The sequence below is a fragment of the Stenotrophomonas sp. CFBP 13724 genome, from assembly GCF_014841975.1.
GTDB classification, from domain to species: domain Bacteria; phylum Pseudomonadota; class Gammaproteobacteria; order Xanthomonadales; family Xanthomonadaceae; genus Stenotrophomonas; species Stenotrophomonas lacuserhaii.
The window spans coordinates 1432656-1488388 of the sequence record NZ_JACYUW010000001.1; the positions used below are offsets into that span (position 1 = coordinate 1432656).

56 protein-coding genes (2 of these 56 cut by a window edge) are annotated in these 55733 nt (G+C 66.8%); 29 read left to right on the forward strand and 27 right to left on the reverse strand.

Annotation, left to right across the window (positions count from 1 at the left end):
• Positions 1-603, forward strand: partial view of a cysteine desulfurase family protein gene (locus IFT63_RS06180; RefSeq protein WP_192083553.1) — the 3' portion only. 588 nt of this gene lie to the left of the window's left edge; 603 of the gene's 1191 nt are visible here — the last part of the coding sequence; its start codon lies off the left edge, out of view; it ends in the stop codon at positions 601-603.
• A 3-nt stretch (positions 604-606) separates the two neighbouring features.
• The gene (locus IFT63_RS06185) at positions 607-1767 is read left to right on the forward strand and encodes an MFS transporter (RefSeq protein ID WP_192083554.1); all 1161 of its coding nucleotides are present in this window, start codon (positions 607-609) and stop codon (positions 1765-1767) included.
• A 130-nt stretch (positions 1768-1897) separates the two neighbouring features.
• Here IFT63_RS06185 and IFT63_RS06190 read toward each other — a convergent pair whose 3' ends face one another.
• From IFT63_RS06190 to IFT63_RS06215, 6 genes are all read right to left on the reverse strand, one after another.
• Positions 1898-2179 carry a DUF3247 family protein gene (locus IFT63_RS06190; RefSeq protein WP_192083555.1) on the reverse strand — a complete coding sequence of 94 codons (282 nt, stop codon included), beginning with the start codon at positions 2177-2179 and terminating at the stop codon, positions 1898-1900.
• Positions 2180-2271: 92 nt separating this feature from the next.
• On the reverse strand, positions 2272-2553 hold the full coding sequence (locus tag IFT63_RS06195; RefSeq protein WP_192083556.1) for a PQ-loop domain-containing transporter: 282 nt from the start codon (positions 2551-2553) through the stop codon (positions 2272-2274).
• Positions 2550-3248 (reverse strand): glycosyltransferase, encoded by a 699-nt coding sequence (locus tag IFT63_RS06200; RefSeq protein WP_192083557.1) that lies wholly within the window; start codon positions 3246-3248, stop codon positions 2550-2552. Before IFT63_RS06200 ends, IFT63_RS06195 begins: the two co-directional genes overlap by 4 nt.
• Positions 3245-3832, reverse strand: a complete 588-nt coding sequence (locus IFT63_RS06205; RefSeq protein ID WP_192083558.1) for a class I SAM-dependent methyltransferase — start codon at positions 3830-3832, stop codon at positions 3245-3247. The genes IFT63_RS06200 and IFT63_RS06205 overlap by 4 nt, the downstream gene beginning before the upstream one ends.
• Entirely contained in the window at positions 3829-4590 is a 762-nt protein-coding gene (locus IFT63_RS06210) for a PIG-L family deacetylase (protein WP_342450468.1), read from the reverse strand. Before IFT63_RS06210 ends, IFT63_RS06205 begins: the two co-directional genes overlap by 4 nt.
• On the reverse strand, positions 4578-5540 hold the full coding sequence (locus IFT63_RS06215) for an acyl-CoA dehydrogenase family protein (protein ID WP_192083559.1): 963 nt from the start codon (positions 5538-5540) through the stop codon (positions 4578-4580). The genes IFT63_RS06210 and IFT63_RS06215 overlap by 13 nt, the downstream gene beginning before the upstream one ends.
• A 234-nt stretch (positions 5541-5774) precedes the next feature.
• Here IFT63_RS06215 and IFT63_RS06220 point away from each other — a divergent pair, with 234 nt between their 5' ends.
• From IFT63_RS06220 to IFT63_RS06235, 4 genes are all read left to right on the forward strand, one after another.
• On the forward strand, positions 5775-5939 hold the full coding sequence (locus tag IFT63_RS06220; protein WP_192083560.1) for a hypothetical protein: 165 nt from the start codon (positions 5775-5777) through the stop codon (positions 5937-5939).
• A gap of 9 nt (positions 5940-5948) precedes the next feature.
• A complete protein-coding gene (locus IFT63_RS06225) occupies positions 5949-6416 on the forward strand; it encodes a DUF4126 family protein (protein ID WP_042612915.1) in 468 nt (155 codons plus the stop codon).
• 90 nt (positions 6417-6506) lie between these two features.
• Entirely contained in the window at positions 6507-7373 is an 867-nt protein-coding gene (locus IFT63_RS06230; protein WP_192083561.1) for an SDR family oxidoreductase, read from the forward strand.
• 28 nt (positions 7374-7401) lie between these two features.
• Entirely contained in the window at positions 7402-9237 is a 1836-nt protein-coding gene (locus tag IFT63_RS06235; protein ID WP_249404346.1) for a glycoside hydrolase family 15 protein, read from the forward strand.
• Between the two features lie 115 nt (positions 9238-9352).
• Here IFT63_RS06235 and IFT63_RS06240 read toward each other — a convergent pair whose 3' ends face one another.
• Positions 9353-11875 (reverse strand): glycoside hydrolase family 3 protein, encoded by a 2523-nt coding sequence (locus IFT63_RS06240; protein ID WP_192083562.1) that lies wholly within the window; start codon positions 11873-11875, stop codon positions 9353-9355.
• Positions 11876-12165: 290 nt separating this feature from the next.
• Here IFT63_RS06240 and IFT63_RS17525 point away from each other — a divergent pair, with 290 nt between their 5' ends.
• Positions 12166-12729, forward strand: coding sequence for a fasciclin domain-containing protein (locus tag IFT63_RS17525; RefSeq protein WP_080335069.1), 564 nt, complete (start codon positions 12166-12168; stop codon positions 12727-12729).
• A gap of 113 nt (positions 12730-12842) precedes the next feature.
• Positions 12843-13004, forward strand: coding sequence for a hypothetical protein (locus tag IFT63_RS06250; RefSeq protein ID WP_157825123.1), 162 nt, complete (start codon positions 12843-12845; stop codon positions 13002-13004).
• Positions 13005-13014: 10 nt separating this feature from the next.
• Here IFT63_RS06250 and IFT63_RS06255 read toward each other — a convergent pair whose 3' ends face one another.
• Complete coding sequence (locus IFT63_RS06255) at positions 13015-13638, reverse strand: DUF2585 family protein (protein ID WP_192083563.1); 624 nt, start codon at positions 13636-13638, stop codon at positions 13015-13017.
• Positions 13639-13766: 128 nt separating this feature from the next.
• On the opposite strand from IFT63_RS06255, the gene IFT63_RS06260 reads away from it, so the two are divergent.
• Positions 13767-14219 carry a sterol desaturase family protein gene (locus IFT63_RS06260; RefSeq protein ID WP_342450487.1) on the forward strand — a complete coding sequence of 151 codons (453 nt, stop codon included), beginning with the start codon at positions 13767-13769 and terminating at the stop codon, positions 14217-14219.
• Between the two features lie 35 nt (positions 14220-14254).
• Here IFT63_RS06260 and IFT63_RS06265 read toward each other — a convergent pair whose 3' ends face one another.
• The 6 genes from IFT63_RS06265 to IFT63_RS06290 are packed head-to-tail and all read right to left on the reverse strand — an operon-like array spanning position 14255 to position 21138.
• Positions 14255-15196 carry a phytoene/squalene synthase family protein gene (locus tag IFT63_RS06265; protein WP_192083565.1) on the reverse strand — a complete coding sequence of 314 codons (942 nt, stop codon included), beginning with the start codon at positions 15194-15196 and terminating at the stop codon, positions 14255-14257.
• Complete coding sequence (locus IFT63_RS06270; RefSeq protein WP_192083566.1) at positions 15193-16683, reverse strand: phytoene desaturase; 1491 nt, start codon at positions 16681-16683, stop codon at positions 15193-15195. Before IFT63_RS06270 ends, IFT63_RS06265 begins: the two co-directional genes overlap by 4 nt.
• Positions 16684-17853 (reverse strand): lycopene beta-cyclase CrtY, encoded by a 1170-nt coding sequence (gene crtY / locus IFT63_RS06275; protein ID WP_192083567.1) that lies wholly within the window; start codon positions 17851-17853, stop codon positions 16684-16686.
• Complete coding sequence (locus IFT63_RS06280) at positions 17853-19133, reverse strand: glycosyltransferase (protein ID WP_192083568.1); 1281 nt, start codon at positions 19131-19133, stop codon at positions 17853-17855. Before IFT63_RS06280 ends, crtY begins: the two co-directional genes overlap by 1 nt.
• Positions 19130-20206, reverse strand: a complete 1077-nt coding sequence (gene fni / locus IFT63_RS06285) for a type 2 isopentenyl-diphosphate Delta-isomerase (protein WP_197974222.1) — start codon at positions 20204-20206, stop codon at positions 19130-19132. The genes IFT63_RS06280 and fni overlap by 4 nt, the downstream gene beginning before the upstream one ends.
• Positions 20203-21138: a polyprenyl synthetase family protein gene (locus IFT63_RS06290; RefSeq protein ID WP_192083569.1), complete on the reverse strand. Its 936-nt coding sequence runs from the start codon at positions 21136-21138 to the stop codon at positions 20203-20205. The genes fni and IFT63_RS06290 overlap by 4 nt, the downstream gene beginning before the upstream one ends.
• A gap of 218 nt (positions 21139-21356) precedes the next feature.
• Here IFT63_RS06290 and IFT63_RS06295 point away from each other — a divergent pair, with 218 nt between their 5' ends.
• Positions 21357-22949 carry an SDR family NAD(P)-dependent oxidoreductase gene (locus IFT63_RS06295; RefSeq protein ID WP_192083570.1) on the forward strand — a complete coding sequence of 531 codons (1593 nt, stop codon included), beginning with the start codon at positions 21357-21359 and terminating at the stop codon, positions 22947-22949.
• Positions 22950-23075: 126 nt separating this feature from the next.
• On the opposite strand, the gene IFT63_RS06300 is transcribed toward IFT63_RS06295, so the two are convergent.
• On the reverse strand, positions 23076-23840 hold the full coding sequence (locus tag IFT63_RS06300; protein WP_192083571.1) for a CHAD domain-containing protein: 765 nt from the start codon (positions 23838-23840) through the stop codon (positions 23076-23078).
• A 135-nt stretch (positions 23841-23975) separates the two neighbouring features.
• Here IFT63_RS06300 and IFT63_RS06305 point away from each other — a divergent pair, with 135 nt between their 5' ends.
• From IFT63_RS06305 to IFT63_RS06320, 4 genes are all read left to right on the forward strand, one after another.
• Positions 23976-24251, forward strand: coding sequence for a hypothetical protein (locus tag IFT63_RS06305; protein WP_042612926.1), 276 nt, complete (start codon positions 23976-23978; stop codon positions 24249-24251).
• Positions 24252-24341: 90 nt separating this feature from the next.
• Entirely contained in the window at positions 24342-25490 is a 1149-nt protein-coding gene (locus IFT63_RS06310) for an SPFH domain-containing protein (RefSeq protein ID WP_192083572.1), read from the forward strand.
• 19 nt (positions 25491-25509) lie between these two features.
• Positions 25510-26823: a TFIIB-type zinc ribbon-containing protein gene (locus IFT63_RS06315; RefSeq protein WP_192083573.1), complete on the forward strand. Its 1314-nt coding sequence runs from the start codon at positions 25510-25512 to the stop codon at positions 26821-26823.
• Complete coding sequence (locus IFT63_RS06320) at positions 26820-27092, forward strand: hypothetical protein (protein ID WP_192083574.1); 273 nt, start codon at positions 26820-26822, stop codon at positions 27090-27092. The genes IFT63_RS06315 and IFT63_RS06320 overlap by 4 nt, the downstream gene beginning before the upstream one ends.
• A gap of 4 nt (positions 27093-27096) precedes the next feature.
• On the opposite strand, the gene IFT63_RS06325 is transcribed toward IFT63_RS06320, so the two are convergent.
• Positions 27097-27675, reverse strand: a complete 579-nt coding sequence (locus tag IFT63_RS06325) for a hypothetical protein (RefSeq protein ID WP_042612930.1) — start codon at positions 27673-27675, stop codon at positions 27097-27099.
• Between the two features lie 120 nt (positions 27676-27795).
• On the opposite strand from IFT63_RS06325, the gene IFT63_RS06330 reads away from it, so the two are divergent.
• Positions 27796-29094, forward strand: coding sequence for a VCBS repeat-containing protein (locus IFT63_RS06330; RefSeq protein WP_192083575.1), 1299 nt, complete (start codon positions 27796-27798; stop codon positions 29092-29094).
• Here the strand turns inward: IFT63_RS06330 and IFT63_RS06335 are convergent.
• The 4 genes from IFT63_RS06335 to IFT63_RS06350 form a co-directional block, all read right to left on the reverse strand.
• Complete coding sequence (locus IFT63_RS06335) at positions 29091-29591, reverse strand: hypothetical protein (RefSeq protein WP_192083576.1); 501 nt, start codon at positions 29589-29591, stop codon at positions 29091-29093. The genes IFT63_RS06330 and IFT63_RS06335 overlap by 4 nt on opposite strands.
• Positions 29592-29640: 49 nt before the next feature.
• Positions 29641-30537, reverse strand: a complete 897-nt coding sequence (locus IFT63_RS06340) for an aspartyl protease family protein (RefSeq protein ID WP_197974223.1) — start codon at positions 30535-30537, stop codon at positions 29641-29643.
• Between the two features lie 162 nt (positions 30538-30699).
• Entirely contained in the window at positions 30700-31722 is a 1023-nt protein-coding gene (locus IFT63_RS06345; protein WP_249404347.1) for a glycoside hydrolase family 43 protein, read from the reverse strand.
• Between the two features lie 60 nt (positions 31723-31782).
• The gene (locus IFT63_RS06350; protein WP_152620577.1) at positions 31783-32058 is read right to left on the reverse strand and encodes a DUF2845 domain-containing protein; all 276 of its coding nucleotides are present in this window, start codon (positions 32056-32058) and stop codon (positions 31783-31785) included.
• 207 nt (positions 32059-32265) lie between these two features.
• Between IFT63_RS06350 and IFT63_RS06355 the strand changes: the two genes are divergently transcribed.
• Positions 32266-35043 (forward strand): PAS domain-containing protein, encoded by a 2778-nt coding sequence (locus IFT63_RS06355; protein ID WP_249404348.1) that lies wholly within the window; start codon positions 32266-32268, stop codon positions 35041-35043.
• Between the two features lie 43 nt (positions 35044-35086).
• Here IFT63_RS06355 and IFT63_RS06360 read toward each other — a convergent pair whose 3' ends face one another.
• From IFT63_RS06360 to IFT63_RS06375, 4 genes are all read right to left on the reverse strand, one after another.
• On the reverse strand, positions 35087-36436 hold the full coding sequence (locus IFT63_RS06360) for a sorbosone dehydrogenase family protein (protein ID WP_192083577.1): 1350 nt from the start codon (positions 36434-36436) through the stop codon (positions 35087-35089).
• Positions 36433-36849 carry a DUF2231 domain-containing protein gene (locus IFT63_RS06365; RefSeq protein WP_192083578.1) on the reverse strand — a complete coding sequence of 139 codons (417 nt, stop codon included), beginning with the start codon at positions 36847-36849 and terminating at the stop codon, positions 36433-36435. Before IFT63_RS06365 ends, IFT63_RS06360 begins: the two co-directional genes overlap by 4 nt.
• A gap of 110 nt (positions 36850-36959) precedes the next feature.
• On the reverse strand, positions 36960-37400 hold the full coding sequence (locus IFT63_RS06370; RefSeq protein ID WP_249404349.1) for a response regulator: 441 nt from the start codon (positions 37398-37400) through the stop codon (positions 36960-36962).
• Positions 37401-37458: 58 nt separating this feature from the next.
• Entirely contained in the window at positions 37459-37791 is a 333-nt protein-coding gene (locus tag IFT63_RS06375) for a hypothetical protein (protein WP_042612936.1), read from the reverse strand.
• Positions 37792-37953: 162 nt separating this feature from the next.
• Between IFT63_RS06375 and IFT63_RS06380 the strand changes: the two genes are divergently transcribed.
• Positions 37954-38163, forward strand: a complete 210-nt coding sequence (locus IFT63_RS06380) for a DUF378 domain-containing protein (protein WP_197974224.1) — start codon at positions 37954-37956, stop codon at positions 38161-38163.
• A 50-nt stretch (positions 38164-38213) separates the two neighbouring features.
• Here the strand turns inward: IFT63_RS06380 and glgX are convergent, their stop codons facing one another.
• Positions 38214-40343 carry a glycogen debranching protein GlgX gene (gene glgX / locus IFT63_RS06385; protein ID WP_192083579.1) on the reverse strand — a complete coding sequence of 710 codons (2130 nt, stop codon included), beginning with the start codon at positions 40341-40343 and terminating at the stop codon, positions 38214-38216.
• A 200-nt stretch (positions 40344-40543) separates the two neighbouring features.
• Here glgX and IFT63_RS06390 point away from each other — a divergent pair, with 200 nt between their 5' ends.
• Positions 40544-40954, forward strand: a complete 411-nt coding sequence (locus IFT63_RS06390; protein ID WP_042612938.1) for a DUF350 domain-containing protein — start codon at positions 40544-40546, stop codon at positions 40952-40954.
• A 12-nt stretch (positions 40955-40966) separates the two neighbouring features.
• Here IFT63_RS06390 and IFT63_RS06395 read toward each other — a convergent pair whose 3' ends face one another.
• Positions 40967-42022 (reverse strand): Ca2+-dependent phosphoinositide-specific phospholipase C, encoded by a 1056-nt coding sequence (locus IFT63_RS06395; RefSeq protein ID WP_197974225.1) that lies wholly within the window; start codon positions 42020-42022, stop codon positions 40967-40969.
• Between the two features lie 222 nt (positions 42023-42244).
• Between IFT63_RS06395 and IFT63_RS06400 the strand changes: the two genes are divergently transcribed.
• The gene (locus IFT63_RS06400) at positions 42245-43525 is read left to right on the forward strand and encodes a putative DNA modification/repair radical SAM protein (protein ID WP_192083580.1); all 1281 of its coding nucleotides are present in this window, start codon (positions 42245-42247) and stop codon (positions 43523-43525) included.
• Between the two features lies 1 nt (position 43526).
• The gene (locus IFT63_RS06405) at positions 43527-44981 is read left to right on the forward strand and encodes a UdgX family uracil-DNA binding protein (RefSeq protein WP_192084171.1); all 1455 of its coding nucleotides are present in this window, start codon (positions 43527-43529) and stop codon (positions 44979-44981) included.
• Here the strand turns inward: IFT63_RS06405 and xth are convergent.
• A complete protein-coding gene (gene xth / locus IFT63_RS06410; RefSeq protein ID WP_042613555.1) occupies positions 44950-45762 on the reverse strand; it encodes an exodeoxyribonuclease III in 813 nt (270 codons plus the stop codon). The two genes, IFT63_RS06405 and xth, sit on opposite strands and share 32 nt — an antisense overlap.
• 90 nt (positions 45763-45852) lie before the next feature.
• On the opposite strand from xth, the gene IFT63_RS06415 reads away from it, so the two are divergent.
• The 9 genes from IFT63_RS06415 to paoC form a co-directional block, all read left to right on the forward strand.
• The gene (locus IFT63_RS06415) at positions 45853-46278 is read left to right on the forward strand and encodes a YqaA family protein (RefSeq protein ID WP_192083581.1); all 426 of its coding nucleotides are present in this window, start codon (positions 45853-45855) and stop codon (positions 46276-46278) included.
• A 145-nt stretch (positions 46279-46423) separates the two neighbouring features.
• Complete coding sequence (locus tag IFT63_RS06420; RefSeq protein ID WP_192083582.1) at positions 46424-47011, forward strand: biliverdin-producing heme oxygenase; 588 nt, start codon at positions 46424-46426, stop codon at positions 47009-47011.
• The gene (locus tag IFT63_RS06425) at positions 47008-49239 is read left to right on the forward strand and encodes an ATP-binding protein (RefSeq protein ID WP_192083583.1); all 2232 of its coding nucleotides are present in this window, start codon (positions 47008-47010) and stop codon (positions 49237-49239) included. The genes IFT63_RS06420 and IFT63_RS06425 overlap by 4 nt, the downstream gene beginning before the upstream one ends.
• A complete protein-coding gene (locus IFT63_RS06430) occupies positions 49236-49709 on the forward strand; it encodes a response regulator (protein WP_042613559.1) in 474 nt (157 codons plus the stop codon). The genes IFT63_RS06425 and IFT63_RS06430 overlap by 4 nt, the downstream gene beginning before the upstream one ends.
• Positions 49702-52101: a PAS domain-containing protein gene (locus IFT63_RS06435; protein ID WP_042613560.1), complete on the forward strand. Its 2400-nt coding sequence runs from the start codon at positions 49702-49704 to the stop codon at positions 52099-52101. The genes IFT63_RS06430 and IFT63_RS06435 overlap by 8 nt, the downstream gene beginning before the upstream one ends.
• Positions 52102-52206: 105 nt before the next feature.
• Entirely contained in the window at positions 52207-52812 is a 606-nt protein-coding gene (locus tag IFT63_RS06440) for a M23 family metallopeptidase (protein WP_249404350.1), read from the forward strand.
• A 154-nt stretch (positions 52813-52966) separates the two neighbouring features.
• On the forward strand, positions 52967-53611 hold the full coding sequence (gene paoA, locus IFT63_RS06445; RefSeq protein WP_042613561.1) for an aldehyde dehydrogenase iron-sulfur subunit PaoA: 645 nt from the start codon (positions 52967-52969) through the stop codon (positions 53609-53611).
• Positions 53608-54558, forward strand: coding sequence for a xanthine dehydrogenase family protein subunit M (locus tag IFT63_RS06450; protein ID WP_042613562.1), 951 nt, complete (start codon positions 53608-53610; stop codon positions 54556-54558). Before paoA ends, IFT63_RS06450 begins: the two co-directional genes overlap by 4 nt.
• A 3-nt stretch (positions 54559-54561) precedes the next feature.
• Positions 54562-55733, forward strand: partial view of an aldehyde oxidoreductase molybdenum-binding subunit PaoC gene (gene paoC, locus IFT63_RS06455; protein WP_192083585.1) — the 5' portion only. It continues 1027 nt past the right edge of the window; 1172 of the gene's 2199 nt are visible here — the first part of the coding sequence; the start codon lies at positions 54562-54564; its stop codon lies off the right edge, out of view.

The following is a 55733-nucleotide window of genomic DNA, read 5'->3' on the forward strand; positions in this document are numbered from 1 at the left end:
ATGAACATCAGCATGGCCTCCTTCTCCGCGCACAAGATCCACGGGCCGAAGGGCATCGGCGCGCTGTATGTGGATTCCGCGAACCCGGGCCTGGCGCTCTCACCGCTGATCGTGGGCGGCGGGCACGAGCGCGGCCTGCGTTCGGGGACGCTCAACGTGCCCGGCATCGTCGGATTCGGCCGCGCGGCGGAACTGGCTCTGCAGACCCTGGAGTCTGAATCGTGGAGGGTGCGCGGGCTCAAGGATGCGCTTCGCCGCTATCTTGTTGCCAATGTGCCCGGCATGGAGATCAACGGCCACCTGACGGCGTGTCTGCCCGGCACACTCAACGTTTCCTTCGCCGGCGTGGATGCCTCCTCGCTGCTGCTCGAACTACCCGATATCGCGCTGTCTTCGGGCTCTGCGTGCACATCGGCGCAGCAGTCGCCATCGCACGTCCTGCTTGCCTTGGGTGCCAGCGAGGCGCGCATCCAGTCCAGCGTGCGTATAGGGATAGGTCGCTTCAACACGGAAGAGGAAGTGAGGCACGTCGGCGCACGCCTTGCCGAGGCGGTGGCAATGCTCAGGTCTATGGTGCCAGCGGCTACGCAGCCGGGGAGCTGACACATGCGCCCCCGTTCCCCGTCGCTGATCCTTTTCGGCACGCTGTTCAGCGCTGCCGGTTACGGTGCGACCTTCCTTATCGCTTCGTGGTTTCGCGCCCAGGGCGGCAGTGAGCTCGATGCAGGTACCACGCTCAGCATGGCGCTGCTGGGGACATTGCTGGGCGTGCCGTTGGTGGGCTGGTGCGCAGGTTGGGTCGATGCCGCGCGCCTGGCTGCAGTGGGCGCGCTGGCCATGGCAGCAGGCTACCTGCTGCTGGGAAGCCTGGCTGGAATCGCCCCGGCTTCCCTGCCCCGCCTGGCGGCGATGTTGATCGGCCTGGGCTGGGGCATGTTCTATCTCGGCGCGCCGCTGGCGATGTCCGAACGGCTGGACGATAGCGAGCGTGGCCCGGGCTTCACCCGCTTCAGCGCCTTCCAGATGACCGGCATCTGCGGTAGCCCGATCGTGCTTGCCGCTTTGTTGGAACAAGGCGGCCTACCGTTTGCCTCGGCGTTTCTTTGGGTCGGTATCGTCGGCCTCCTGGCAGCGTGCCTGCTGGCGTCATTCGGCATCCGCGAACCGCGACCGCCGCAGCGCAAAGCGCTGCGTCCATGGGCGCGGAAAGCCACCGGGCTGGCCGGCTCCGTGGCGATCCGGCCCATCCTGATGGCCGGGCTGGGCGGGGCGGTGTTCTCCGGCATGATGGCTTTCCAGGGCTCGCTGACCGATGGCAGCGCGGCCAGTGCCAGCGCGTTCTTTGCGCTGCACGCAGGCACCGCGGTGGCACTGCGGCTGCTGCTGGTGCGCCACCTTTCGCGCTGGCCGCGCAGGCCGGTGATCATCTGCCTGCTGGGCTGCCTTGTCGCCGGACTGGTGTGCCTGCATGGCAGCGCCGTGCATCCTGCATTCCATGCTGCCGCCGCCATCCTGACCGGCGCCGGTTACGGGCTGCTGTACCCGGTCATCCAGACCTGGGCGGTCAATGCATCGGCACTGGAAGACCGCCACGCGGCGCTGACCTGGTTCGTGGTCGCCTACTTCATCGGGATATTCGGGTTCCCTGCGCTCGGTGGATGGCTGCTGGTGGTCGCTGGCAAGTCCACTTTCATCTGGGCACTGGCCGCGCTGGCGATGCTGGAACTGGCCGTAGCGACGGTGGACCGGGCCGGCCGACTGGACTGACAGCGGCAACGCAAGCTTCAGAAGAACGATAATTGCACCAAGTCGCGACAGTGAACGCCTGCAATGAGGGCTTCATGCAGAGCGCGGACGCGATCCACCCACACGATATCGGCCCGGATTTCTCGCGCGCTTAGAATGTTCCGACCCGCACCACCCGCTCCACTTCATCCAGCCACAAAAGCCGTACCTGCGCATCCCCGCAATCCAGTCGGAGCAGCCCGTTGGTGCCTTCATTGCCGTCTTCATCGAGGAACTGCTGGATGTTCGGTGGCTCCGGCACGGTGCCGGTGACGACCTCGCCCGATATGAGATGCAGCTCGGCCACCATTTCTGCATCGAACTGTGACTGCAGCTGTTTGAAGCGCTCGATCTCGCGCGCATCGGTATGAACTCGGGGGGCACGTTGGGCCATCTGGCAATCTCCTTTGTTGGATGCATTCAGTCGAGAGGGGTTACTGAGAAGGCAGGCTGCGCGTGATCTGTTCACGGCGGGAATCTGCCCTCTCACCGCCGCGGGCCCACATTCCTGCGCCGTCGCACGGCCAGCACCTGTCCAGTGATCGCGGTAATCAGGATCAGCGAATTGGTCACCACGAAAACCGTGGATCCGACCAGTGCGCTATAGGCAATGAACATCACCGAGGCGGTCATCTGCCCCACGAACAGCCAGGTGGAGACTGCTTCCACGGAATCTGCCTGGTGCTGCTTGTGGATCTGCCGCGCCAGCGTGGCGATCAGCACGATCGTCGCCGCCCACCCCAGCAGGTCCACCGGTTCGAAGGTCATCGCTGTAGCGCCGTGCTCGGCAGCAACGCAGCGCCAGCGTCCAGCACTTCCCGCTCCAGTGCGCGCAGGAAACCACTGAAACCCTGCGGCGCGCGCGCCGTGCGTCGTGCGCTGGTGGCGACAGCGGGCTGCGCCAGCCAGGCAATCCTGGCCTCTACCCGCTCAAGGGCGTGCACCATGGCAACGTCTTCGCCGGTGACTACCGCACTGAACCCTCCTGCGGCCAGATACGCCGAGGCGCTGATGCCCATATTGGCGCCATGGACATGCCGGTGCCCATCGACCACTGCCTTGGCGGTGAAGGCATCGCGTACCGCCTGCGGATAGTCCAGCCAGTCGACGACCTCGACCACGCCACAGAAGGCGTCTGCACCGCAGTTGACCTGCCGGTACAGCCAGTCCGCCGGCACCACGGTATCGGCGTCGGTGCTGGCAATCCAGCGCGCCCCCAGTGACAATGCGTGCGCTGCGGCGGCCGCACGCGCGGCGCCTACGCAGCGCACTTTGACGGCCAGCGTGGTGACGCCCTGCATCAGGCAGACGGACTCGGTCGCATCGCGGCAGTCATCCAGTGCGACGACAACGAGAACCGGTTCACCGCGCAGGCCGGGATGGACGGCGGCCAACGAGATCGCCGCGAGGCAGCGCCCAATCACCAAAGCCTCGTCATGCGCCGGCACGATCACTGCGATCATCGCAATCCTTCCCATTGGGCGACGCTGGTCGGCTGCTCGCTCCAGCCCTGCAGCAGCATGTCCTCATCCTGGTAGGTGAATGCTTCGACCAGCCCCTGCGCCAGAAGGCGGTGCACATCGCGTGTCATGCTGCGTGCTTCATCAAAGGGATGACGCCAGTGGCAGGCCAGCAGGAGGCCCTGGCCGGCGAGACTTCCCCGCAATTTCGTTCCCATCTGCAGCAGATCCGCCGCGTCCAGATAGTAGCCGACCTCGCTGACCACGATCAGGTCGAAGCGTCCGTCCGGCCATTCGGCGGGATGCTGCGCATGTTGCAGCGTTACGTGGGTACAGCCGCGCGTGGAGTCAGCGGCCTCGGCCAATGCGTGCTCGTTGATGTCCGTGGCCAGCAGCTTCTCGCAGCGCGCAGCCAGTTCGGCGGTCAACACGCCATTGGAACAGCCCAGCTCCCACGCGCTGGCATAACGCTGCTTCGGCAGGCAGGCGAGCGTCAGCGCCCGCTTGCGAGCCTCGTACCAGCGGCTGCGGTACTGGAAGGGATCCGGCTGCTGGTACAGCATGTCGAAATACGCGGCGGTACTCATCCGATCAGCACCTCGAACGGGCGGTGGAAGCGCGCAGTCACATGTGCCGGCAGGATGGGCGGGCAGTCCAGGCCATCCACATCACCGGTCTGGGTAGCGAAGGCCTGCATGGCCTCGCGCTTGCGCGTCAGAAAGGGCGCGTCCATCGGGATCCGCATGGCCGTGGGCCACGGACTCAGGGGCGCCGCGGGATCAAGCCAATGCCATGCCCAGACCGGGTACTGCAGCATGCGTGCGCCTCGCGCACTGGCCGCGGTGCGTGCCGCTCGGCCGGTGGCTTCATGGTCAGGATGGGCGTCCTTGATCCACGGGGCGATCACCAGATCATTGGGCATCAGCTGAGCCGACAGGTGTGCGGCCAAGTCTGCTTCGTGGGTGGTGACACCCCCATCGGGCAGCGCGAGCGGGGTGACGTGGGTTGCGTCCAGTCCCAGCACACGCATGGCCTGCGCCAACTCGTGGCGGCGCGCGTCACGTAACCGCTCCGGCGGCCACTGCGGCTGTTCGGGGTAGCAGGCTTCGCCGTCAGTTACTGATACGACGTGCACGGCAACATCCTGCGCCAGCGCCGCCTGCATCAGCCCGCCGCAGGCCAGCACTTCGTCATCCGGGTGGGGCGAGACGACCAGCAGGCGACGCGTGCCGTCGAGCAACGTATGGGCCTGCGTGCTGGGCAGCGCAGAAAGCCAGCTGCTGCCGGCCCAATCGGCTTCCAGGTTGCCCTGCCCTTCGATCCGCTGCGGCGTCAGAGTGTCCACGGTCCCTCCTGTGCCTGCACCGCGCGTCCCAGTTCGGCCCAGTCGCGATCGGCATGGCTCTGGCGGATGAATACCGTCAAGTCACTCCAACGCCGCGCGTGATCACCGTCCAGGCACATCGGCGCCGGCCCGAGCGCGCGTGCAACGGCATCCAGGACCTGCGTGCAGGTGCGCTCCATCACGCTGCGTACGCGAAGCACGTCGGTCTGGTGCGGCTTGGACGGCATGGCGTCGATCCATGCCGCCAGTTCGCGGATCAGTGCGGCTGCCGACTGCAGCTGCATGTCGACCTGCCCCAGCAAGGAGGCGGTCTGCGCATCCCCCGCGACCCGCGGCGAGCGCTGCAGCGGTGCGGCCAAGGCGACTGCGGCGCCGTACCAGCATGCCGCGATTCCGGCGCCGCCGTGCCAGAAGCCGGGACGTGCCAGATAGGCACCGGGCTTTCCGATCGGTTCGGCCGGCACCTGGGTGAACTGGACGCTGCCACTGGGGATGCCGCTCATGCCAGTGGCATGCCAGGTCTGCGGCCGCAACCGGATGCCAGGCGCATCGGCGTGGATGCGCAGTAACTGGGATCCCTGCGGACCCTGCGCGGTGACCAGTGCGATGTCCACCAGGCCGGCGCCGGAGCACCACGGCTTGTCACCGCTCACGGTACCGGTGGCAGGGTCGAACAGCAGCGTAGCCTGCGGCCCCTCTGCCGCCCATACCGCCGCCAACGACTGCCTGCCCAACGGCGACGCATGCAGGTCGGACAGGATGACCTGAGCGTCGTAGTGAGCTTCCAGCACTTTGGCCAAGCACAGATCTCGCCCGGCGATGGCAGCCAAGGCGCGCCAGCGTTCCAGCGTGTGGCCGCGCCCGGGTGCCGGCAGGCTGGGCTGGCTTCCCAACACCTCGCGCGCGGCGGCCTCCAGCGCAGGGGCGGCGTGGTCGGTGAGTCGGTCCATGTCAGGTCGCCACGATGAAGATGTCCGGGATGCCCCGGCGGACGGAGCTGCTGCCGGCATGGGTCGCTGAACGCATCGGGAGATCCTTGGAGAAGGGGGTGACCTACTGATACCTGCCCGCCCGTGCGCCGGTGGTGACCGCCATGTGGCGGGCATGTGCAGCCCGCGGCGACGCCGCGCTCACCTGGAGGCGCGCATGTTTCCGGGCATGACCACCCGCTGCACGGAGAACTTATGACAAAGCTGCCGCTCAATCCTGGCGCCGACGTGGCCGACCAGGACAAGCCGGACACCCCCGACAAGCACCGCAATGATGATGCGCGGTGGAAGGACAAGGACATGCCGGAGTCTGAGCACACGGCCACGCCTGACGACTACGAAAAGCCCCCGAAGCCCTGAGGACACTTTATGGCCTTGATCCATTCGATATTGATGGGCGCCGTTGCCGGCATGCGCGCCATGACGCCGCTTGCAGCGGTGACCAACGCGGCGCGCACCGGCACCCTGCCTGCTGACAACGGGGCGCCTGGCCTGCTGTCCAATCCGCTGGCTTCGGCCGGCATGTTGGCGCTGGCGGGTGGCGAGCTGCTGGGCGACAAGATGAAAACCGCACCGGATCGCATTGTTCCGGCTGGCATGGTTGCACGCGTGGCGACCGGCATGATCGCCGGCGCTGCGCTTGCCCCACATCGCCAACGTGGCATCGGCGCGCTGCTGGGCGCAGGTACCGCGGTCGGCATGGCCTACCTGACCTTCAACCTGCGGATCCGCGCGATCGCACGTTACGGTCAGACCCCGACCGGTGCGGTAGAGGATGCGATCGCTGTCGGCAGTGCAGCGCTGATCACACGGTGCGCAGAGCGTAGCAGCGGCTGAGGCGTACACACGGCGCAGACACGGCGGGGCCGTGTTATTTACCGGCCCCTCGCCAGACTGCAGGCTCACTCCCCGACGGATTGCCTGCCAATGCCTGCACCCAACTATCCCAAACCCCCGTTCAAAGCCCAGCAGCAGTCCTTTCCCGGCAAGACGGACAAAATGGAGCCACGGCCAGACCACGGCGAGGAAAGCTATGTCGGGCACGGGCTGCTGAAAGGCAAGAAGGCGCTGATCACCGGCGGCGACAGTGGGATCGGCGCCGCAGTTGCCATCGCCTACGCCCGCGAAGGGGCGGACGTGGCCATCGCCTTCCTGCACGGCGAGGAGAAAGACGCCGATACCATTGCCGCACTGATCGAACAGGCGGGCCAGAAGGCGGTACTCTGCCCTTGCGACATCAGTGACGACGCACAGGCCGAAGAGCTGATCCAGCATGCCACGCGCGAGCTGGGCGGGCTGGATATCCTGGTCAACAACGCCGCCTACCAGCGCTACTACGAGTCCTTCGATGACATCACGCTGGACGACTGGCGCAAGACCTTCGACACCAATGTGCATGCGGTCTTCAACCTGACCCGGCTGGCCGTGCCGCATCTGAAGGACGGAGGCTCGGTCATCAATACCGCCTCGGTCAACTCGAAGAAGCCGACGCCGAACATCCTGCCCTACTCGGCCACCAAGGGCGCTCTCGCCAACCTCACGATCGGGCTGGCCGGCCTGCTGGCGGAGAAAGGGATCCGGGTCAATGCGGTACTGCCGGGCCCGATCTGGACGCCGTTCATCCCGGCCGGCATGGCCGCCGAGGAAGTGCAGCAGTTCGGCAGCCAGACCCCGTTCGGCCGTCCGGGGCAGCCAGCGGAGCTGGCTTCTGCGTACGTGATGCTGGCGGCCGACAGTGCCAGCTACACCTCCGGTGCACTGCTTACAATCTCCGGCGGTGCGGTCACCCTGTGATGACGCTCCCGGAGCACGGCGCGATGCGATGCGGACCGCGCCGATGGTGATGCCCGGCACGGTTTCGCATCCAAGCACCAAACGGGATGCGGACGGCTTCGTACCGATCCATGCCTATGCGGCCATCGGCGATGGGCGCTCCAGCGCGCTCATCGCGCCCGATGGCAGCATCGATTGGTGGTGCGCACCCTGCCTGGACGCGCCACCGTTGTTTGACCGCCTGCTCGATGCGCCTGCAGGCGGCCGCTTCGTACTACAGGCACGTGACGTGCACCGCGTGCAGCGGCGTTACCGGCCCGATAGCAATGTGCTGGAGACGGTGGTGCAGACCGCCTCCGGCCGGGCGCGGATCACCGAATCGCTGAACAGTGGGCCAGCCGGACGCCTGCCGTGGTCCGAACTGGCCCGGCGCATCGAAGGGGTGGACGGTGCGGTGACGTTCGACCTGCGCTACCAGCCAGGTACCTTGGCCGGTACGCGCACTCCCTGGATGAGCGATACACCCAATGGCTGCGTGCACCATGTGGGCCCGGTGATGACGATGCTGCGGTACTCCGAAGGGGTACAGATCAGCGAGTGCGACGACCGAGCCGTGTCCGGGCATCTGACGGTTGAGGCGGGCGACAAGGCGCTCATCGCCCTGCTCGCGTCACAGGACGAGGTGCTGCCGGTGCCGCCGCTGCAGGACATCGACACACGGATCGATCGCTCCGACCGCGAATGGCAGCAATGGGTCGCTGACCTGCAGTTCGAGAGCAGTCATCGCATTGATGTCATCCGCTCGGCCCTGGCATTGAAGTTCCTGTGGTTCGCGCCGACCGGGGCGATTGCCGCGGCAGTCAGCGCATCGTTGCCTGAGCGTATCGGCGGCGACAAGAACTGGGATTACCGCTATGCGTGGGTGCGCGATGCGGCGTACGTCATCAAGGCCTTCCTGCGCGTGGGCGCGATGCCCGACGCCAAGGCCGGTTTCAGCTGGCTGATGACCACCATCGGGCGCCACCAGCCGGGTCTATCGCCCTGCTATACCCTGCGCGGCGAGCGCGTGGAGGAAGAGCGCACCATCGACGTTCCGGGGTACCGCGGCAGCCAACCGGTACGGGTGGGCAACACCGCCACCGACCAGCTGCAGACCTGCACCTACGGCGATGTCATGGAAATGGCCAGCCGCATGGTGGGTGCCGGCCACGTGCTGGATCCTGCCACCGCGCAACTGCTGTTCGATCTGGCCGACGAATGTGCCGAAGGCTGGATGCGCAGGGACCACGGCTTCTGGGAACTGGAGGACCTGCAGCACTACACGATGTCGAAGGTGGAATGCTGGATGGCACTGCGTCGGGCCTGCGAGATGGCCGGACAGGGCCACCTGAGCCAGGCCTGCCTGCCACGCTGGCAGCGCGAGGCCGAGCGTATCCTGACGTGGGTGGATGAGCACTGCTGGGATGATGGGCGGCAGGCGTATGTCATGCACCCAGGTAGTGACCGCCTGGATGCGAGCCTGATGCTGGCCTGCCGGTTCGGACTGGCTGAGGTTCGCAGGGAGCGCTTCATCGCCACCCGCGAGGCCATCCGGCAGGAGCTGGCTGATCCCAGCGGTGACCTGCTGTGGCGCTACAGCGGAATGCAGGACTGCGAAGGCACCTTCATCAGTTGCGCATTCTGGATGGTGGAAGCGTATGGGCTGTTGGACGAAGCGGACGAGGCACAGCGGCTGTTCGACGTGCTGCTGCGGCGTGTGCGCAACGATGTCGGGCTGATGCCGGAAATGTGGGATCCTGCGGCCGATCAGGGGCTGGGAAACACGCCACAGGGCCTCAGCCACCTGGCCCTGGTGCACGCGGCGTTCTCCCTCGACGGCCAATGACGATGCACGCGTAGCGACGACCCGCGAACAGCCGCCGAGCATGGCTCGGCGCTACCGAATCCGGGCGGATTCCCAGGTGGCGCCGACCCATGGTCGCAAAAACCCGGACATGGGCTCACTCGGCGCAGGTCACCTTCTGGTCGTAATCCGTTCCGATGGCGACCGTTGCCAGCGACAGGCGCACGCCGTTGCCGGCCTGCAGGGCCATCGGGATATCGACCTGCTTCATGTCCACCCCGGCACTGCGCAAGCAGCGCAGCGGCACGCCCACACGGGTCCACTCGCCCACCTTGGCCGCAGTCAGCGCCTTGCTGATCGATACTTCACGGCGCGTGGTCTTCCCGCTCGTCGCGAGGTAGCTCACCGGAGCACCGGCAGGCAGCGTATCGACCCGCAGCGTTGCAATCACGAAAACGTCGCCATTCGTTTCGCGATCAAGGTCCAGCGGTGCATTGGCCCGCAGTTCGATCAAGCCGTTCCCGGCGAAGCTGAACTGGCGCCCGCCTTCCTGCACCTCCGTGTTGATCGCGGTCATGGCGACCGAACCATCCGCCGTGGTGGCGTTGGGGTGCACGATATCCATCGCCTCCCCATCGGCGCCGGTCAGGCGCAGCGTGAGCCCGGTCGCGGCCACGCCGCGGTCGAACCAGGTGCTGGTGCGCGATTGGGTCGGGTCGATTCCTGGCTCTTCCGAGAGTGGCTGCAGGTCGCCGTTATCTGCATAGGTGAGCCCGTAGCCGAACGCGAACTGCGGGTCATAACCCGGCTGGCCCACGTTGTTGGCGTACTGGTCGGCACGGCGCGGCCAGGAGAAACTGAGCTTGCCGCTGAAATCATGCTGCGGCTTGCCATCGGGCCCACGCAGCAGCACATCGGCCACGCCTGCACCTTCCGATCCCGGCAGCCATGCGGCAACGAAGGCGTCGGCGGCATTGATCTCGCGGTTCAACCACAGCGGACGCCCGCTGATGAAGACCGCCACGACCGGAATGCCGTCGGCTTTCAGCTTGCGGATCAGCTCCAAGTCACCCGACCGGCCGCCCTTGAACATCAGGTCCGGCAGGTCGCCCTGGAACTCGGCATACGGGTCCTCGCCAAACACCACGATGGCGACGTCGGGCTTGGTTCTGTACGCGCCGTCCAGGGCCAGCTCGGCGTTGCCGCCGGCCGCCTGCACCTGGGCCTCCAGCCCGTCCCACAGGGTATCGGCGTTGGGGAAGTCGTCTCGTTTGGTGCCATCACCCTGCCAGGTCAGTGTCCAGCCGCCGGTCTGCTTGGTCATGCTGTCGGCACCATCACCCGCAACCAGCACGCGCTGCTTCGGCGACAGCGGCAGCAGTCCGCCCTGGTTCTTCAGCAGCACCAGCGATTCACGCACGGCCTGCCGCGCCACGGCGCGATGTTCCGGCGAACCAAGCAGTTCGAACTTGCCACCGAGTGCGCGCGCGGACGGCTTGGGCTTTTCGAACAGCCCCATGCGCATCTTGGCCAGCAGGATGCGGCGTACCGCATCGTCGAGTCGTGCCATCGGCAACGTGCCGTCCTTGACATGCTTTACGGTGCTTTCATACAGCCCCTTCCAGGTATCCGGCGCCATCGCCATGTCCATGCCGGCGATATAGGTCTGCGCGCAGTCGGTATTGGTGCAGCCCTTCACCTGCCCGTGGCCGTTCCAGTCGCCGACCACGAAGCCACCGAAGTTCATCTGGCCTTTCAGGACATCGGTCATCAGCGGCTTGTGGCCGTGCATCTTCTCGCCGTGGAAGCTGTTGAACGAGGCCATCACCGACTGTGCGCCAGCCGCGATCGCCGGCACGTAGCCAGCGGCGTGGATGTCACGCAACTGCGCTTCGGTGACGGTGGTATCGCCCTGGTCCTTGCCGTTGGTGGTGCCGCCGTCGCCCAGGAAGTGCTTGACCGTGGTCATCACGTGGTGGTCGTCGAGGAAGTCGGCCGCGCCGGCCTTGCCCTGCAGCCCCTCGACGAACACGCCGGCATAGCTGGCGACCAGCGCCGGATCCTCGGAATAGCCCTCGTAGGCGCGGCCCCAGCGGTCATCCTGGGGTACCGCAACAGTCGGTGCGAAGGTCCACTCCATGCCGGTGGTGCGGGTTTCGGCCGCGGTGATGCGGGCGATCTCGCGCAGCAGGTCCGGGTTGCGCGTCGCGCCCAGGCCGATGTTGTGCGGGAACAACGTGGCACCGACGACGTTGCTCTGTCCGTGCATTGCATCGATCCCCCAGATGATCGGGATCGCATGGCCGCCGCCGCTGGTGTCCATCGACGCTTCCCAGTAGGCATCGGCCAGCGCCAACCATTCGGCCGGCCTGGCGTTGTAGCGCCCACCCGGATCGGACCCGCCGCCGGCCAGGACCGAGCCGAGGCGATACTTCCTGACCTCCGCCGGGGTGATGCTGCCGATGTCGGCCTGCACGATCTGGCCCACCTTTTCTTCCACGCTCATCTTCGCCATCAGGTCGTCGATGCGGCGCTCGATGGCCGGGTCGGTGGGCAGCGGCCAGCTCGGCTGCGGCCACTGCGATGGATGGATCTGGCCGGCGGGCGTGGCAGCATGGGCAGTGCTGCTGCACGCCAGTGCCAAGGCGGCGCACAACAACAGGGGCTTCAGGGACTTCATGATCGACGAATTCCTTTCGAATCAGGACAGTGCGCGCGGGCGCTACGCAGGAACATTTCTATGTCCGGATTGACAACGCTGTCAACGGCGAAGCTGCCATGCGTAGCACACCCCTTGTGCGGCGTAGACCGTGGGCCGTGGATCGGAGCCGGTACGCTGCGTCGCAGCATGGCCGTGGCGGGAGGTCGGCGCCTGCGGGAAAAACAAAGTTGCACGCGACTGCATCCAGCGCGCCGTCTGCCGCGTATCTGAAGTACCCCCTCATCCGAGGGACGAACAGGAGACGCACCGTGCAAGCCACTATCAGGAAGCTCGCCCTCGCCACCGGCCTTGTCGTTCTCGGGTCCATCGCAGCGCCCGCCTTTGCCGCCGATCCGCCGATGGTCGGCGGCGCACCGATGGAGCCCACCAGGACCATTGTCGAGAACGCCAGCGCGTCGAAGGACCACACCACGCTGGTTGCGGCGGTGAAGGCTGCCGGCCTGGTGGAAACCCTCAGCGGCCCGGGCCCGTTTACCGTGTTCGCTCCCACCAACGCCGCCTTCAACAAGCTCCCGGCCGGTACCGTGGATACGCTGGTCAAACCCGAAAACAAGGCCGCCCTGTCGAAAATCCTGACGTACCACGTCGTCCCCGGCAAACACACCGCCGCCGAATTGACCGCGGCGGCTACCCGGCAAGGCGGGGCCGCCACGCTTGCCACCGTCCAAGGGGAGCCGCTGACCTTCAAGCTGCACCAGGGCAAGCTCTGGATCGTGGACAGCAAGGGAGGCAAGGCGTCGGTCAGTACCGCTGACGTGATGCAGTCAAACGGCGTGGTCCACGTCGTCGATACCGTACTGATGCCGAAGTAAGGTTGCATGGCCGGGCGGGCGCCATCCGGCGTCCGCGCCGGGCATGCCGCGAACACATCAAACTGACGCTGCCCTGCCTATTCTCAGGGCACAGTCTGGACGCAGGTAGTGGCATGAAAAAGAGTACCAAGCTCCTGTTGATCGTGGTGATCGGCATCCTGGCGATGGTGGGGCCATCGTGCATCTGGCTGTCGCGCAACGGCAATCCCGATACGCCGCAGGAACCTGGCAAACACGTGGACAAGAAAGGGGCGGCGCAGCAGCCCGGGCGTTGAACGCGGCGCCTCAGTCCACCAGCGCCACCGCGTCGCGCCCGAGCAGGCCGGCGAGCAGTCGAAATGCGGTGAGTACCCACCCGTCCGCGATGGCCAGCGACACCGTCAGTTCCAGCAGCACGATCACGGCCAGTGCCCATCGCCCCGGCAGCCGCCAGGCCAACCAGAAGCCCAGCAGGACCCACCCGGTATCGGCAAGCGAGTTGACGACGCTGTCACCGCTGTAATCCGGCGCCATGTTGGTCGTGTTGTCCAGCAGCGAGATGACAAAGGGCGTGTTTTCCACGACCTCCCACACCGTGCTGCAGGCCAACGCGACCAGCCCGGCGTCCCGCCGTTGCCAAAGCGGCCGCAGCGTGCGCAGCGCCCAGGCCAAGCCGATGCCGAAGCCGGCATGCAGCAAGGCATACCAGTCCGCCAGATGCTGCGAATTGTGCGCAATGCCGGATCCTGGCTGCCAGGCGAAGGTGTCTCCGCCGATACATCCCCAGGGGCGCCCGGCGCTGAGCAGCCACAGCAGGTGGACCGCCAGCAGTGCGCCCGTAGCGGTGGTGCGTTGTGCGAAACAGGCGCGCAGCCAGGCATCAGCGCGTCCCGGATAGTCGTGGCCGGTGGTGGAATCGGGCCTGTTCATCAAGGCGCTGCACTTCCCTCACTGGCCTCGCATGGGCGTTTGCTAGAGTGGCCTCCCTGTCCCGTTGCCGCCCGCATACCGTGAGTCCTCTGGTCAATACGCTGGTGTTTCTTTCCACTCTCGCGGGAATGGAGGTGTTTTCCACGCTGGTGCACCGGCATGTCATGCATGGCTGGGGCTGGGGCTGGCACAGGTCGCACCATGAGCCGCGCACGGGACGCTTCGAGCGAAATGATCTTTACGCGGTCGTGTTCGCCGCGATCGCCATCGTACTGATCTACCTCGGCACGCGCGGCTGGCATCCGCTGGAATGGGTAGGCGCGGGCATGACCGGGTACGGGATGCTCTATTTCATCGCCCATGATGGCCTGGTGCATCGGCGCTGGCTGTTCCGCAATGCGCCGCGCCGCGGCTACCTCAAACGGCTCTACCAAGCCCACCGGATGCACCATGCGGTGCAGGGCCGCGAGGGGTGCGTGTCGTTCGGATTCCTGTGGGCGCCGCCGGTGGACCGCTTGAAGCGCGAGCTGCAGCGCCTGCACGGCGGCCGCGTGGGCAGGAAACGCGAACCGCGGCCGTGATCCCAGGTAGGCACGCCGGTGCGATGCTGCGGCCATCAGGCGCGCCCGGGCCGTTGCCACAGGAACGCCGGCCTGCCCTGCGCCGCAGCGACCCCTTCACCGCGCGACGCGCGCGCCTGGTATGCGCCTCGTAGCAGCAGGCGAAGCTTGTCGCCGGTCGAGGTGGATACCCGATGATCCCATGCCGCAGGGCCGCGGGCGCGCACATGAAGGCCGATTTCGCGGTAGATGCCGTGCGCGGTGGCCACGGCCCAGGCAGAGCGCGCAGGCAGGGCGGGCAGCCCCTTCAGCGCGGAGGCGTAGTAGGTCTCGGCCGATTCCAGCAAACGCGCCACGACGCCCGCCAGCGCCTGCCGGTGCGCCTGATCGGCGTGGTTGCGCGGGTTCAACCCCGCCTGTTCCAGCCAGTCGACGGGCAGGTAGCAACGCCCTGCCTGGGCATCCTCCACCACGTCGCGCGCGATGTTGCTCAGCTGGAACGCCAATCCCAGGTCGGCGGCACGGTCAAGCACGGCGGGGTCGGTCGGACCCATGATGTGGCACATCATGATGCCCACCACGCCGGCAACGTGATAGCAGTACTCCAGGGTGTCGTCGAAGGTGCGGTACTCGCGTCCCGCCACATCCATTGCAAAGCCGTCCAGATGCGCCTGCGCATGCCGGGCCGGAATCGCAAACGTACGAACCACTTCCTGCAGGGCGGCAAAGGGTGGGTCCTGCAGGAGGGGCTGCTGGTAGGCCAGCGCAGTGCAACGGCGTAGTTCGGCCAGCGCCGCGCCGGGGTCCGAAGCCGACGCCGGGACACCGCGATGGCCCAGGACCTGCCCGTCCACGACGTCGTCGCAGTGACGGCACCAGGTGTACAGCAGGGTCGCCCCGCGCCGGGTGCGTGCATCGAACACCCGTGATGCAACGGCGAAACTCTTCGAACCCCGGCTGATGGTCACGCGCGCCTGGCGTTCGAGCGCATCGGTCACCGCCCCGCCTCCTGCAGCATCAGGCCCGCGGTCGCCTTGGCCGATGCCACCACGCCGGGCACCCCGGCGCCGGGATGCGTGCCCGCCCCGACCAGATAGAGATTGGCCAGGGTGCTGTCGCGGTTGTGCGGACGGAACCAGGCGCTCTGGGTGAGCACCGGTTCCAGCGAGAACGCCGAGCCGTGGTGCGCGTTGAGCGTGTCGCGGAAATCAAAGGGTGTCATGAAGCGGCTGGTCACCAGGTCTTCGCGCAGCCCGGGTATGTAGTATTTCTCCAGATAGTCGAAGATCCGTTCGCGGTAGCGCGGCCCCTCCACGTCCCAATCGATGTCAGCGTTACCCAGATGCGGCACCGGTGCCAGCACGTACAGGCTGCTGCACCCGGGTGGCGCCAGCGACGCATCGGTGACGCAGGGATTGTGCAGGTACAGCGAGAAATCCTCGGCCAGCTTGTCGCCGTTGAAGATCTCATCGATCAGGCCGCGATATCGCTGGCCGAAGCAGACGGTATGATGGCGCAGGTCTTCGTGACGCGTCTTGAGGCCGAAATACAGTACGAACAGGGACATGCTGGAACGCTTTCCGGCGAGCTTCCTGCCGTGGGCGGCGCCACGCGGGTGGTGGCCAAGCAACTGCCGGTAGGTATGCACGACATCGGCATTGGATGCCAGCATGTCCAGCTCGATCCGCTCCCCGTCCTGCAGCGTCACCGCGCAGGCACGGTTGGCCTCCACCTCGATGCGGGCCACATCGGCGTTCAACTTCAGCTCACCGCCGAGATCCTGGAACAGGCGCACCATCGCGCGTATCAGTGCGCCGGTTCCGCCGCGAGGAAACCACACTCCCCACTCGCGCTCCAGCGCGTGGATCAGGGTGTAGATCGATGAGGTCGCAAACGGGTTTCCGCCCACCAGTAGTGAGTGGAACGAGAACGCCTGCCGCAGGTGGTCGTCCTTGATGAAGCGGGACACCATGCCGTAGACGCTGCGCCACGCCTGCAGACGCGCCAGCTGCGGTGCGGCTGCCAGCATGTCACGGAAGGACAGGAACGGGACGGCTCCAAGCTTGAGATACCCCTCCTTGAACACGGCGCGCGAGTACGCCAGGAAGCGCCGGTAGCCTTCGACATCGTCGGGCTGCAGGGCGTGTATCTGACGTTCCAGCGACTGCTGGTCGTTGACATAGTCGAACCGCGTCCCGTCCTCCCAGCCGAGCCGGTAGAACGGATCCACCGGAAGCAGCTCGACGTAGTCGGACATCCTGCGGCCAGCCAGGGTGAACAGCTCCTCCAGCGCGGAGGGGTCGGTGATGACGGTGGGCCCTGCATCGAAAGTGAAGCCGTCGTCCTCATACACATAGGCGCGACCGCCGGGTTTGTCTCGTTTTTCCAGCAGCGTGGTCTGGCAGCCACCGGCCTGCAGGCGGATGGCAAGCGCAAGTCCACCAAATCCGGCACCGATGACGACGGCGCGTTTGGGCGTGGGCATTCAGGAATTCCTTTGCAGAGAAGCATGCGAGGCAAGCACCGCTCGAGCCGCTTCCGCCAGCGGCACCGGCGGCTTGCCGGAAAGCAGTCTCAGCTTGTCGGCCCAGCGGAGCCTGCCGGCGTAGAAGCGTTCGATGAGCGGCTCAGGCAGGGAGTAAAAGCGCTGCATGACCGTCCAGCGCCGGTTGGCGGGGCCGGCCAGGAACAGCATGCGGTTGAGCATCCGGAAGAAGCCCTGCTGCTGCCAGCGTTGGCGGCCGTAGCGCTGCAGCGAGGCAGACAGCGACGGCGCGTCCAGCCGTGGTAGCTGCGCCACGTGCTCGGCCAGGCGCACGGCTTCGGGCAGCGAATAGCCCGTGGTCGGGTGGAACAGGCCGGCACGCAGGCCCACGCTGGGTTGGCCACCAAGCGCGCCATGGAAGGCGCTGAGGTCCCCTGCGAGGGTGATTGGCAACACGCCCTGCTCTTCACGCAGCACCTGCTGTATGTCCCAGCCCTGCGCCCGCGCGTAGTCGGCGATGTTTTCGCGGAACTGCGCCGCCGACGGGCCCACACCGTCCACGTAATGGGTGTCTTCGATCAGCAGCAGATCCTCGGCGAACGGCAGGGTGTACACGAACCGGTACCCCTCGCCCTGCGCTACGTCCGCATCCATGATGATCGGCAAGCGCAGCCCATGCGGCACCGCGGTGCGCACGACCTGACCGAGGAAAGCCTGTCTGCCCAGGGTCATGTGCGGGGTCGCCGAAGGGCCGCGGCCGTCGATGACCGCGCCGGCGTGCAACGTGCGTCCATCGGCCAAGCGGACCTGCCCAGGCCCGATGTCCACCACACGGCTGCCACAGCACGCCGCCGTGCCCAGGCGCTCACGCAGGCAAGCGTCGAACGTTTCCGTCAGGATGCTGGCATAGCCGGCGCGCAGCTGCCGGCGGTGCCCGGGAAACCGGACCTGCTGCCCCTGCCAGCGATGCGACACCAGCGGGGCGACCCACGCCCACTGGGATGGCTCCAGGTCGTGCTGGTGGAAGGACCATGTGTGATTGCCGCCCAGGCGGTCGCCAGCTTCCAGCAGCAGCACCCGCAACTGCGGCCGTAGCGACTGCAGGCGCAGGGCGATAAGCCCGTTGGCCAGGCCTCCGCCCACCAGGATGAGGTCGTAATCGTGGTGCATCAGGCGACGTGCGCGATGCCGGGGGGGGCGCTGCGCAGCACCCCTTCGATGAGCGCCACGGCACGGTCGGTGCCTCCGGCCTGGCGGATCGCCTGCCCCAGCTCGGCCGAACGGGCGGCGAACGCCGGCTCGTCGAGCAGGCGCCGCAGCGCACGTCCCATCCCACGCGAGGAGGTCCACCGGGGGGATGCCTTCAGGCCGGCGCCGGCGTGCACCAGCCGCGCGGCCACGCCGGGCTGATCGAAGGCGATGGGCAGCGCCAGCACCGGCACGGCGGCGGTGAACGCATCCATCACGGTATTCAGCCCGGCGTGCGAAATCACCGCATCTGCCCGCTCCAGGACCGCCTGCTGCGGGGCGAAGTCGGTCACCCAGACCTGTCCTGGACGACGCAGGGCCTGCGCTTGCCGGGTGCTCAAGCCGCCGCAGTGTGCGATGAGCACCTGTACGTCCTGGCTTGCACACGCCTGCGCTATCCGCTGGAACGTGCGCTCGCGCTGGCCCTGCAGAGTGCCCAGCGACGCAAATACGAAGGGTCGCCCGGCAGACAGTCCGCTGCCGTCGAACACCTGCTGCATCGGCTCGCGCAGCGGTCCCACATGCTGCAGCTGGTCGCCGCCGGCGGAGCGCGGGAAATCGAAATCCCGCACCGTCTGGCTGATCTGCAGCCACGGCGACAGGCACTCATGCAGGGCGCCGCGCCGGGACAGGCCGAACGCCGCCGCATGGTGCTCGATCACCCGCCGCTGCGGCGTCATCAGATGATCGTATACGCGTGTGCTGCCGGCCTGTATCTCAAGATCGCGTGGACGATGGGAGCAGGACCAGGGCATCACCGGCAACGGAATGCCTGGCTCGCGGTTGACCGGCAGTGCACATGCAACCGACACCCAGGGCATCTGCCGTGCCTCGGCGACCAGGCCACCGGCGGCCTCCATCTGATCGCAGACGAGCGCGTCAACGCCAGCCAGCGACAACGCCTGCGGCAGCTCGCGGCACAACATGTCCGTGGTCCGCGCAAGATCGGCAATGACCCGCTTCAGGCCCCAGGGAGAGCCCGGGTTGGCCGCGCGGCGCAGGACCGCGTCCAGCGATCCAGGCGGATGCGTCTGTTGCCCAAGCGCGACAAACCCGAGGGCGGTGTCCGACAACAGCCGCGCCGCATCCTGCTGATGGAAGAAAGTCACCCGATGCCCTTGCCGCTGCAGGCCACGGCCGAGCGCCTGCATGGCGCGCCAGTGGCTGGGAAACGGCGGTACGATGATTCCGATGTGGCTCACGGCGGGGCATCCAGGAGTTCGCCGTCAAGGAACATCGGCGCGCGCGCCAGCGCGGCCAGGTCGGCACTGCCGGTGCAGAAACAGACGATCTGCAGCTGGCGGATCACCGCCCGGAAGTGATCGACCACCGCGTCGGTCGACTCCAATGCACTGGTCAGTACGGAAGCGGCCTGGCCGACCATGTCGGCACCAAGACGGATGGCCTTGGCGGCATCGATCCCGTCGCGGATGCCACCGGAGGCGATGATCGGCAATGATGGCAGCGCCGCGCGGGTGGCACGCAGCGCAAGCGCGGTCGGGATGCCCCAGTCGCTGAAAGCCATGGCGATTTCCCGGCCGAGCGGATCCGGAGACCGTTCGCCCTCCACCGCTGCCCAGCTGGTGCCACCGGCTCCGGCCACGTCGATGACCTGCACCCCGGCCTGTACCAGCTGCCTGGCCACCGAAGCGGAAATTCCAGCGCCGACCTCCTTTACCACCACCGGCACCGACAGCGCGGCGGTCACCGCCGCAATCGCATCCAGTATCCCGCACCAGTCACGGTCGCCTCCGGATTGCACGGCCTCCTGGAGGGGGTTGAGGTGCACGATCAGCGCATCGGCGTCGATCATCTCCACGGCGCGCTGCGCCAACGCGATGCCCTTCCCGCGCAGCTGCGCAGCGCCCAGGTTGGCGAGCAGGGGTACGTCGGGCCCGCGGCGGCGCAACTCATGGGTCAGGCCATGGTCCAGTCCGGTTTCCAGCGCAACCCGCTGGGAGCCTACGGCAAGCGCGATGCCCAGCTCCTGTGCCGCTTCCACCAGGTGCAGATTGATCCGGCTTGCACGCAGCGCGCCACCGGTCATCGAGCTCACCAGCAGCGGCGCACGCAACGGCCGGCCCAGCAGCGTGGTACGCAGGTCGATGGCATCAAGATGAAGCTCGGGAAGCGCACAGTGCTCGAAACGGTAGGCGGCAAAGCCTGTTTCGGCGCGCTGCCACGCGCGCGCTTCATCAAGCACGATATCCAGATGGTCATTCTTGCGCTTGACCAGCTCGCTCTGCGGCACGCCCTTGGCGACGGGGACACTCATGCGATGCGGAAGTGCTGGCGGGTGAAGGCGACCAGGTCGTCATGCTGGCCATCAAGCTCTGCCAGCAGGGCGAACGCCCGCTGCAGGTGGGCCTGCAGGCGGCGCTGCACTTCCTCGCGCCCGAGCAGCGTTATCAGCGTGCACTTGCCCGCATCCTTTCCGCCGTCCTTGCCGGACAGCGCACTGTCGTCGCCATCGCGCAGGTCGTCCTGCAGCTGGAAGGCCTGCCCAAGTTCCACGGCGCAGTCCCGTGCGATCGCGCGCGCACGCGCACTGGCGCCGGCGGTCATCGCGGCCATTTCCAGCGCTGCGCTGAACAGCGCGCCGGTCTTGAGTTCGTTGGTGCGCTGGACGGCCTGCACATCGCGTGCTCCCTCGCTGCCATGCAGGTCGTTGAACTGGCCACAGACCAGGCCTTGGCTGCCGACCGCCGCCGCCAGCGTCGCCAGCAGTTCGCTCCGCAACGGCGCAGGAACGCCTTCCAGCTCCGCCAGCACCTGGAACGCTCGGCTCAACAGTGCGACCGAAGCCAGGATGGCCACGTCCTCGCCATGCTGGCGATGCACGGTCGGCTGGCCCCGTCGCAGTTCCGCATTGTCCATGCTGGGCAGGTCATCGAGGATCAGCGAAGCGCCATGCACCATCTCCACCGCACAGCCCACATCGATGATTGCGTCGTCGGCGTGGCCCATCCCGCGCGCCGCCATCACCATCAACACCGGCCTCATCCGTTTCCCGGCCGTGAGCATGAACTCGCGCATCGCAGTGCAGACCCGGTCGCCCACCGGACCCGCCGGCAACAGCTCGGCCAGCCGCTGCTGCACCTGCTCGCGCACCCTGCGCGGGTCCACCCCCGGTCCAGTGCTGTGCGAGGCGTCGCCGAGGGTGACCTCACTGAGGATGGAGCGGCACCTGATTGCCGTCTGAGTCATGCCGTTGCCGCTGGTTGGGTCGGGCTTCAGCTTCACCGATCCCGCGTGAAGGCGCCGCCATTGGCGGCTGGGTCATGGAAGTGGCGCCCGCCCCTGCCAATCGGGGACAATGGCCCCCGTCCGGGCCCTGCCCGACCCGCAACAGCATGGACCCGCATCGAGCCGGTCACCGCTCTGCTGTCCATTCCTGGCCTCGTGCCTTTCCTTCCGGATTCGATGTGACTACCACCGCCCCATCCGCCGCGCCCGTGGCCGACGACCTGCCCCTGACCGACCGCCTGCGCGCCGCGCTGGACCTGCTGGAGGCGATCGAAGCCGACCGCAGCGTGCTGGACGCCCTGCCCGAGGCCGACCGCGTGCGCCTGCACCAGGTGGTGGCCAAGGTGTATCACCCCGAACCCAAGGCGCGCCGGGCAATGCTCAAACAGCAGGCAAAGGTCCGCCACCAGGAGAAGGTGCGCAAGGCTGAGGCGCTGTTGGAACAGACCGGCATCCGCACGCTGCGCCGCAAGCCCGTCTTCAGCACGCCGAACTACTTCCCGCCGCACGCGGCCGGCCTGCATGACGCACGCAATGGGGAAGGCGCCGAAGCTGCGGCCGAACCCGTGCACTCGCCGGAGCTGCGCCACTGCTACGTGTGCAAGCAGAAGTTCACCCAGCTGCATCATTTCTATGACCAGATGTGCCCCGCCTGTGCCGAGCTGAATTTCCACAAGCGGACCGAGACCGCCGACCTGCGCGGCCGTGTCGCGCTGCTCACCGGTGGGCGCGTCAAGATCGGCTACCAGGCGGGCCTGAAGCTGCTGCGCGCCGGAGCCGAACTGATCGTCACCACCCGCTTCCCGCGTGATTCCGCTGCCCGCTACGCCGAAGAACCGGATTTCGCGGTGTGGGGCCATCGCCTGCAGGTGTACGGCCTGGACCTGCGCCACACCCCCAGCGTGGAAGCCTTCTGCAGTGAGCTGCTGGCCACCCGCAAGCGACTGGACTTCATCATCAACAATGCCTGCCAGACGGTGCGCCGGCCGCCGCAGTTCTATGCGCACATGATGGCCGGCGAAACGGCCGCGCTGCACGAACTGCCCGAAACCGTGCGCAAGCTGGTAGGCCACTACGAGGGTCTTCGCGGCGCCGAGCTGCTGAGCGACGCCTCGGCGATCGCGCTTCCGGCCGTGCAGGAACGGGGACTCAACGGTGCCGATGGCCTGACCCGCGCCGCCGAGCTGTCCCAGGTGGCCCTGCTGGAAGACGAGCTGGTCGGCCAGCAGCATCTGTTCCCGGAAGGCCGGCTCGACCAGGACCTGCAGCAGGTCGACCTGCGGGGTCGTAATTCGTGGCGCCTGCTGATGGCCGAAGTGCCGTCGGTCGAGCTGCTGGAAACCCAGCTGGTCAACGCCATCGCGCCGTTCATCATCAACGCACGGCTGAAGCCACTGATGCTGGCCACGCCCGAGCGTGACAAGCACATCGTCAACGTATCGGCGATGGAAGGCCAGTTCTACCGCAACTTCAAGACCACCCGTCATCCGCATACCAACATGGCCAAGGCCGCGTTGAACATGATGACCCGCACCTCGGCGGCGGATTACCAGAACGACGGCATCCACATGAACAGCGTGGATACCGGCTGGGTGACCGACGAAGATCCGGCGGACATCGCGGCCAAGAAGGTGCAGGAAGAGCGCTTCCATCCACCGCTGGACATCGTCGATGGCGCTGCGCGTATCGTCGACCCGATCATCCATGGCTTCAACACGGGCGAGCATGTGTGGGGCCAGTTCCTGAAGGACTACGCACCTACCGATTGGTAAGTCGTGCCCCGGTCGTGACGGCCGCTGGCCGTCAGCTTCTGCCATGGGTGGGTGACGACCGCTGGTCGTTACGCTGTTGCTCGGCGCCTCGCTCGCCGAGCATGGCTTGGCGCTACCGGTGCCCTGTCATCGCGCGAGCGCCATCAGCACCGCTTTGTCCTGCAGTACTGGCATGCCCCGCATGTGGTTGCGCAGCAATCGCAGGTCCTGCTGCCGGCCCAGCGCGTCGCTCAATCTGTGCAGCCCCTTGGCCTGCTTCCCGCCGTCACTGCCGGAATGATCCTTGACCAGGCCGCTGTCCAGCCGGGCCATCGCCTCCAGCTGCATGCGCAGCCGACGCACCCTTCGGCGCCAGTCATGCAGTGCCTCCGGGTCATCGCTGTCGCGGGCACGCGCGGCGGCTTTTTTCACTCTGCGCCGGCTACGGGCCAAGGCACGCCTAAGATCCCCCTTGCTCACCCGCTCCCAGCCCTGCGCATCCAGCTCCAGACCGACACGCTGGACCGCACGCCGCTTCTTCTGGAATCCGGGATCCTCCGCATAGGCGCGCTGGAGCAGGCGGTCACGGCGGGCAGCCAGATGCGTGATGACAGTGGCCCAGCCGGAGGCGGGAGCGCCGTCCTGCAGGGATTGCGCGGTATCCACCAACACATGCGCATCGCGCAGCGCCGAAAGACCACGACCCAGCCGCTGCAGCGCACGGTCGCTGCGTTGCAGTGGCGGTTCGTCGGTTGCAAACAGCGCCAGCACCGCGCGTAAACGCCGGATCGCCTTGCGGGCGCTGTGCACGCCCACATGGATATCCGAGCGCATCGCCAACGCATTGGCAATCGCCAGGCATTCTTCCTGCACCAGTTGGCGGGCGGCGGCCCCGATCACCGTGGAAGGCATTGCGTACTCCGCAGCACGACTGCCCGGCAGTCTAGCCGAGATCCCCGTAGGCACCTGCAGTCCACGGGATCTTAACCCCGCCGCCCTATCCTGCTGGCCGGGCACCGATCGCCCGCCCCACCACAAGGAGCGTCCATGAAGAAGCTGCACCTGTCCCTGATCGCCGCCGGCCTGCTCGGCGCCTCCCCGGCTGCCTTCGCCGAGCTCGCCAACCTCACCAACAGCGCCGACGGGGCCAACCGCGAAGCCGGCATCGCCGCCGTCAAACAGAAGCTGCAGGCCGCCTGCACCGATCGCAAGGGGACGCCGGACCTGGGCTCGTTCGAGGTGGTATTCGAAAAGACCAGCGACAACCCGAACGTGCCCAAGCCCTACTACGTGGACGGCAAGATGCAGTGCAACCTGCCCTGAAGCCGGCGCGTGTCGCCCGGCTGCACCGGCTGATATAGTCGGACGAGCACGACGGGCGTGGTGCCTGTCCACGAACAACAGGGAATTGTCATGGGTCTTCGACAGGCGGTGGCAGGTGCGGTGGGCGGTGTCCTGGCCGACCAGTGGAAGGACTTCTACACGGTGCCGAACGGCCTGCCCTCCACCGCAGCGCTGTTTGCCGCGGCGCCGCGTGGCACCGATGCCGGGCGCGGTTCCAACACCAGCGCGTCCAACCACATCATCAGCAACGGCTCGAAGATCGTCGTGCCCGAAGGCTATGGCCTGCTGCTGCTGCAGGATGGCGCGGTCACCGCATTCGTCGCCGAGCCGGGCGGCTACATCTGGGAATCGGATGACATCAACTCGCAGTCGATCTTCGCCGGCGACGGCCTGGTCAGTTCGCTGATCCGGCAGAGCTGGGAACGCTTCAAGTTCGGCGGCCAGCCGGGATCGCAGCAGGCAGCCTTTTTCGTGTCGTTGAAGGAACTGCCGGACAACCGCTTCGGCACCCAGTCGGAAATCTACTGGGATGACGGCTTCCTCGGCACCCAGGTCGGCGCGGTGACCCGCGGTTCGTACACGCTGAAGATCGTGGATCCGATCCTGTTCGTGAAGAATTTCGTTCCGGCACGCTATCTCCAGCCCGGCCAGGTTTTCGATTTCACCGACCTGGACAATGCGGCCGCCAGCCAGTTGTTCAACGAGGTGGTCGGCTCGCTGGCGCCGGCCTTCAGCCTGTATACCAACGATCCAGGCAAAGGCAACCGCATCAGCAAGCTGCAGCAGGATTCACTCGGCTTCGCGCAGAGCCTGTCCAGCGCAGTTGAGCAGGGTTACCAGTGGAAGTCCGATCGTGGCTTGGCCATCGTCAAGACCGCGATCGTTTCCATCGAGTACGACACCAACACCCGTGAGCTGCTCAAGACCGTGCAGCGCGCCGATGCGTTGGCCGGTGCACGCGGTAATTCCAACCTGCAGGCCAGCGTGGCGCAGGGTATCCAGTCGGCCGGCGAAAGCGGCGGTGCAGCGGGGCTGGTGGGCGTCGGCATGGCCTCGGGGATGTTCGGTGCCGGCAGCCTGCAGCAGCCTGTCGCGCCCGCCGCAGCGGCTGCCGATGACACGGTGACCCAGCTGAAGAAGGCGAAGGAACTGCTCGATCTCGGCCTGATCACCCAGGATGACTACGACAAGCTGAAAGCCAAGGCACTGGGACTGTAAGACGCCAGGCGACGCCACGATGACCGACTCCAGAAAGCCACCGCCCCTGCCCGGGGCGGTTTCCCCGGCCGGCCCGGGATCGCCGCAGGACATGCCGCCGCTGCCTGGCAGTTTCGGGGTGGACCCCTCCACCCTGCCCCCGCCGATCCGTGACGAACTGCTGGCGCCGGATCCGGTCGCCCTGGACACGTCTGCTGCGGAGCACAAGGATGGACTCAATCGCTGCCCGAAATGTGGATCCAGCGATATCCGCCACGCGCTCGGCACCGATGTGCTGGTCTGCCAGTACTGCCGCAACGCATGGCACGGCGACCGGATCGAGGAGGCCTTCGGGCTGGGCACGGGCATCGAGGACCTGCGTGGCGATGTGATCGCCTCCGGCGCGCGGAATATCGACGCCGGGGCCGCCAGCCTGATGAGCTTCAAATGCAGCGGCTGCGGCGCCGAAGTCACGATCAACACCGAGAGCACGATGACGGCGCGCTGCCATTGGTGCCGTCACGTATTCGGCGTGAACGAACAGGTGGCCAACGGGGCCGTGCCCGATGCAGTGCTGCCGTTCAAGGTCAGCAAGACCGATGCGGTAGCGCGCATCCGCCAGTTCGTGGACAAGCGGCGCTTCTTCGCGCTGAAGGCCTTCAAGACCGAATTCACGCCGGAGAACGTCATCGGCGTGTACCTGCCCTACATGGTGGTGGACAGCAGTGCCAGCGCCAGCGTGGTGGGCAACGGCGAGATCGAGACGCGGCGTTATACCCGCGGTACCGAGAAGAACAAGAAGACCTACTACGACGCCGATGTGTACCAGGTGGAGCGCCAGCTCGATTTCACCGTCGACGACCTCCCGCTGGAGTCTTCGGCCCGGCGTGGCCGGCTGGACATACAGACCAATACCAACAACATCATCAACACCATCCTGCCCTTCGACACCAAGAATGCGCTGAAGTGGAACGCGTCCTATCTGGTGGGGTATTCATCGGAAAAGCGCGACGTGGATATCGAACAGCTGCGACCGCGGCTGGAGGACCAGTTGCTGTCGATCGCCCGCTCCAGGCTGGAACCGTCGGTGCGGCGATACGACCGCGGCGTGCGTTGGGACATGGAAAAAATCGAGGTGCATGGGTCGCGCTGGGTGGCGATGTATGTGCCGGTCTGGCTGTATTCGTACCGCCAGCGCGGCAAGGGCATGCTGCACTACATCGCGGTCAACGGACGCACGGGTGAAACCATGGGCAGTGTGCCGGTGCAGCACTGGAAGCTGCTGCTGGCGGCGCTGGGCGTGGGCACGATCGTCGAAGGCGCGGTCCTCTGGTTCCTGGGAATGACGCTATGAGCAGTGATGGGGGTGGATTGGTGGCGCTGCTTGCGCTGGGTCCGGCCAGCGCGACGGCGCTGTACTGGACGCTTTTCCGTTACTACCGCAACACGGACAAGTCCCATGCATTCGAGCGCGAGACAGCCGTGGCGGCCAAGCCGGTGACCGGCAACGACCGCAAGCTGCATACGGTGACCGGCACCGAGCAGAAGCGCATCACCGGGGACAACGTGCAGGACCATCGGAAACGGGTGAAGAAAATGCCGCCGGACGCCGGACCGACGTGACGCGTCACGCCGTCGAGTCGTCTGCCGCGTGCCCGGGCCCGATGTCCACGCCGTAGGTCTTGAGGTAATGATCGCGGTGGCCCAGCACGTACGGGTGCAGTTCGTGGAAGCACTCACTGCCGCCATCGTCGGGCACGCCGTAGGCCGCCAGCAGCGGGGCGCGCAGGGCCGGCGCGATGAACCGCGACACGTAGGCACCGGGGGCATCGGGGGCAAAGGCGTCCGTCCACGCCTGCTGCACCTGTTCGGCGGGGGCATGGAACATCGCAATGACACTGCCATCGACCTCCGAGCGCCGCGCCAGCAGGTAGCCATCGGCCGGCACGCGGGCTGGCTTGAAGGTGCCGAGCGTGTAGATGTAACGCGTCAGTTCGATCTCACCCTTCAGCTGCGGAAACAGCCGGTACAGATCAAACAGCATGTGTCGCGTCAGGGTCCGGGGCTCGGGACCCTTGATCTTCAGCAGCTTCTCCACGCGATCCCAGATCGGGAAAGTGCGCGGGGCGGCGACCAGCGTGATCTCGCGGCGCTCCAGCCGGCCGACCTTGAACAGTTCCTGCAGTACCAGATGCATGTCAGACATTGAAATACGTTCCGTTGGCCAAGGCCGCGTGCGGGAATGATAGTGGCATGCAGGGGCAGTTTTGCAGAAGCGCCCGCTTGCGGTTAGGTTCAAGGCTGGTTCCTGCACCCGGAGCACCCGATGCCGCCACCGTTGTCGATTCTCCTGCTGGCCACCAGCCTGACGCTGCTGGCCGCCGCGCACGCCGCCTCCGCCCAGCGCGCAGAACCGCGCGACCCCGCCACGGACGCATTCGAGCTGATCAAGGAGGCCCCCTCTTCGGTGTTCGTCGATGCCACCGCAACCCATGTGCCGGCAGCGCCCAGCCTGCATTCCACCGATTCGGTGTTCGTGGACGTCAACGGCGATGGGCACCGCGACGTGGTGGTCTCGGTGGAACACGGTGTGAACCGGCTTTACCTCAACGATGGAACCGGAAAGCTTCGCTACGTTCCGGATGCGTTCGGCCGCACGATGCGTGACAACGAACATGTGCGCACTGCGGATTTCAACGGCGATGGCCACGCCGACATGGTGTTCATCAGCGAGTCCGAGGAGGTGCACCAGTTGTTCCTGGGCGATGGCAAGGGCGGATTCACCGATGCCAGTGAGCGCCTGCCTGCCGGCAGCCAGGGCAACGGGCTGGCGGTGGGCGATGTGGATGGCGATGGGCTGCCAGACATCTTCATCGGCAGCACCGGCGAGACCGGCCACGGCGCCGGGGCTCCTGCGCGGGCGTCGCGCAGTCTCCTTTTCCTCAACGACCCCAAACGACCCGGCCATTTCATCGATGCCAGCGCGACCCATCTGCCGCAGGCCGATGCGCAGACCGAAGGTGTAGCGCTTGCCGATATCGATGGCGACGGCGACCTGGACGCCGTGCTGGCCAGCCCGGCGCACCCCAACCGCCTGCTGATCAACGATGGCAGCGGACACTTCGCCGACCAGTCGCATCGGCTGGAACTGAAGGTGCCGATGGAAACCCGCGAAGTGCACGTGGCCGACCTCACCGGTGATGGCCGCCCGGACATCGTGTTCTTCAACATCACCAGCAACAACGCCGCCTGGGACAAGGATCCGCAGACGCGCCTGCTGGTCAACGATGGCAATGGCCGCTTCCGCGATGAGACTGCCGAGCGCCTTCCCGCGCACACGTTTTCCAGCTGGGCCGGGACGGTGGTCGACTTCAACCGCGATGGCCACCCCGACCTGCTGGTCGGCGCGATCCAGGTGCCCGGCTTCGTGCCGCTGCAACTGCGTGCGTGGCAGAACGATGGCAAGGGCCATTTCCGGGATGTCACGCTTGCCGTGGTGCCCGGCATCACCGTGGGGCGCAGCTGGAGCATGGGCCAGGGCGACCTGGACGGCGACGGCAGGGCCGATGTGCTGATCGGGGGCTGGGGCACCCAGGCCCGGCTGCTGCTGACGGGCGGGCGCTAGTTGGCCGCCGGCCGATCGAGCACCCGGCGTATCGCCGCGACGACGGCAAGAAAGCGATGGCGCTGGACCAGATAGCTGGCGATCAGCACCAGCGCGACCACCAGCACCCCAGCGGGTGCGACCTTCAGGGCAGGAATGGCGGTCACCACGGCGACCATCAGCAGCCAGCTGCCGCGCCCGATGACATGGATCTGCCGGCGCCGCATGTCGATCACGATCTGGCCGCGCATCAGCGGCGGGTAGCGCCATCCAAAGTGCAGGCCGAAGCTTTCGCGGAACCCATGGCTTCGTTTGTCGAGCGGCCGGAACACCATATCCGGCCATTTTTCCGCGGCCACTTCGCGCTCCAGCCGGTGGAAGGGAAACGCCTTCAAGGCCGGGTAAGGCGCGGGGATACGACGACTGAACACCGGCACGCCCCATACCCAGTAGGGGCGCCACCATGACAGCAGCAGGATCCCTTCGATGACCACGATCACAAGCAGCAGGACGGCCATCGCACTCCCTTGAGGATGAAGGCCGAGTATAGCCGCAGGGCCGTCCGACCTACCGACAGATCGCCACCGCCTTCGTGCGCTGGTCGATCAGCACCACGGCCTGCTGCAGAGCGTGTGCGCCTATCAGCAGCTCGGGATACTTCGCCGACACGCGCACCTCCACATCGGCGAGGCGCAGCTGGCCGATCTCGATCGGCCCCTGCACGGTGGCCCGCTGCGCCTCGGTCTGGCTGTTGGTCAACCGCGAGCGGCCGGCTGCTTCCAGAGGGCCGGCGGAAACCGTGTCATACAGCGCCCGTGGCAGCACGAAGCTGACGTTGGCCCCGGTGTCCAGTTGGCCCAGCACCTGCTGCCCACCGATCCGCACCGGTACGCGGAAAGCCCGCTCATAACGCAGTACGTTCGGGCCCCGGGTGGGAAGCTGCTGCGTGCGGCTGAAGGACAGCATGCGCCGTGGATAGTCGATGACCAGCAGGCCGTCATCGAAGAAACCACGACCCAGAATCCCCATGAACGCCGCCTCCGGTGCGTTGTGCGCGTTGTAGTCGCGCGTGATGACCTCCACGTCGCGCCGGACCACCGCGCCCAAGGCAAGCGAGTCGATCCGCACCGTCTGCACGCTGGCGCTGGCCACGCCATCGGAGGTGGTGGCCTGGCCGTGGAACGGCAAATCGAGCGCGGTGGCCAAGCGGGAGTCGGCGCGGCCGATGCCGCTTGCCCCGGTATCGACGGCGAAGCGGAATGGTCCGCGGCCGTTGACCTGGACCTGGAGATAGATGCGGCCGTCGACGATGTCGAAGGGAACCCGCAGTTCCGGCGCGCGCAGGGGCCGGGCAGCCAGCGCGCACGCGTCATCCGGGGGTGCACTGGCGTCGGCCGCCATCGCGCCGCTGGACAGCAGGGAACCGGCAAGCACAAAGCAAAGCAGTGGGGCTCGGGATGGCATCGAACATTCCTTGTCGCGTCGGGTAGGTCGTACACCGGCAGACTGCACCCTGCGCCTCGGCCACTCCAGTGCACGCCGACGAAACCGCCCTGCACGCGATGGACCGCGCTGGAGCGCCGACCAAGCGCGGCAGCAGGTCCACCGTGGGCGGGACAACCGCGCTCAGCGCGCGTCCAGCCGCTCGGCCGGCACGCCCTCCATCGTCATCCGGACCGGCAGGATCAGTCCCTTTTCATTGAAGTACATCCGGTCGATCGCGGTGGCGCGGTGGTGCCGGCTGGTCTCTCCCAGCGGGCGACGGTGGTAGACGATGTACCAGTTGTCCGAGCCCGGCGCGCGGATCACCGAATGGTGGCCGGCGCTGGTGGCGATGGTGGGATCCTGCTGCAGGATCTTGCCGATCCGCTTGAACGGGCCTGTGGGCTTGTCGGCGATGGCATAGGCCACTGAATACTCCGGTTCGCCCCAGCCCCCTTCGGACCACATGTAGTAGTAGCGCCCGCCGCGCTTGAACATCAGCGAGCCTTCGACATACTCCGGCGCGGGCGTGATCTCCTTGTACAGCGTGCCATCTTCGTGCGGCTGCACGCCGGTGAAATCATCCTTCAGCCGCACGATGTTGGCGTGCTTCCAGCCACCGTAGATCATGTACCAGGCGCCGTCATCGTCCTCGAACACGAACTGGTCGATCGGCTGGGCGCCATTATGGAAGGTGCCGATCAGCGGCTTGCCGAGCAGGTCGCGGTAAGGGCCCTCGGGGCGGTCGGCCACGGCCACGCCGATGCCGCCGGTTTCCTGGTCGGTCTTGATGTCGTTGGCGGAAAAGAAGAAGTAGTAACGACCGTCTTTTTCCACCACCGAAGGCGCCCACAGGGCTTCTTTGGCCCACGGGATGGCGTCGGTGGTGAGTACGTTGCGATGCCGGGTCCACTGCACCAGGTCGGGCGAGGAAAATGCATCGAATCCGGTCTGCTCGGCATACGGCGCCGAGCTGGTCGGGAATATCCAGTAAGTGCTCCCGAACACCGCCGCTTCCGGGTCGGCATACCAGCCCGGCAGGATGGGGTTGCCGGATGTTGCCGCCGCAGGGTCAACCGGCCCTGCCGAGGCCGCCGGAGCGGCCACGGCAGCGAACACTGCCGCAGCAATCAGCGCGGCGCCCACTACTGCCCTCATCTTTGCCATGCCCTGCCCTCCCAAGGTGGTTTCGACCGAGTTTAGATCGATTCAGGGCGTGCTGGCCAATCAGTTGTAGAGCTCGTTGACCTCGGTCACCCTGCCATCGCGGAAAATGATCTGGACGGTTTTCTGCGCCTTGTAATATTCCCAGCGCTCGCCCACGTTGCCGCTGTAGTCGGTTTCCAGCTGGATCACCCGGTCCGGCTTGCCTGCCACCTGGGTCACCTTGCCTGCCCCGTCGCCGGTACTCACCAGCTTGTTGCCGAACCGCGCACTGCCGCCTGCCATCGCCGAACCTGCCGCGGCCAGGTACAGCACCAGCATCATCGTTCTCGCGTTCATTCCGATCTCCTTGACGTTGTGGATGCTTCCGCGCCGCCACTGTGCCACACGACAAAGGGAACCCGCAGGCCACAGTCCGCGCTGGCGTGAAGACGCTGCGCCGGTGACATCCTGATCAGCTTCAGCAAGCCACGTTCCCAGCGCTGGGCGGCGGCGATAATCTATGCGGCCAACCACGTCGTCCCCGCGCCTCGCCGTGAGAACACCTTGAACCTTGAAGACGAAAATTCCACCCGGGTGGCGCGTGATGCCGAGCGGGTCAAACTGGCGCTCGCCGCCGGGGCGATCGTGGGCACCTGGTTCTGGGATGTCGCGCACGACAGACTCGCCGTGGATGATGCCCTCGCCCGGGCTTTCGGCCTGGATCCGGCGCTGGCACGCAGCGAGCTGCGCCTGGACCAGGTGGTGGCCGCAGTGCACGCTGATGACCGGGACGGCCTGCAGCAGGCAATCGCCGAGGCAGTAGGCCGCGGCGGGCGCTATGTGCATCAGTTCCGGACGCGCGGCGCGGACGGACAGTACCGTTGGCTGGAAGCGGCCGGCCGTGTGGACCTGGATGCGCACGGCCGCGCGATCGACTTCCCCGGCGTGCTGATCGATATCGACGAGCGGCGCCGGCTCGAAGCCGAACGTGACCAGGCACAGACCCTGCTGCGTTCCTTCGTCGAGGCCGCGCCCGGCGTGGTCTACGCCAAGGACCGCCAGGGCCGCATCCTGATCGGCAACCGCGGCACCACCGAACTGATCGGCATGCCGCCGGAGCACTACGTCGGGCGCACCGATGCCGAGCTGCTGGGCGATCCCGGGCAGGCGGCAGCGGTGATGGCCACCGATGAGCGCGTGATGGCCAGCGGCCGCAGTGAGCAGGTCGAAGAAGAAATCAGTTTCCCCGATGGCCGCCGTGCGTTCTGGCTGTCGACCAAGGCGCCGTTGCGCGATGGTGAAGGCGCCGTGGTCGGCCTGGTCGGTACCTCGCTGGACATCACTGACCGCAAGGCCGCCGAAGCCCAGCACCGGGAAATCGAGGAGCGCTACCGGCTCGCGGCCCGGGCGACCAATGATGCGATCTGGGACTGGCGCATGGCCGATGGCCACGTCATCTGGAACGAGGCGTTGAGCACGCTGTTCGGGCATGCGGTCACCGCCACCAGCGCGCAATGGTGGCTGGACCATATCCATCCCGACGACCGTGGCCGGGTGGATGCGGCCATCCACGCGGTGATCGACAGCAGCAGCTCGGCCTGGTCGGGCGAGTACCGCTTCCGCCGTGCCGACGGCAGTTATGCCGCCGTGCTGGATCGAGGCACGGTGCTGCGCGGTCCCTCCGGCGAGCCGCAGCGGATGATCGGCGCGATGCTCGACCTGACCACGCGCAAGGCGGCCGAGGCGGCCCTGGCCGAGAGCGAAGAGCGCCTGCGCTCGGCGACCGAAGCCGGGGACATGGGATTCTGGGACGTGGACCTGGTCAACAATGTGCTGATCTGGCCGCCACGCACCAAGGCCATGTTCGGCATCTCCGCGCAGGTCGAGGTATCCCTGCAGGACTTCTACGACGGCCTGCATCCTGATGACCGGCAGGCGACCACCGCCGCCTTCGCCGCCGCCGCCGATCCGGCCGTGCGCGCGCTCTACGACGTGGAATACCGCACGGTGGGCCGGGAAGACGGCGTGCTGCGCTGGGTTGCCGCCAAAGGGCGCGGGCTGTTCGAAGGGGACCGCTGCCTGCGCGTACTGGGGGTGGCCATCGATGTTACCGAACGCAGGCTGGCCGAGGCCCGCCTGAAAGAGCTGAACGAGCATCTGGAAGCGCGCGTGCTGGAGGAGGTACAGGAGCGCACACGCGCCGAAGATGCGCTGCGGCAGAGCCAGAAGATGGAGGCGGTGGGCCAGCTGACCGGCGGCATCGCACATGACTTCAACAACATGCTGGCCACGGTCATCGGGCCGCTTGACCTGCTGGCGGCACGCCTGGGTGACCAGGATCCGCGTGCCAAGCGCTACATCGACATGGCGATCGATGGCGCGCGCCGGGCCGCGCAGCTGACCCAGCGGCTGCTGTCGTTCTCACGCCAACAGCCGCTGCAGCCGGTGCCGGTGGATGCCAACCGGCTGGTGGCGGGCATGTCGGACCTGCTGGTGCATTCGCTGGGCAGCAGCGTGCGCCTGCAGACGGTGCTGGCCGCCGACCTGTGGTCCACCTTCGCCGATGCCAACCAGCTGGAAAACGTGATCCTCAACCTTGCGGTCAATGCACGCGATGCCATGCCCGCCGGTGGCCGGCTCACGGTGGAGACGGCCAACTGTGCGCAGGAGTGCGCCGAAGCCGGCGGCGTCCCCGTCGGCGAATACGTGCTGATCTCCGTCGCCGACGACGGCAGCGGCATGCCGCCGGAGGTGATGGCCAAGGCCTTCGAGCCGTTCTTCACGACCAAGAAAGTCGGCCAAGGGACCGGACTGGGACTTTCCCAGGTGTACGGCTTCGTCAAGCAGTCCTGCGGCCACGTGCGCATCGATTCGCGGGTCGGCCGGGGCACCACCGTGATGCTCTACCTGCCGCGCCTGATGGCGGTGCTCGATGCGCCTCCCTCCACCGCAGAGGATGCCCCGGTGGCGTCGTCCGGCGGGCAGGAGCTGGTGCTGGTGGTGGAAGATGAGCCGGGCGTGCGCCAGTTCTCCATCGACGCGCTGACCGAACTGGGCTACCCGGTGCTGGCCGCGGACGGCGCTGCCGCCGCGCTCAAGCTGCTCGACGCGCATCCGGCGATCGCACTGCTGTTCACCGATGTGGTGATGCCGGAAGTCAACGGCCGCGAACTGGCCGACGAGGCACTCAGACGCCGGCCGGACCTGAAAGTGCTCTTCGCTACCGGCTACAGCCGCAACGCGCTCGTGCAGGACGGCGTGCTGGATCCCAGCGTGCAGTTGATCGGCAAACCGTTCAGCGTGGACGAGCTGGCCACGCGCGTACGCGCGGTGCTGGGTTGAGCGCCGCCCGCGCCGGGGATCGCCCGGCACGGACGTAGCCGGCTTACGGGGTGACCGGTGCCGGCGGGGACGCCGCCGGTGCAGCCGGGGCGGCGACCGTATCCGGCGTTACCCGCCAGATCGTGTTGGCGAGGTCATCGGCAACGATCAACGCACCGCGGGGATCCACGGTCACGCCCACCGGGCGGCCACGGGTCAGCCCGTCTTCGCCATGGAAACCGGAGACGAAGTCGATCGGCTCACCGGCCGGGCGGCCGTCACGGAACGGCACGAAGACCACCTTGTAGCCCACGGGTGGATTGCGGTTCCAGCTGCCGTGCTCGCCGACGAACACACCATCGGCGAACTTCGCGCCCATGGTAGGGCCGGAGAACGAGACACCCAGCGCGGCCACGTGCGAGCCCAGCGCATAATCCGGCGCGATGGCACTGGTCACTTTCGCCGGATCCTGCGGCATCACGCGATCATCGACGTTCTTGCCCCAATAGCTGTACGGCCAGCCGTAGAACGCGCCCTCTTTCACGGAGGTCAGGTAGTCCGGCACCAGGTTCGGCCCGATCTCATCGCGTTCGTTGACGACCGCCCACAGCGCGCCGGTACCCGGCTGGATGGCCAGCGCGGTGGGATTGCGCAGGCCGGTGGCGAAGGTCTTGTGGGCGCCGGTCGCGGCATCGACCTGCCAGACCACGGCGCGGTCCACTTCGGCGGCCATGCCACGTTCGGTGATGTTGCTGTTGGAGCCGATGCCCACGTACAGGTGGCGGCCATCGGCGCTCGCGGTCAGTGACTTGGTCCAGTGGTGGTTGATGGCCGACGGAAGCTCGGTGACCGTCACCGGCGCCGCACTGGCCCGGGTCTGCCCTTGGACATAGTCGAACCGCACCAGCGCATCCTGGTTGGCGACGTACAGCACATTGCCGATCATCGCCAGCCCATAGGGTGCATTGAGCTTGTCGGCGAAGACGGTCTTCAGCTCATACACGCCGTCGCCGTCCGCATCGCGCAGCAGCGTCAGACGGTTACCACTCTTCACCGCCGTGTTGCCCTTGGCCTTGATCTTGCCGGCGATGACATCCTTCGGCTTCAGCTTCGGCGCGTTGCCGCCCCGCCCTTCCGCCACCAGAATGTCACCATTGGGCAGCACCAGGGTCTGGCGCGGAATGCCCAGGTCGGTGGCGATGGCCGAAATACGGTAACCGGCCGGCACGGTCGGGACGCTGTCGCCCCACGCGGTCGGCTTGGCGATGGTCATGTCCGGCATCAGGTCGCGCTTGGGCGCAGGCATCTCCGGAGTGGCGCCGTATTGATCCACCTGCGGGGCTTTGTTGCTGCAGGCGGCGAGCGCCGCGGCCAGCACCGAAACCGAGAGAATCGTGATCATCTGGCGGCTCATCGGACACCTCCCACGCGCAGGGTGGACAGGCCGATCCAGGTCGCCACCAGGGCCAGCAGCGTACCGACCATCGACATCACCAGGCCGGCCGGCATCACCGCCCAGGCGTCACGCGCATGGTGCAGCGAATTGAAGAAACCCAGTACCCAGGTCACTGCGAGGACCCCCACGTAGGCCAGTCCATGACGATGCCGGGCCAGACCGACGACGCCACACAGCAGGGCGAGCGTGGTCATCACCATGGCGCCGATCAACAGCCACGCAGCGAAATTGCTCCACTGGATCTCATGACTGCTCCAGTAGGCATAGTCCGCCAGCAGCGTGCCGAGGAAAAGCGGAAGCACGCCACCGAGCACGGCGGCATGCACGGGATGTATCGCCCGCGCGGGATGAAGGAAGGGGCTGGACGCCATGGCTGTGTGCTCCTGGGAGACAGTGAAAGACGGCCGACAGGTTGCCATCGCCGTCTGCTAGAGCGTGTGACGCCACACGGCTGCCTGCGCCTCTCCTACTGCCTTGGGACTCATGAAGCGCTTCGCAGACTCTCAGCCAGGTAATCCTTCAGTTCGTCCAGTTCATAAGGCTTGCTCAGGAACGGCACGTCATGGTGCGCCACTGGCACTACCCCGCGGTAAACCGCAGACAGGAAAAAGAACGGAATTCCGCGCGCCTTCAAACGATCGGCGACGGAGAAGACCAGCCCGTCGCGAAGCTCTACATCGAGTACGGCCGCATCAAACGCCTCTTCGTCGATCGAATGCAGCGCATCTGACAAGGAATAGGCCTGCTCGACCTGGTATCCCTCCCCCACCAGGATGGTCTGCAGCAGCGTGGACAGCTCAAGCTCGTCTTCGACCACCAGGATCCTGGGTGCTGCGCCGTTCTCGGTACGGGTACGGGTGCGGGTGCGGGTGTCGGGGCGGTTCATGGCATCGGCAACACATCTCATGCGCACAGTGTCCATCAGCCCTCTGTGCGGCGGCGTGATGGACGCGCAAGGAATTCTTCACGGTGGTGCGCACTCAAGCAACTTCGGCAACCGGCCCCGAAGCGGCCATCGCGGCGCCCGGGTGGGAGGCGGAGAAGCGCGCCAGCTCGCGGTTGGATACCGCCTGGGTGGCCGAACATCCCGGGCAGGTCAACACGCGCGCACCGGTGACCGTCGCCATGCCCTGGCCGTCGCGTGCCGAGAAAGCGCGGTCGCAGCGCTGGCAGCAGGCATCTATGCGGTACAGGTGGACGATCCGCAGCGAGGTCGGCTCCTGCAGGCAGGACACATCACGGATATCGAACGACCCGGTATTGGGCTGCACGAAGCTGCCCCAGCTCTTGCGCCAATAGGAAGTGGGGACCATGCGGGTGTCTGCCAGGACGAAAGGAATGGACAGAGCATAGGCAGCCCAGCGTGCAGTGCGGGTGCAGGCCCGGGTTGAGGGGGCGTGAAGCGCGCGATCACGGTGCTCGCACGGAACGCGCGCCAACATGTCCACACCAATGAGTCAACCAGGGGCAATGCAGTGCGAGCGTTCAACATCGCGACGATGATCATGGTGCTGTTCGGTGCCATCTGCCTGGGCCTGCAGGGCCAGTTCCAGATCGACCTGATCGGGCTCGCCTGCGGCATCGACAGTCCGTGGCCGCGTGCGGTCTACGCGTTGATCGGGCTTTCCGGGCTGTGGCAGGCGGTCTGGCTGGCCACGCACAAGCCCACCGCGCAACTGGTGTGACCGCCCCCTGCGGCCAGGGGGCATTGCACGCCCCCCGGCCCGTCCTGCCGTCAACTACGGCATTCGAACACGGTGACGCTGCGCGGCGGGGCAAGGAATTCGGTTGAGCCCTTGGGCACCGACTCGCGATCCAGCGCTTCATCGGTGGACACCATCAGCTTCCAGTGCAGCGGTGTCTGCTCGTCATCGGGCAGCTTGAAAGACACCCCTTCGTGCCATGCGTTGATGAGGATCAACAGAGTGGCATCGTTGGCATGCTCGCGCACCCCCGAATGCTGCGCCTTGCCTTCCAGCACCAGGCCGACTGATCGCGCGCCGGCATCGGTCCAGTCAGCCTCCTGCATCTCCGCCCCGCTCGGATTGAGCCAGGTGAGGTCCTTGACCCCGGCCTCTTCGCTGTAGCGCCCGTTGAGGTAGCGGCCACGGGTCAGGATCGGGTAGCGGCGCCGCAGTGCCGTCAGTTCGCGCACGAATTCCGCCAGCCGTCCTTCGCTCGGGTCCCGCTGCCAATCGATCCACGCGGTTTCGTTGTCCTGGCAATACGTATTGTTGTTGCCACCCTGGGTCTGCGCACGTTCATCGCCGGCCAGCAGCATCGGCGTGCCCTGGGCCAGCAGCAGCGTGGCCAGCAGGTTCTTCATCTGCCGCTCGCGCAGTGCGTTGATCGCCGCGTCGTCGGTTTCTCCTTCGGCGCCGTGATTGCATGAACCATCATGGTTGGACCCGTCCTGGTTGCCTTCGCCGTTGGCCTCGTTGTGCTTTTCGTTGTAGCTGACCAGGTCATGCAGGGTGAAGCCATCGTGGGCGGTGATGAAGTTGACCGATGACCACGGGCGACGACCCCGGCGATCGAACAGATCGGCCGATCCGGTGAAGCGCGTGGCGAACTCGGCCAGCATGCCCTCGTCACCTTTCCAGAAGCTTCGCGCGTTGTCGCGGAATTTGTCATTCCATTCCGCCCACCCCGGCGGGAAACGCCCGACCTGGTAACCGCCGGGCCCGCAATCCCACGGTTCAGCGATCAGCTTGACCTGCGACAGCAGCGGATCCTGCCCGCAGGCGTCCAGGAACCCGCCGCGCTGGTCGAACCCGCTCGGTTCCCGGCCCAGGATGGTCGCCAGGTCGAAGCGGAAGCCGTCAACGTGCATGTCCTGTGCCCAGTAGCGCAGCGAATCGGTGACGAACCGCATCGCCTGCATGTTGCTCAGGTTGAACGTATTGCCGGTGCCGGTGTCGTTGATGTAATAGCGCTTGTCGTCGGCAAGGCGGTAATAGGTTGCGTTGTCGATGCCCTTGAAGGACAGCGTCGGGCCCAGCTGGTTGCCTTCGGCGGTGTGGTTGTACACCACGTCCAGCACCACTTCCAGGCCCTTGCGGTGCATCGCCTTGACCATGTCACGGAACTCGTCGCGGTGTCCGCTGGCCAGGTAGCGGCTCTTCAGCGCGAAGAAGGCCAGCGTGTTGTAGCCCCAATAGTTGCGCAGGCCTTTCTCCAGCAGGTGGCTGTCATCCAGGTAGGCCTGTACCGGCAACAGCTCCACCGCGGTGACCCCCAGCCCCTTGATGTAATCCAGCACCGCGTCGTGCGCCAGGCCGGCACAGGTGCCCCGCACAGCTTCGGCGACCTCGGGATGGCGCATCGTGTAGCCACGCACATGCGTTTCGTACACCAGGGTCTGGTTCCAGGCGGTCAACAGGCGCTGGTCATCTTCCCAGTCATAGTCGTCATGGACCACCACGGCCTTGGGCATGAACGGCGCACTGTCGCGCTCGTCGAAACTCAGGTCCGCATCGGGGTGACCGATGGTGTACCCATACAGCTCATCACTCCAGGTGAGGTCGCCTTCGATTTCCCGCGCATACGGATCAAGCAGCAGCTTGTGGTGGTTGAATCGATGGCCTTCGGCGGGCGCGTACGGACCATGCACGCGATAGCCGTAACGCTGGCCCGGCTTCACGTCCGGCAGGTAGCCGTGCCAGACCTCGTTGGTGTATTCGGGAAGCTCGATCCGTTCTTCGTTGCCGGCGTCGTCGAACAGGCACAGATCGACCCGTGTGGCGTGCGCGCTGAACAGCGCGAAGTTGGTGCCCTCGCCGTCGAACGTGGCGCCCTGCGGGAATGGTCGGCCTTCGCGGACGCGCGAGGGGGTGGCATAACGGGCGTGTACGGTATCGCGCATGGTCTGCTCGCTGGGCAGGCGGCGGAAGTGCGGCCTGGGACGCGCAAGAGTCTGCTGCAGCCCGTGCAGGCGATGTCATGGACAGGCAGGCAGTGGATCGACCTTTCATGCCCACGCTGCGTTCGCGATCGCGATCGCGCGCATTCGTTCCAGCGATGCGGTAGCGTGGGCGCCTGCCCTGACACGCCCCAAGGTCTGCCATGAACTACGTCATCACCGGTCAATCGTTCCTCGCCTTCGCCGCCTTCATGGGGATCGGCCTGCTGATCCTGCTGCTGGCCATCACGTTGGTCGCGCTGATCACCCCGCACAAGGAAATAACCCTGATCCGGCAGGGCAACAAGGCGGCGGGCATCGGCATGGCCGGTGCCCTCGTCGGCCTGGCGCTGCCGATCAATTCGGTGATCAGCCACTCGGTGTCGCTGGTCGATGCCGCGATCTGGGCGGCCATCGCGGCGGTGATGCAGATGCTGGCCTTCGGTATCTCGCGCGCCATCATCACCCGGCGCGGACCGGACCAGATCGACGCCGGCAACGAAAGCGCCGGCTGGTTTTCGGCGGGCGTGGCGATCGCCGTAGGCTTGGTGAACTCGGCCGCGATGGTGCCCTGAACCGCTTGCTGTTCAAGGCAGGGCTTCAAGATCGGTCATGCCGCAGTGGTCTGCGCGCACGGGATTGCAGGTCGCCGCTGCCCCCTGCGGCAGCGGCACCTGGTAACCGGTGGCGAAGCGCGGATCGGGCCAGAGATAATCCGTCGATACATACTGCGCCCCGCCGGCCAGTGCGGCGTCACGCCGCCGGATATCCCCGGTGCGCGCCTCGCGGGTTTCCGCATCGGCACGGGTGCGCACGATGAAACCCTGTTGCACCGCGCGGCGGATCTGGTCCGCTTGGCCGATCGGGTCGTTTAGGGTCATGTAGGCAGCGGCCGGTGAATCGGCATCGGTGTTGACGAACAGCACCCTGCCCTGCAATGAACGGCGATCGCCCCGATACAGCGCCACCTTCGCCGGACCTTCGTCCAGCGCGAACAGGAAGCGGCCGCGCGCCTGCTCCAGCGCCGGCCAGTTTCCCGCCAGCACCGCCTCGCGCAGCGTCGGGTAGTCGGCCTGCACGTCATCGGGCACGATCAGTTTTTCCGGCCCGAGCACCGCGCGGATTTCCGCATCCAGCGCGTCGAACGCCGCCGCATCGAAGCGCAATGCGTCGATGCCACCCAGGCGGGCGTTCTGGTCATCCTTGGCGTTGACCAGCAGCAGGATCGGCGCGTGACGGGGATGTGCATCGGACCACGCGCGCAGCTGCCGCAGGCACTGCAGCAGTCTGGTGCAGCTGCTGGCATTGTCCAGCCCAGGCATGTGCAGCACCTTGAAGCCTGGCCGTTGCAGGTCCGGGTCGGCCGATCCGGCCGCGTAATGGCCACCCTGCGGGTCGAAGTTGACGTCCAGCTCGATCTGGCGCGCCCCGTGCTGCAGCTGCTCGACCAGGGGACGGTGGGCGTAGTCCAGCGCCTGCGCCATCTCCGGCTCGCGTCCGGCAAGCGCCTGCAGGCGGGCTTGCGGCATCGGCAGCTTGTAACTGTTGTGGGTGCCGACGGCAAGCACATCGTTGATGCGCAGCACGGTAGGCGTTGCCGCAGCGGCGGCGGCGGCGGCGGCCGGACCCAGGGCCAGCAACAACAGCAATGCGGATCGGGGTCTGCGGGAGAATGCCACTTGGAATAACCTGTCAGCTGCGGGGCCGGCCAGCATGCCGATGCGCGCATACACACAGATGACAGACGCCACCTGTTAGTATTTATGCTAACTGGCTGGAATCGACACGCGATGTCGACTGAAGCCTTCAGATTGCCGTTGCTGTCCGTCTCACAGCCTGAGACGCGCCCTCCCTAGCGTGGCCCCATGGAAACCCTGCGCAAACTCGAAATCCTCGCCGACGCGGCAAAGTACGATGCTTCGTGTGCCTCCAGCGGGGCCGGCAAGCGCGACTCGAAAAAATCCGGTGGCATCGGCAGCACCGAAGGGTCCGGCATCTGCCACAGCTATACCCCGGATGGCCGCTGCGTCTCCCTGCTGAAGATCCTGCTCACCAACTTCTGCATCTACGACTGCGCCTACTGCGTGAACCGCGTATCGAGCAACGTGCCGCGCGCCCGCTTCCGCGTGGCCGAAGTCGTCGCGCTGACGTTGGACTTCTACAAACGCAACTACATCGAGGGGCTGTTCCTGTCCAGCGGCATCATCCGCAGCGCCGACTACACCATGGAGCACATGGTGGAGGTGGCGCGCCAACTGCGCGAAGAACACCGCTATGCCGGCTACATCCACCTCAAGACCATTCCCGAGGCCTCGCCGGAACTGCTGGCGGCAGCGGGAAAATATGCCGATCGCCTGTCGATCAACGTCGAGCTGCCGACCGAAGCCGGCCTGGCCGCGTTCGCGCCGGAAAAGACCATGCCCACCATCCGCGGCGCGATGGGTGAGCTGCGCTGGCGCATCGAGGAATCCAAGGAGGAGCGCGCCCGTCCTTCCGTGGTGGCCACCCCGCACCGCAGCGCGCAGAAGCGCGCGCCGAAGTTCGCGCCTGCCGGTCAGAGCACGCAGATGATCGTCGGTGCCGACGGTGCCAGCGACCGCGACATCCTGACCACCTCCGACCAGCTGTACGGCAATTACCACATGCGTCGGGTCTACTATTCCGCCTTCAGTCCGATTCCCGATGCCAGCAAGGCACTGCCGCTGCAGCCCCCGCCGCTGCAGCGCGAGCATCGGTTGTACCAGGCCGACTGGCTGCTGCGCTTCTATGGCTACGGTATCGAAGAGATCACCGACACTACCCGGGACGGCATGCTGGACCTGGACATCGACCCGAAGATGGCCTGGGCGCTGCGCCATCCCGAGCAGTTCCCGGTGGACCTCAACCTGGCACCGAAGGAACTGCTGCTGCGGGTGCCGGGACTGGGCGTTCGCAACGTCAAGCGCGTGCTGATGGCGCGCCGCCACGGTCGGCTGCGGGTGGCCGATGTGGCGCGGCTGCGCGCACCGATGCGCAAGCTGCTGCCGTTCGTGCAGCTGCTGGACCACCATCCGCACCGTCGGCTGGATGATCCGGCCAGCCTGCGTGCCAGCCTGGCGCCCCCGCCGCGGCAGGGCTCGTTGTTCGGCGAAAGCCTTGCCAGCTGAAATGCAGCGGTGGTCGGCACGGATCGATCCGCCGTGGTCACTGGATGCCTGGCGGGCGGCCGCGCGCCTGGGGCTTGCTGCCGGCGTGACACCGGAGCAGATCGACTGGCTGGAGGGCACCGAGGCATCGCTGCTGGATGCGCCGGCGCTTGCTGGCGCGGCGACGTCGGGCGGCGGCGCTCCCGGCCCACGCGTGTCCAAGGCCTTCCTGGAACTGGCGGCCAGCGTGCTGTGCCACCGCGATCCGCAGCGCCTGCCGCTGCTGTACCGCTTGTTGTGGCGGATCGCCCACGGCCAGCGCGAGGTGCTGTCCAACCCCGCCGATGCCGATGTGCTGCGCGCCAATGCGCTGGCGCAGGCGGTACGCCGCGATTCGCACAAGATGAAGGCCTTCGTGCGCTTCCGCGAGGTGCCCGGCGAAGACGATGCGTTCATCGCCTGGTTCGAACCGGACCACCACATCGTGGACCGCGTCGCGCCATTCTTCGCGCGCCGCTTTGCCGGCATGCGCTGGGCCATCCTGACGCCCTCGCGCAGTGCGTACTGGGATGGCAGCCATCTGAGCGCCGGGCCCGGTGCACAGCGCAGCGACGCCCCTGCCGATGACTCACGCGAGGAGCTGTGGCGCACCTATTACGCCAGCATCTTCAACCCGGCGCGGTTGAATGAGCGCATGATGCGCCAGGAGATGCCGGTGAAGTACTGGAAGCACCTGCCCGAAGCCACGTTGCTGCCGCGTCTGGTACGCGATGCCGGTACGCGTGTCGAGGAAATGCATGCGCGCGAAGCATTGGCGCCGCAGCGCCGGATTCCCGAGGCCCCACTGCTGCCGTCGGCAGCCGCCGCACGCGCCGCCGAGGCCCTTCCCGATTCACTCACTGCGCAGCGCCACCGCGCCGCCGCCTGCCGGCGCTGCGCGCTGTGGGAACCGGCCACCCAGACCGTGTTCGGCGAAGGACCGGCCGATGCGCGGGTGATGCTGATCGGTGAGCAGCCCGGAGACCGAGAGGACCTCAGCGGCCGACCGTTCGTGGGGCCGGCCGGCCAGTTGCTGGATCGCGTGCTCGCCGAGGCCGGCATTGACCGGACCACGCTGTACCTGACCAACGCGGTGAAGCATTTCCGCTTCCAGCGCCGGGGCAAAGTCCGCGTGCACCAGCGCCCCGACCGCGAGCACGTGCAGGCCTGCCGTTCCTGGTTGGCGGGTGAGATCGAGCAGGTACGTCCGGAGACGGTGGTCTGCCTCGGGGCTACCGCCGCCTCGGCGCTGCTCGGCACCGCGTTCCGTTTCAGCGAGGGGCGTGGCCAGTGGCACACCCTGCATGACGGGACCCCGGCGCTGGTCACCGTGCATCCGTCGTGGGTGCTGCGCCAGGGCGAGGGCGCCGCGCGCGAGGCCGCACATGCGCTGCTGCTGGCCGACCTCAGGAAGCTCGGCGGACCGCCGGCAGTTTGATCCTGGCCCAGGTGGGCGCATGGTCACTGGCCTTCTCCTGCAGGCGCACCCAACGGTCCACGCCGGCCTCTACCAGTCCCTGCGCCAGCACCGGATTCAGCAGCAGGTGGTCGATGCGCAGGCCGCGGTCGCGTTGCGCGTGCTGGCGGAAATAATCCCAGAAGGTATACACCCGTTGCTCACCGAAACAGGACCGCAGCGCATCGGTCCAACCCTGCGCCAGAAGCTCCTGGTAGGCCTCGCGCACCGCCGGCTGGATCAGCGCATCCTTCTTCCAGGCGGCGGCGTCGTACACATCCTCATCGGTGGGAATGACGTTGAAATCACCGACCATCGCCACGGGATGCTCCAGCGTCACCAGGGTGCGGGCATGGCGCGCGAGCCGCTGCATCCACGCCAGCTTGTAATCGTACTTCGGCCCCGGCTGCGGATTACCGTTGGGCAGGTAAAGCGCGGCCACCACGATGCCGTGTACCGCCGCCTCGATATAGCGTGCCTGGGTATCCGCGGGTGCGCCGGGAAGGCCGCGGCGACTCTCCACTGGAACGCTGCCGCGGGCCAGCAGCGCAACGCCGTTCCACGACGCCTGGCCTTGCCAGATCGCCCCGTAGCCTGCGCCTTCGATGGCGGCGATCGGGAACCCACTGTCGGTCGCCTTCAGTTCCTGCAGGGCGACGACATCCGGCTGTTCCTGCTCCAGCCACGCTAGCAGGTGCGGCAGACGGCTGTTGATGCCGTTGACGTTGAAGGTCGCGATCGTCAGCGTGCGCGAACGGGGCATGCAGCACCTCGGTTGCTGCGGATGGACCGGCACAGGATGGCGCGGGCGGTCTGAAAGCCGCGCGACGACACCGCCACCGTAGAATGATGCATGCTTTCCCTGTCCGGCCTGTTCCTCGCCGCCCTCATCGCTGCCACCCTGCTGCCCGCCCAGTCCGAGGCGGTGCTGGTGGCCTTCCTGCTGGAAGGCGGCGATCCGGTCCTGCTGGTCGCGGTGGCGACCGCCGGCAACGTGCTGGGATCGCTGTTCAACTGGTGGCTTGGACTGCAGGTGCAGCGGTTCCAGGGACGTCGCTGGTTCCCGGTATCGGCAACCCGGCTGGAACGCGCGCAGGCCTGGTATCGACGGCATGGGCGCTGGTCGCTGCTGCTGTCGTGGGCTCCGGTGATCGGCGACCCGATCACCCTGGCGGCCGGGGTGATGCGCGAGCCGCTGCGGGTCTTCCTGCCGCTGGTGCTCATCGCCAAGGGCATGCGCTACATCGTGCTCGCCTTGGTGACCCTCGGGCTGATGTAGACCGGTAGCGCCGACCCATGACTGGCGAGCGCAGCGGGCCGTTGGCGCATCACCGGAGCACATGAAATTCCGTTGACACGAGGCCAGCGAGCGGTCTGATATTCTGCAGCGTCTCCCCTATCGTGCATCCTGCCTGTCGTCGTCGATGCCAGTACCTGAACCGGCCCTGCCGCCTACCCGTGCCGAGCGCCTGAAACGCGCCACCCATGAAACGCACGAGCGGCTGGACCAGCGCATCATGGCCCAACGCATCTTCGAAAGCCGCGAACGCTTCGCCGCCTTCCTGCGCGTGCAGCACCGCCTGCACCAGCACGTGGACTGCCTCTACGCTGCACCGGCATTGCAACCGCTGCTGCCCGACCTGCCTGCCCGGCGTCGGCTGGAAGGGATCACCCGCGACCTGTACGACCTGCAGGCTCCCCTGCCTGCGCCGGTCCCGGCGCTGCCCGCCACCCTGCCCCTGCCCGCCGCGCTGGGCTGGCTGTACGTGGCCGAAGGATCCGCGTTGGGCGGCGCGGTGATCTACAGACTGGCCGCGCCGCTGGGCGTGGACCGGGCCTTCGGTGCACGCCACCTTGCTCCTCCTGCCGGGGGCGTTGCGCCCCATTGGCGCCGCTTCACTACTGCATTGAATGCCATCGCGCTGCCCGAGGCAGACGAACGGCACGTGGAGGACGGCGCACGCGCTGCCTTCACCGCCGTGGGCAGGTTCGTTACCGAGGAGTTCCCATGAACGACGCCCCTGATGTCGACCTGGATCTTTCCAGCTGCGCGCGTGAACCGATCCATACGCCCGGGGCCATCCAGCCGTACGGGCTGTTGCTGGTGGTGGACCCGCTGTCAATGCGGGTGCAGGAACGTGCCATAGGCCAGGCGCAGGTACTGGAGGACTTCGGCGATCCGCTGGACCAGCACCTGGACCGGGTGCTCGGCGGCGCGCTGGTGCCCTATCGGCGGCATCTGGACCTGCTGGCACCGGAATCCACGGTGTTCCTCGGCTCGATCCAGCTCGGGCGGTCCGGTCGCCACCATGCGCTGGCGCACCGCAGCGAAACGCATTTCATCATCGAACTGGAAGAGCCGATGGACGGCGAACCCGGCTCGCTGGAAGACCTGTATCCGCACATACGCCGCTTCATGGGCGAGGTCGAGACGGCCCCGGACATCGCTTCGCTGTGCGAGATCGGTGCGCGCCACGTACGCGACCTGTCCGGTTTCGACCGCACGCTGATCTACCAGTTCGACAAGGACTGGAACGGCGCGGTGGTAGCCGAAGATCGCAATGACCGGCTGCCGTCCTACATGGACCTGCGCTTCCCCGAATCGGATATCCCGGCGCAGGCACGTGAGCTGTATCGCCGCAACCGCGTGCGGCTGATCGCCGACAACGACTACCGGGCGGTGCCGTTGCTGCGCAGTGCAGGCCTGGCCGGCGCCGCTCCCACCGACCTCAGCCTGGCGGTCCTGCGCAGCGTTTCGCCCGTGCACCTGCAGTACATGCGCAACATGGGAACCGGCGCCTCGCTGTCGGTGTCGCTGCTGGCAGAAGGCCGTCTGTGGGGGCTGGTGTCCTGCCACAACCAGCTGCCGCGCCGCGTGCCCTATCACGTCCGCACCGCGTGTGAGTTCATCGGGCAGATCCTGTCGTTGCAGATCGCCTTGAAGGAGCGCGCGTTGGCGGTGGAAGAGCGCATCGCGCGGCGCGCCATCCAGGTCCGCCTGCTCGGGCGGATGGCAGGCGACGAGGATTTCATGGCGGCACTGGGTCGCGACCAGAAAAGCCTGCTGGACCTTACCGGCGCCACCGGCGCGGCGATCGTCCACCGCGGCCAATGCGTGCTGCTGGGACAGACCCCGGGGCAGACCGACGTCAATGCGCTGGTGGACTGGCTGACCCGCCATCACCCCGCCGAAGACGTGTTTCACACCGATGCCCTGCCCGCGATCTGGCCGGAAGCGGCTGCCTTCGCCGACCTCGCCAGCGGCGTCATGGCCATTTCCATCTCGCAGCTGCACGACAGTTTCGTGCTGTGGTTCCGCGCCGAAGTCATGCGCACGGTGAGCTGGGGGGGCGAGCCCCGCAAGGCCCTCGTCGACGGCAGGCTCTCGCCGCGGCTGTCCTTCGAGGCATGGAAGGAAACGGTGCGCGAGCAGTCCACGCCCTGGCAGGATGTGGACCGCGACGCAGCGATCGAGCTGCGCACGGCCATCGTGGACATCGTGCTGCGCAAGGCCGAGGAAATGGCCGAACTCAATGAACAGCTGCTGCGCAGCAACAAGGAGCTGGAGGCGTTTTCCTATTCGGTCAGCCACGACCTGCGCGCGCCTTTCCGCCACATCGTCGGCTATTCCGAACTGCTGGGCAGTTCGGCGGCGGACAAGCTGAGCGACACCGAAAAACGCTTCCTGGCCACGATCGTGGAATCGGCCAAATCCGCCGGCACGCTGGTCGATGACCTGCTCAGTTTCTCGCAGATGGGCCGCTCCAGCATGGGCCTGGTGAGCGTGGATGTCGCCGCGCTGGTGGAAGACGTGCAGCGCAACCTGGTCATGGAAACCGCCGGGCGCAGCATCACTTGGTCCATCGCACCGTTGCCGCGGGTCGAGGCCGATTCCAGCATGCTGCGGCTGGTGTGGCAGAACCTGCTGGGCAATGCGATCAAGTTCACCCGTGACAGCGCCGAGCCGACCATCGAAATCGGCCACGAAGACAACGGCAGCGAGCACGTCTTCCATGTCCGCGACAACGGCTGCGGGTTTGACATGCGCTATGTCGACAAGCTGTTCGGGGTCTTCCAGCGGTTGCACCACGCCGACGAGTTCGAAGGCACCGGTATCGGGCTGGCCAACGTCCACCGCATCGTCAGCCGGCACGGCGGCCGCACCTGGGCCGAAGGCGAGCCGGGCGTCGGCGCCACGTTCCATTTCACCTTACCGTATTCCCAACGAGGTACTGCATGAGGGACCTGCGACCGATCCTGCTCGTGGAAGACAACCCGAAAGACGCCGAGCTGACCCTCGATGCGCTGGCACGCTGCCAGTTGCTCAACCAAGTGACCCATGTGCGCGACGGGGTCGAAGCACTGCAGTACCTGCGCGGCGAAGGCGCTTGGCAGGACCTCAACCATGGGGGCCCCGTGGTCGTGCTGCTGGACCTGAAGCTGCCCAAGTTGAACGGCCTGGAAGTGCTGGCCGAGGTACGCGGTGACCGCCACCTCAGCCGCACCCCGATCGTGATGCTGACGTCCTCGCGCGAAGAGCAGGACCTGGTTCGCAGCTACGAGCTGGGCGTCAATGCGTTCGTCGTCAAGCCGGTGGACTTCAAGGAATTCTTCGACGCCATCCAGGGTCTGGGAATGTTCTGGGGCATCACCAACAATCCGCCGCCGCATCCCATCCGCCCGCCAGGCCAAGGCCGCACGAATGACTGAAACCGCCGGGGATGCGCCGATCCGCATCCTCATGCTCGAGGACAGTGCGCTCGACGCGGAACTGATCCAAGCGCAGCTGTCCCGCGCGCGCATGGCGTTCGTGATCCAGCGCGTGTGGACGCGGGAAGCGTTCCTCGCCGAGCTCGATGGTGATCGCCACGACGTGATCCTTGCCGACCACGTCCTGCCCGGCTTCGACGGCGACACCGCATTGACCCTGGCCAGCGAGCGGGTGCCGCAGCTGCCTTTCATCTTCGTCTCCGGCACCCTGACCGAAGAACTGGCCGTGCAGGCGCTGACCCGCGGCGCGCGCGACTACGTAGTCAAGCAGCGCCTGCAGCGCCTCCCCGATGCGATCCTGCGCGCCATCCGTGAAGCGGAAGCCAGGGAGAAGCTGCGCCGGGCCGAGGTGGAACTCAAACAGAGCCGTGACCGCCTGCAGCTGATCACCGATTCGATGCCCGCACTGATCGCCCACCTGGGCCCGGACCATCGTTACCGCTTCGCCAACAATGCTTACCAGGCCTGGCATGGACGGCCGCCAGCGGAGATGATCGGCCTGCAGATCAGTGAAGTGGCCGGCCCGGGCATGTTCGATGCCGCCCTGCCCCACCTGCAGCAGGTGCTGCAGGGTGAACGGGTCAGCTTCGAGCTGGAGGTCCCGCGCGCCGACGGGAGCGCACGCCATGTGCTGCTCGACGGCGTGCCGGAGATCGCCGCCGATGGCCAGGTAGCCGGCTACTACACCCTGGCCCGCGACATCAGCGACCTCAAGCAGGCCGAGCTGTTGCTGCGTGATGCCAACGAATCGCTTGAACAGCAGGTCGAGCAGCGCACCGCCGACCTGCGCCAGAGCGAAAGCCGGCTGCAGGCCGTGTTTGAATCCAGCTTCCAGCTGCAGGTGCTGATCAGCCCGGACGGCCGCGTGCTGGATGCCAACCGGGCCTCGCTGGCGGCGATCCTGGCAGAGAAAAGCGATGTCAGCGGCCGCCTGTTCTGGAACTCGGCCTGGTTTTCCGGCAGCCCGGATGCGGCCACCGCCGTGCACGGCGCCGTGCAGGCCGCCGCCGCCGGCAACGAATCCCGGCAGGAACTGGAGCTGCAACTGCCCACCGGCACCCGCTCGTTCGAGTTTTCCTTCCGCCCGCTGCTCGATCACCATCGGACGGTCACCGCCGTGGTCTCCGAAGCCGTGGAAACCACCGCACGCCGGCAGGCCGAAGAGGCGTTGCGGCAGAGCCAGAAGATCGAGGCGGTTGGCCAGCTGACCGGTGGCATCGCCCATGATTTCAACAACATCCTGACCGTCATCGCCGGCAACGTGGAGCATGCCAAGCTGCTGACCGATCGCCTCGGCGAGCAGGCAGGCCCCGTTTCGCGCCCGCTGGACAACGCACTGAAGGGGGTGCTGCGCGCGGCCAGCCTCACCCAGCGCCTGCTGGCCTTCGCACGCCGCCAGCCGCTGCTGAACCAGGCGGTCAACCTCAACGAGCAGGTGCAGGGCATGCAGGACATGCTGCAGCGCGCCCTCGGCGAACTGGTCAGGCTGGAGATCGCGACCGCGCCGGATGTGTGGTGCGTGGAGGTCGATCCGGGCCAGCTGGAAGCGTCCATCCTCAACCTGGCGGTGAACGCGCGCGACGCGATGCCCGACGGCGGGACGCTGGTGCTGGAGACGGGCACCAGCGTGCTGGATGAAGAGTTCGCCGAACAGAATCCGGACGTTCCGCCCGGGCAGTACGCGGTGCTGCGGGTCCGCGATGATGGGCATGGCATGGACGCGGACACCATGGCCCGGGTGTTCGAACCGTTCTTCACCACCAAGGAAGTCGGTCGCGGAACCGGTCTCGGCCTGTCGATGGTGTATGGCTTCGTCAAGCAGTCCGGTGGCCACGTGCAACTGGATTCCACCCCCGGCAGCGGCACGGTGATCACCATGCTGTTCCCGCGTTCCAGCCTGCCGCTGCCGGGCCCGCGGCTGGCCGAGGACAATGGCTACGCCGAGTACGAGGCACGGGATGAAATCATCCTGGTGGCTGAAGACAACGACGACGTGCGTGCCTATACCGTCGAAGCGCTGCGCCAGTTCGGCTACCGCGTCCTGGAGGCGCATGACGGGCCATCGGCGCTGCGCCTGCTGGATCGTCCCGATGTGGACGTGGACCTGCTGTTTTCGGACATCGTGATGCCCGGCATGACCGGCTGGGAACTTGCCCGCCAGTCACGCCAGCGCAAGCCCGCGCTGAGCATCCTGTTCACTTCGGGCTATCCGCGCGACCATCAGTCCAACAACCAGCTTGGCCGGAACATCGCGATCCTGCCCAAGCCGTTCACCCGCATCGACCTGGCACGGGCGGTGCGTGGCACCCTGGACGAAGAACGCGCCGGCTGACCGGCCCGCCCCGGGGCGCGGCAGGTTCGATCAGTCCGTCGGCGGCCACGCACCGTTGATGCCGCCGCTGGCATGCTGGACCGTCCTCCAAGACCGGCCTGCCTGTTGACTGATCCCACCGCCGCACCTGCAGCTCCTTCGCCCGCGCGAAAACTCCGCCGCTGGCTGTTGCGCCTGTTCTGGATCGCCGTGCTGATCGTGGCCGGCGGTGCGCTCTGGAACAGCCGCTGGGCCGATGTGCCGCGCGCGATGTGGGAGATCTCACGGATGCCCGCGCCCACCGCCCTGCCGGTGCCGGTCGAAGGCGTCCGCGCACGCCAGGTGGCCGACACCTTCGGTGCCCCACGCGGCGCCGATCGCACCCATGCCGGGGTGGACATCTTCGCCGCACGCGGCACCGCCGTGCGCAGCGCCACCCGCGGCATCGTGATGGACGTGCGCGAGGGCGGCCTGGGCGGGCGCCAGGTGTGGATCCAGGGGCCCGCACGGGAACGCTACTACTACGCCCACCTGGATGGCTGGCGGGACGGGCTGGCGCGCGGCGAGGTGGTCGATGCGGGGACACTGCTGGGCTATGTCGGCGATACGGGCAACGCCAAGGGCACGCCGCCGCACCTGCACTGGGGCATCTATGGCGCGCAGGGTGCCTACGATCCGCTGCCATTGCTGAAAGCCTGGGCAGCGCGCCCGCCGCCCGCGTCGGGTCGCTGACGTCGCGCGCCTCTGCTGCTTTCTCCTTCCAGGCGTCGGTTCACCCCCTGACTACTTCGCTGCAGCCATGCTGGAGTCGTCGGTGCCCTTTCTGGATCGGAGCGCCGCGATCCCCTCAGCCATGCCTGCACCCGCCATAGAGGATCCGCCTTGCATGAATACCCCTCCCCAATTCGCGCTCAGCCGGCGCACCCTGCTGAAGCTCGGCGCGGGCTCGGCATCGGTGCTGGTCGCCCCTGCCGCCATGGCTGAGGTGCCGGGTATCGGCGCCCCTGCGCGCGCGCCGGTCACCGCCGAGGTGGCTTTCAAGGTCAACGGCAAGGCCCGGGCATTGAAACTGGATACGCGTGTCACCCTGCTCGACGCGCTGCGCGAGCACCTGCACCTGACCGGCACCAAGAAAGGCTGTGACCACGGCCAGTGCGGCGCCTGCACGGTGATCGTCGACGGCCGTCGCATCAACGCCTGCCTGAGCCTGGCGGTGATGCACGAAGGTGCCGAGATCACCACCATCGAAGGCCTGGGATCACCCGATGACCTGCACCCGATGCAGGCCGCCTTCGTCAAACATGATGGCTACCAGTGCGGCTATTGCACGCCGGGGCAGATCTGCTCGGCCGTTGCGGTACTGAAGGAAATCAAGGATGGAATACCCAGCCATGTCACCGCCGACCTGACCGCGCGCAGCGAGGCAAGCGCTGAAGAAATACGCGAGCGCATGAGTGGCAACCTGTGCCGCTGCGGCGCCTATTCCAACATCATCGAAGCCATTGAAGACGTCGGAGGCCAGCACGCATGAGAGCCTTCACCTACGAACGCGCCCGCACCCCGGCCGAAGCGGCCGCGGCCGCCGCCCGTACCCAGGGTGCCCGTTTCATCGCCGGCGGCACCAACCTGCTGGACCTGATGAAGCTGGAGATCGAGATCCCCAGCCATCTGATCGACGTCAATGGGCTCAAACTGGATACCATCGAGGCCACCGAGGACGGCGGCATGCGCATCGGCGCACTGGTGCGCAACACCGACCTGGCCGCCGACAACCGCATCCGCCGCGACTACGCCCTGCTGACCCGTGCGCTGGTGGCTGGCGCGTCCGGACAGCTGCGCAACAAAGCCACCACCGCCGGCAACCTGCTGCAGCGCACCCGCTGCCCTTACTTCTACGATACCGCCCAGCCCTGCAACAAGCGTCTGCCCGGCAGTGGTTGCGCGGCCATCGGCGGCGTCAGCCGGCAGCTGGCGGTGATCGGCACCAGCCCATCCTGCATCGCCACCCATCCCAGCGACATGGCCGTGGCCATGATGCTGCTGGATGCAACGGTGGAAACCGTGCGCGCCGACGGCAGCTCGCGCCGCATCGCACTGGATGAGTTCTACCGCGCACCGGGAAAGACCCCGCACATCGAAACGGTGCTGGAAAAAGGCGAGCTGATCACCGCCGCCGTCCTGCCTGCCCCGCTGGGCGGTACCCACATCTACCGCAAGGTACGCGACCGTGCGTCCTACGCGTTCGCGCTGGTGTCGGTCGCCGCCGTGCTGCAGGCCGACGGCAGTGGCCGCGTGGCACTGGGTGGCGTGGCCTACAAGCCATGGCGCAGCGACGCCGCTGACGCCCTGTTGCCGCAGGGCGCGCGCGCGGTGGTCGGCAACCTGTTGCAGGGCGCCACGCCCAGTCCTGAAAACCAGTTCAAGGTACAGCTTGCCGAACGCACGCTGGCCTCGGTCCTGCTGCAGGCGAGGAGCTGATCCATGAAATTCGATACCCCCGCAGGCACCAATCCGATCGACCAGATGAAGGTGGTCGGCAAACCGCTGGACCGCATCGATGGCCCGCAGAAGACCACCGGACACGCCCGTTACGCCTACGAATGGCACGCCGTGGCCGCATCTGCTGCCTACGGCTACGTGGTCGGCGCCGGCATCGCCAAGGGCCGGGTCACCGCGATGGACCTCGATGCCGCACGTGCCTCGCCCGGCGTGCTGGCGATCGTCACTGCCGACAACGCCGGCACGCTGCACAAAGGCGACCGCAACACGGCCCCGTTGCTGGGCGGCCCGCAGGTGGATCACTACCACCAGGCACTGGCACTGGTGGTGGCCGAGACCTTCGAACAGGCGCGCGCCGCCGCGGACCTGGTACGGATCCGCTATGCCCCGGCCAAAGGGGTGTTCGACCTTGATGCCGCGAAAAAGGCCGGAAACAAGCTGCAGGACACCGATCCGGATGCGCGCGTGGGCAATTTCGAAAAAGCCTACGGCGATGCACCGGTCACGCTGGACGCCACGTACCACACCCCCGACCAGTCGCACGCGATGATGGAACCGCACGCCTCGCTGGCGGCCTGGGAGGGTGGCCAGCTGACCGTGTGGACCTCCAACCAGATGATCGCCTGGGGAAAGAAAGACCTGGCCACTACGCTCGGCCTGCCGGAGGACAAGGTGCGCCTGGTATCGCCGTTCATTGGCGGCGGCTTCGGCGGCAAGCTGTTCATCCGTTCCGACGTGGTGCTGGCCGCTCTCGGTGCGCGCGCAGCCAAGCGCGCGGTCAAGCTGGCGCTGCAGCGGCCGTTGATCGCCAACAACACTACCCACCGGCCTGCCACCGTGCAGCGCATCCGGCTGGGTGCCACGGCCGAAGGCACGCTTACCGCGATCGGCCATGAGTCGTGGTCTGGCAACCTGACCGGCGGCTCGCCGGAAGAGGCGGTACAGCAGACCAAGCTGCTGTACGCCGGCGCCAATCGACTGGCCGGCCTGCGCCTGCACACGATGGACCTGCCGGAAGGCAACGCCATGCGCGCACCGGGCGAAGCACCGGGGCTGATGGCGCTGGAAATCGCCATGGACGAAATGGCCGAGAAGCTCAAGCTGGACCCGGTCGAATTCCGGATCCGCAACGATACCCAGGTCGACCCGTCCAA

Bases quoted from the DNA above. Each gene is read 5' to 3' on its own strand.
- IFT63_RS06305 (WP_042612926.1), top strand. From the start codon at position 23,976: ATGAAGAAGCTGCACCTGTCCCTGATCGCCGCCGGCCTGCTCGGCGCC.
- IFT63_RS06335 (WP_192083576.1), bottom strand. From the start codon at position 29,591: ATGGCCGTCCTGCTGCTTGTGATCGTGGTCATCGAAGGGATCCTGCTG.
- IFT63_RS06185 (WP_192083554.1), top strand. From the start codon at position 607: ATGCGCCCCCGTTCCCCGTCGCTGATCCTTTTCGGCACGCTGTTCAGC.
- IFT63_RS06345 (WP_249404347.1), bottom strand. From the start codon at position 31,722: ATGGCAAAGATGAGGGCAGTAGTGGGCGCCGCGCTGATTGCTGCGGCA.
- IFT63_RS06415 (WP_192083581.1), top strand. From the start codon at position 45,853: ATGCTTTCCCTGTCCGGCCTGTTCCTCGCCGCCCTCATCGCTGCCACC.
- IFT63_RS06370 (WP_249404349.1), bottom strand. From the start codon at position 37,400: ATGGACACTGTGCGCATGAGATGTGTTGCCGATGCCATGAACCGCCCC.
- IFT63_RS06365 (WP_192083578.1), bottom strand. From the start codon at position 36,849: ATGGCGTCCAGCCCCTTCCTTCATCCCGCGCGGGCGATACATCCCGTG.
- IFT63_RS06230 (WP_192083561.1), top strand. From the start codon at position 6,507: ATGCCTGCACCCAACTATCCCAAACCCCCGTTCAAAGCCCAGCAGCAG.
- IFT63_RS06390 (WP_042612938.1), top strand. From the start codon at position 40,544: ATGAACTACGTCATCACCGGTCAATCGTTCCTCGCCTTCGCCGCCTTC.
- IFT63_RS06405 (WP_192084171.1), top strand. From the start codon at position 43,527: ATGCAGCGGTGGTCGGCACGGATCGATCCGCCGTGGTCACTGGATGCC.
- IFT63_RS06350 (WP_152620577.1), bottom strand. From the start codon at position 32,058: ATGAACGCGAGAACGATGATGCTGGTGCTGTACCTGGCCGCGGCAGGT.
- IFT63_RS06215 (WP_192083559.1), bottom strand. From the start codon at position 5,540: ATGGACCGACTCACCGACCACGCCGCCCCTGCGCTGGAGGCCGCCGCG.
- IFT63_RS06430 (WP_042613559.1), top strand. From the start codon at position 49,236: ATGAGGGACCTGCGACCGATCCTGCTCGTGGAAGACAACCCGAAAGAC.
- glgX (WP_192083579.1), bottom strand. From the start codon at position 40,343: ATGCGCGATACCGTACACGCCCGTTATGCCACCCCCTCGCGCGTCCGC.
- IFT63_RS06270 (WP_192083566.1), bottom strand. From the start codon at position 16,683: ATGCCCACGCCCAAACGCGCCGTCGTCATCGGTGCCGGATTTGGTGGA.
- fni (WP_197974222.1), bottom strand. From the start codon at position 20,206: ATGAGTGTCCCCGTCGCCAAGGGCGTGCCGCAGAGCGAGCTGGTCAAG.
- IFT63_RS06450 (WP_042613562.1), top strand. From the start codon at position 53,608: ATGAGAGCCTTCACCTACGAACGCGCCCGCACCCCGGCCGAAGCGGCC.
- IFT63_RS06255 (WP_192083563.1), bottom strand. From the start codon at position 13,638: ATGAACAGGCCCGATTCCACCACCGGCCACGACTATCCGGGACGCGCT.
- paoA (WP_042613561.1), top strand. From the start codon at position 52,967: ATGAATACCCCTCCCCAATTCGCGCTCAGCCGGCGCACCCTGCTGAAG.
- IFT63_RS06250 (WP_157825123.1), top strand. From the start codon at position 12,843: ATGAAAAAGAGTACCAAGCTCCTGTTGATCGTGGTGATCGGCATCCTG.
- IFT63_RS06190 (WP_192083555.1), bottom strand. From the start codon at position 2,179: ATGGCCCAACGTGCCCCCCGAGTTCATACCGATGCGCGCGAGATCGAG.
- IFT63_RS06330 (WP_192083575.1), top strand. From the start codon at position 27,796: ATGCCGCCACCGTTGTCGATTCTCCTGCTGGCCACCAGCCTGACGCTG.
- IFT63_RS06420 (WP_192083582.1), top strand. From the start codon at position 46,424: ATGCCAGTACCTGAACCGGCCCTGCCGCCTACCCGTGCCGAGCGCCTG.
- IFT63_RS06435 (WP_042613560.1), top strand. From the start codon at position 49,702: ATGACTGAAACCGCCGGGGATGCGCCGATCCGCATCCTCATGCTCGAG.
- IFT63_RS06320 (WP_192083574.1), top strand. From the start codon at position 26,820: ATGAGCAGTGATGGGGGTGGATTGGTGGCGCTGCTTGCGCTGGGTCCG.
- xth (WP_042613555.1), bottom strand. From the start codon at position 45,762: ATGCCCCGTTCGCGCACGCTGACGATCGCGACCTTCAACGTCAACGGC.
- IFT63_RS06225 (WP_042612915.1), top strand. From the start codon at position 5,949: ATGGCCTTGATCCATTCGATATTGATGGGCGCCGTTGCCGGCATGCGC.
- IFT63_RS06200 (WP_192083557.1), bottom strand. From the start codon at position 3,248: ATGATCGCAGTGATCGTGCCGGCGCATGACGAGGCTTTGGTGATTGGG.
- IFT63_RS06195 (WP_192083556.1), bottom strand. From the start codon at position 2,553: ATGACCTTCGAACCGGTGGACCTGCTGGGGTGGGCGGCGACGATCGTG.
- IFT63_RS06400 (WP_192083580.1), top strand. From the start codon at position 42,245: ATGGAAACCCTGCGCAAACTCGAAATCCTCGCCGACGCGGCAAAGTAC.
- IFT63_RS06425 (WP_192083583.1), top strand. From the start codon at position 47,008: ATGAACGACGCCCCTGATGTCGACCTGGATCTTTCCAGCTGCGCGCGT.
- IFT63_RS06315 (WP_192083573.1), top strand. From the start codon at position 25,510: ATGACCGACTCCAGAAAGCCACCGCCCCTGCCCGGGGCGGTTTCCCCG.
- IFT63_RS06375 (WP_042612936.1), bottom strand. From the start codon at position 37,791: ATGGTCCCCACTTCCTATTGGCGCAAGAGCTGGGGCAGCTTCGTGCAG.
- IFT63_RS06340 (WP_197974223.1), bottom strand. From the start codon at position 30,537: ATGCCATCCCGAGCCCCACTGCTTTGCTTTGTGCTTGCCGGTTCCCTG.
- crtY (WP_192083567.1), bottom strand. From the start codon at position 17,853: ATGCACCACGATTACGACCTCATCCTGGTGGGCGGAGGCCTGGCCAAC.
- IFT63_RS06290 (WP_192083569.1), bottom strand. From the start codon at position 21,138: ATGACTCAGACGGCAATCAGGTGCCGCTCCATCCTCAGTGAGGTCACC.
- IFT63_RS06360 (WP_192083577.1), bottom strand. From the start codon at position 36,436: ATGAGCCGCCAGATGATCACGATTCTCTCGGTTTCGGTGCTGGCCGCG.
- IFT63_RS06205 (WP_192083558.1), bottom strand. From the start codon at position 3,832: ATGAGTACCGCCGCGTATTTCGACATGCTGTACCAGCAGCCGGATCCC.
- IFT63_RS06310 (WP_192083572.1), top strand. From the start codon at position 24,342: ATGGGTCTTCGACAGGCGGTGGCAGGTGCGGTGGGCGGTGTCCTGGCC.
- IFT63_RS06300 (WP_192083571.1), bottom strand. From the start codon at position 23,840: ATGCCTTCCACGGTGATCGGGGCCGCCGCCCGCCAACTGGTGCAGGAA.
- IFT63_RS06235 (WP_249404346.1), top strand. From the start codon at position 7,402: ATGCGGACCGCGCCGATGGTGATGCCCGGCACGGTTTCGCATCCAAGC.
- IFT63_RS06325 (WP_042612930.1), bottom strand. From the start codon at position 27,675: ATGTCTGACATGCATCTGGTACTGCAGGAACTGTTCAAGGTCGGCCGG.
- IFT63_RS06220 (WP_192083560.1), top strand. From the start codon at position 5,775: ATGACAAAGCTGCCGCTCAATCCTGGCGCCGACGTGGCCGACCAGGAC.
- IFT63_RS06240 (WP_192083562.1), bottom strand. From the start codon at position 11,875: ATGAAGTCCCTGAAGCCCCTGTTGTTGTGCGCCGCCTTGGCACTGGCG.
- IFT63_RS06260 (WP_342450487.1), top strand. From the start codon at position 13,767: ATGGAGGTGTTTTCCACGCTGGTGCACCGGCATGTCATGCATGGCTGG.